Source organism: Pseudomonas sp. MONT-RG-20F-20-E-7-02 (assembly GCF_022662395.1).
Taxonomy (GTDB): domain Bacteria; phylum Pseudomonadota; class Gammaproteobacteria; order Pseudomonadales; family Pseudomonadaceae; genus Aquipseudomonas.
On record NZ_JAKNQN010000001.1, the window covers coordinates 742432 to 800102 of the forward strand.

50 protein-coding genes, 1 tRNA gene and 5 pseudogenes (2 of these 56 only partly in view) are annotated in these 57671 nt (G+C 62.0%); 36 read left to right on the plus strand and 20 right to left on the minus strand.

Annotated features, from left to right (window positions below):
* From pheT to L8I05_RS03420, 4 genes are all read left to right on the plus strand, one after another.
* Positions 1–1526: the 3' portion of a phenylalanine--tRNA ligase subunit beta gene (gene pheT, locus L8I05_RS03405; protein ID WP_242167192.1), read on the plus strand. Its footprint begins 853 nt before the window's first position; only the last 1526 of its 2379 coding nucleotides appear in the window; its start codon lies off the left edge, out of view; its stop codon occupies positions 1524–1526.
* A 3-nt stretch (positions 1527–1529) separates the two neighbouring features.
* Entirely contained in the window at positions 1530–1832 is a 303-nt protein-coding gene (ihfA, locus tag L8I05_RS03410; RefSeq protein ID WP_002553164.1) for an integration host factor subunit alpha, read from the plus strand.
* Positions 1813–2169, plus strand: a complete 357-nt coding sequence (locus L8I05_RS03415; RefSeq protein WP_003174972.1) for a MerR family transcriptional regulator — start codon at positions 1813–1815, stop codon at positions 2167–2169. Before ihfA ends, L8I05_RS03415 begins: the two co-directional genes overlap by 20 nt.
* Positions 2170–2259: 90 nt before the next feature.
* Positions 2260–2336 (plus strand) — tRNA-Pro (locus tag L8I05_RS03420).
* Positions 2337–2414: 78 nt separating this feature from the next.
* On the opposite strand, the pseudogene L8I05_RS03425 reads toward L8I05_RS03420, so the two are convergent.
* Positions 2415–3284, minus strand: a pseudogene (locus L8I05_RS03425) (tyrosine-type recombinase/integrase); the annotation flags it as partial.
* Positions 3285–3308: 24 nt separating this feature from the next.
* Here L8I05_RS03425 and L8I05_RS29540 point away from each other — a divergent pair.
* The 10 genes and pseudogenes from L8I05_RS29540 (at position 3309) to fecE (ending at position 13670) form a co-directional block, all read left to right on the plus strand.
* Positions 3309–3542 carry a hypothetical protein gene (locus tag L8I05_RS29540; protein WP_347341213.1) on the plus strand — a complete coding sequence of 78 codons (234 nt, stop codon included), beginning with the start codon at positions 3309–3311 and terminating at the stop codon, positions 3540–3542.
* A gap of 108 nt (positions 3543–3650) precedes the next feature.
* Positions 3651–3977: a DUF2388 domain-containing protein gene (locus L8I05_RS03430; RefSeq protein ID WP_242167194.1), complete on the plus strand. Its 327-nt coding sequence runs from the start codon at positions 3651–3653 to the stop codon at positions 3975–3977.
* Between the two features lie 81 nt (positions 3978–4058).
* Positions 4059–4544 (plus strand): hypothetical protein, encoded by a 486-nt coding sequence (locus L8I05_RS03435; protein ID WP_242167195.1) that lies wholly within the window; start codon positions 4059–4061, stop codon positions 4542–4544.
* A 234-nt stretch (positions 4545–4778) separates the two neighbouring features.
* Positions 4779–5189 carry a VOC family protein gene (locus L8I05_RS03440; protein WP_242167196.1) on the plus strand — a complete coding sequence of 137 codons (411 nt, stop codon included), beginning with the start codon at positions 4779–4781 and terminating at the stop codon, positions 5187–5189.
* Positions 5190–5643: 454 nt separating this feature from the next.
* Positions 5644–7066 (plus strand): annotated as a pseudogene (gene ltrA, locus L8I05_RS03445) (group II intron reverse transcriptase/maturase).
* Positions 7067–7282: 216 nt separating this feature from the next.
* Positions 7283–9688, plus strand: coding sequence for a TonB-dependent receptor (locus tag L8I05_RS03450; protein WP_242167198.1), 2406 nt, complete (start codon positions 7283–7285; stop codon positions 9686–9688).
* A 308-nt stretch (positions 9689–9996) separates the two neighbouring features.
* Positions 9997–10917 (plus strand): Fe(3+) dicitrate ABC transporter substrate-binding protein FecB, encoded by a 921-nt coding sequence (locus tag L8I05_RS03455; RefSeq protein ID WP_177017563.1) that lies wholly within the window; start codon positions 9997–9999, stop codon positions 10915–10917.
* A 2-nt stretch (positions 10918–10919) separates the two neighbouring features.
* Positions 10920–11909, plus strand: a complete 990-nt coding sequence (gene fecC, locus L8I05_RS03460; protein ID WP_242167199.1) for an iron-dicitrate ABC transporter permease FecC — start codon at positions 10920–10922, stop codon at positions 11907–11909.
* Entirely contained in the window at positions 11906–12874 is a 969-nt protein-coding gene (locus L8I05_RS03465) for an iron chelate uptake ABC transporter family permease subunit (protein WP_242167200.1), read from the plus strand. Before fecC ends, L8I05_RS03465 begins: the two co-directional genes overlap by 4 nt.
* Positions 12875–12878: 4 nt before the next feature.
* The gene (gene fecE, locus L8I05_RS03470; protein WP_242167201.1) at positions 12879–13670 is read left to right on the plus strand and encodes a Fe(3+) dicitrate ABC transporter ATP-binding protein FecE; all 792 of its coding nucleotides are present in this window, start codon (positions 12879–12881) and stop codon (positions 13668–13670) included.
* A gap of 153 nt (positions 13671–13823) precedes the next feature.
* Here fecE and L8I05_RS03475 read toward each other — a convergent pair.
* Positions 13824–14008 (minus strand): annotated as a pseudogene (locus L8I05_RS03475) (aliphatic sulfonate ABC transporter substrate-binding protein); the annotation flags it as partial.
* Between L8I05_RS03475 and L8I05_RS03480 the strand changes: the two are divergent.
* The 18 genes and pseudogenes from L8I05_RS03480 to L8I05_RS03565 all read left to right on the plus strand — a co-directional run.
* Positions 14001–14252 (plus strand): annotated as a pseudogene (locus tag L8I05_RS03480) (substrate-binding domain-containing protein); the annotation flags it as partial. The pseudogenes L8I05_RS03475 and L8I05_RS03480 sit on opposite strands and share 8 nt — an antisense overlap.
* 264 nt (positions 14253–14516) lie before the next feature.
* Complete coding sequence (gspE, locus tag L8I05_RS03485; RefSeq protein ID WP_242167203.1) at positions 14517–16214, plus strand: type II secretion system ATPase GspE; 1698 nt, start codon at positions 14517–14519, stop codon at positions 16212–16214.
* On the plus strand, positions 16211–17407 hold the full coding sequence (gene gspF / locus L8I05_RS03490; protein ID WP_242167204.1) for a type II secretion system inner membrane protein GspF: 1197 nt from the start codon (positions 16211–16213) through the stop codon (positions 17405–17407). Before gspE ends, gspF begins: the two co-directional genes overlap by 4 nt.
* A gap of 20 nt (positions 17408–17427) precedes the next feature.
* Entirely contained in the window at positions 17428–17853 is a 426-nt protein-coding gene (gene gspG / locus L8I05_RS03495) for a type II secretion system major pseudopilin GspG (protein ID WP_242167205.1), read from the plus strand.
* 7 nt (positions 17854–17860) lie between these two features.
* On the plus strand, positions 17861–18286 hold the full coding sequence (locus tag L8I05_RS03500; protein WP_242167206.1) for a prepilin-type N-terminal cleavage/methylation domain-containing protein: 426 nt from the start codon (positions 17861–17863) through the stop codon (positions 18284–18286).
* A complete protein-coding gene (locus tag L8I05_RS03505; RefSeq protein ID WP_242167207.1) occupies positions 18283–18615 on the plus strand; it encodes a prepilin-type N-terminal cleavage/methylation domain-containing protein in 333 nt (110 codons plus the stop codon). Before L8I05_RS03500 ends, L8I05_RS03505 begins: the two co-directional genes overlap by 4 nt.
* Positions 18612–19220, plus strand: a complete 609-nt coding sequence (locus L8I05_RS03510) for a prepilin-type N-terminal cleavage/methylation domain-containing protein (protein ID WP_242167208.1) — start codon at positions 18612–18614, stop codon at positions 19218–19220. The genes L8I05_RS03505 and L8I05_RS03510 overlap by 4 nt, the downstream gene beginning before the upstream one ends.
* Positions 19217–19918 (plus strand): general secretion pathway protein GspK, encoded by a 702-nt coding sequence (locus tag L8I05_RS03515; RefSeq protein ID WP_242167209.1) that lies wholly within the window; start codon positions 19217–19219, stop codon positions 19916–19918. The genes L8I05_RS03510 and L8I05_RS03515 overlap by 4 nt, the downstream gene beginning before the upstream one ends.
* Complete coding sequence (locus L8I05_RS03520; RefSeq protein WP_242167210.1) at positions 19915–20907, plus strand: type II secretion system protein GspL; 993 nt, start codon at positions 19915–19917, stop codon at positions 20905–20907. Before L8I05_RS03515 ends, L8I05_RS03520 begins: the two co-directional genes overlap by 4 nt.
* Positions 20882–21481, plus strand: a complete 600-nt coding sequence (gene gspM, locus L8I05_RS03525) for a type II secretion system protein GspM (protein ID WP_242167211.1) — start codon at positions 20882–20884, stop codon at positions 21479–21481. The genes L8I05_RS03520 and gspM overlap by 26 nt, the downstream gene beginning before the upstream one ends.
* Positions 21478–21996, plus strand: coding sequence for a general secretion pathway protein GspN (locus L8I05_RS03530; RefSeq protein ID WP_242167212.1), 519 nt, complete (start codon positions 21478–21480; stop codon positions 21994–21996). Before gspM ends, L8I05_RS03530 begins: the two co-directional genes overlap by 4 nt.
* 5 nt (positions 21997–22001) lie before the next feature.
* Positions 22002–24125 carry a type II secretion system secretin GspD gene (gene gspD / locus L8I05_RS03535; protein WP_242167213.1) on the plus strand — a complete coding sequence of 708 codons (2124 nt, stop codon included), beginning with the start codon at positions 22002–22004 and terminating at the stop codon, positions 24123–24125.
* Positions 24126–25245: 1120 nt separating this feature from the next.
* Positions 25246–27639, plus strand: a complete 2394-nt coding sequence (locus L8I05_RS03540) for a TonB-dependent receptor (protein ID WP_242167214.1) — start codon at positions 25246–25248, stop codon at positions 27637–27639.
* Positions 27640–27664: 25 nt separating this feature from the next.
* Positions 27665–28636, plus strand: a complete 972-nt coding sequence (locus tag L8I05_RS03545) for an amino acid ABC transporter permease (RefSeq protein ID WP_242167215.1) — start codon at positions 27665–27667, stop codon at positions 28634–28636.
* On the plus strand, positions 28629–29402 hold the full coding sequence (locus L8I05_RS03550) for an amino acid ABC transporter ATP-binding protein (protein WP_177018531.1): 774 nt from the start codon (positions 28629–28631) through the stop codon (positions 29400–29402). Before L8I05_RS03545 ends, L8I05_RS03550 begins: the two co-directional genes overlap by 8 nt.
* Before the next feature lie 17 nt (positions 29403–29419).
* Complete coding sequence (locus L8I05_RS03555; protein WP_159957979.1) at positions 29420–30343, plus strand: ABC transporter substrate-binding protein; 924 nt, start codon at positions 29420–29422, stop codon at positions 30341–30343.
* An 11-nt stretch (positions 30344–30354) separates the two neighbouring features.
* On the plus strand, positions 30355–31938 hold the full coding sequence (locus L8I05_RS03560) for an FAD-dependent oxidoreductase (RefSeq protein WP_242167216.1): 1584 nt from the start codon (positions 30355–30357) through the stop codon (positions 31936–31938).
* An 11-nt stretch (positions 31939–31949) separates the two neighbouring features.
* On the plus strand, positions 31950–32384 hold the full coding sequence (locus L8I05_RS03565; protein ID WP_242167217.1) for a RidA family protein: 435 nt from the start codon (positions 31950–31952) through the stop codon (positions 32382–32384).
* A 123-nt stretch (positions 32385–32507) separates the two neighbouring features.
* On the opposite strand, the gene L8I05_RS03570 is transcribed toward L8I05_RS03565, so the two are convergent.
* From L8I05_RS03570 to L8I05_RS03580, 3 genes are all read right to left on the minus strand, one after another.
* Positions 32508–33647 carry a hypothetical protein gene (locus L8I05_RS03570; protein ID WP_242167218.1) on the minus strand — a complete coding sequence of 380 codons (1140 nt, stop codon included), beginning with the start codon at positions 33645–33647 and terminating at the stop codon, positions 32508–32510.
* A 136-nt stretch (positions 33648–33783) separates the two neighbouring features.
* Positions 33784–34290 (minus strand): hypothetical protein, encoded by a 507-nt coding sequence (locus L8I05_RS03575; RefSeq protein ID WP_242167219.1) that lies wholly within the window; start codon positions 34288–34290, stop codon positions 33784–33786.
* The gene (locus L8I05_RS03580; protein WP_242167220.1) at positions 34287–35201 is read right to left on the minus strand and encodes an NAD synthetase; all 915 of its coding nucleotides are present in this window, start codon (positions 35199–35201) and stop codon (positions 34287–34289) included. Before L8I05_RS03580 ends, L8I05_RS03575 begins: the two co-directional genes overlap by 4 nt.
* A gap of 186 nt (positions 35202–35387) precedes the next feature.
* On the opposite strand from L8I05_RS03580, the gene L8I05_RS03585 reads away from it, so the two are divergent.
* Complete coding sequence (locus L8I05_RS03585; protein ID WP_242167221.1) at positions 35388–35876, plus strand: type VI secretion system tube protein Hcp; 489 nt, start codon at positions 35388–35390, stop codon at positions 35874–35876.
* A gap of 15 nt (positions 35877–35891) precedes the next feature.
* Here the strand turns inward: L8I05_RS03585 and L8I05_RS03590 are convergent, their stop codons facing one another.
* The 10 genes from L8I05_RS03590 to L8I05_RS03635 form a co-directional block, all read right to left on the minus strand.
* On the minus strand, positions 35892–36728 hold the full coding sequence (locus L8I05_RS03590) for an HAD family acid phosphatase (RefSeq protein ID WP_242167222.1): 837 nt from the start codon (positions 36726–36728) through the stop codon (positions 35892–35894).
* A gap of 208 nt (positions 36729–36936) precedes the next feature.
* Positions 36937–39447 (minus strand): fimbria/pilus outer membrane usher protein, encoded by a 2511-nt coding sequence (locus L8I05_RS03595; RefSeq protein WP_242167223.1) that lies wholly within the window; start codon positions 39445–39447, stop codon positions 36937–36939.
* An 85-nt stretch (positions 39448–39532) separates the two neighbouring features.
* Positions 39533–40264, minus strand: coding sequence for a molecular chaperone (locus L8I05_RS03600; protein WP_242167224.1), 732 nt, complete (start codon positions 40262–40264; stop codon positions 39533–39535).
* Between the two features lie 77 nt (positions 40265–40341).
* Positions 40342–40944: a fimbrial protein gene (locus L8I05_RS03605; protein WP_242167225.1), complete on the minus strand. Its 603-nt coding sequence runs from the start codon at positions 40942–40944 to the stop codon at positions 40342–40344.
* A gap of 194 nt (positions 40945–41138) precedes the next feature.
* Entirely contained in the window at positions 41139–41786 is a 648-nt protein-coding gene (locus L8I05_RS03610) for a response regulator (protein WP_159957957.1), read from the minus strand.
* Between the two features lie 23 nt (positions 41787–41809).
* Positions 41810–44983, minus strand: a complete 3174-nt coding sequence (locus L8I05_RS03615) for a hybrid sensor histidine kinase/response regulator (RefSeq protein ID WP_242167226.1) — start codon at positions 44981–44983, stop codon at positions 41810–41812.
* A gap of 83 nt (positions 44984–45066) precedes the next feature.
* Positions 45067–46260: an EAL domain-containing protein gene (locus L8I05_RS03620; RefSeq protein ID WP_242167227.1), complete on the minus strand. Its 1194-nt coding sequence runs from the start codon at positions 46258–46260 to the stop codon at positions 45067–45069.
* Positions 46247–49045: an ATP-binding protein gene (locus L8I05_RS03625; RefSeq protein WP_242167472.1), complete on the minus strand. Its 2799-nt coding sequence runs from the start codon at positions 49043–49045 to the stop codon at positions 46247–46249. Before L8I05_RS03625 ends, L8I05_RS03620 begins: the two co-directional genes overlap by 14 nt.
* 57 nt (positions 49046–49102) lie before the next feature.
* On the minus strand, positions 49103–50083 hold the full coding sequence (locus L8I05_RS03630) for a fimbrial protein (protein WP_242167228.1): 981 nt from the start codon (positions 50081–50083) through the stop codon (positions 49103–49105).
* 23 nt (positions 50084–50106) lie between these two features.
* Positions 50107–50793: a molecular chaperone gene (locus L8I05_RS03635; protein WP_242167229.1), complete on the minus strand. Its 687-nt coding sequence runs from the start codon at positions 50791–50793 to the stop codon at positions 50107–50109.
* 206 nt (positions 50794–50999) lie between these two features.
* Between L8I05_RS03635 and L8I05_RS03640 the strand changes: the two genes are divergently transcribed.
* Entirely contained in the window at positions 51000–51521 is a 522-nt protein-coding gene (locus L8I05_RS03640) for a chemotaxis protein CheY (protein WP_159957947.1), read from the plus strand.
* A 3-nt stretch (positions 51522–51524) separates the two neighbouring features.
* Here the strand turns inward: L8I05_RS03640 and L8I05_RS03645 are convergent, their stop codons facing one another.
* Together L8I05_RS03645 and L8I05_RS03650 are read right to left on the minus strand one after the other, a co-directional pair.
* Positions 51525–52730 carry a DUF1835 domain-containing protein gene (locus L8I05_RS03645; protein ID WP_242167230.1) on the minus strand — a complete coding sequence of 402 codons (1206 nt, stop codon included), beginning with the start codon at positions 52728–52730 and terminating at the stop codon, positions 51525–51527.
* A 703-nt stretch (positions 52731–53433) separates the two neighbouring features.
* A complete protein-coding gene (locus tag L8I05_RS03650) occupies positions 53434–54510 on the minus strand; it encodes an aldo/keto reductase (protein ID WP_242167231.1) in 1077 nt (358 codons plus the stop codon).
* 130 nt (positions 54511–54640) lie between these two features.
* Between L8I05_RS03650 and L8I05_RS03655 the strand changes: the two genes are divergently transcribed.
* Together L8I05_RS03655 and fetB are read left to right on the plus strand one after the other, a co-directional pair.
* Complete coding sequence (locus L8I05_RS03655) at positions 54641–55318, plus strand: ATP-binding cassette domain-containing protein (RefSeq protein WP_242167232.1); 678 nt, start codon at positions 54641–54643, stop codon at positions 55316–55318.
* Complete coding sequence (gene fetB, locus L8I05_RS03660) at positions 55315–56109, plus strand: iron export ABC transporter permease subunit FetB (protein WP_177018516.1); 795 nt, start codon at positions 55315–55317, stop codon at positions 56107–56109. The genes L8I05_RS03655 and fetB overlap by 4 nt, the downstream gene beginning before the upstream one ends.
* 3 nt (positions 56110–56112) lie before the next feature.
* On the opposite strand, the pseudogene L8I05_RS03665 reads toward fetB, so the two are convergent.
* The 3 genes and pseudogenes from L8I05_RS03665 to L8I05_RS03675 all read right to left on the minus strand — a co-directional run.
* Positions 56113–56223, minus strand: a pseudogene (locus tag L8I05_RS03665) (DUF2599 domain-containing protein); the annotation flags it as partial.
* A gap of 156 nt (positions 56224–56379) precedes the next feature.
* Complete coding sequence (locus L8I05_RS03670) at positions 56380–57432, minus strand: L-idonate 5-dehydrogenase (protein ID WP_242167233.1); 1053 nt, start codon at positions 57430–57432, stop codon at positions 56380–56382.
* A 14-nt stretch (positions 57433–57446) separates the two neighbouring features.
* Positions 57447–57671: the end of a glucose 1-dehydrogenase gene (locus L8I05_RS03675; protein ID WP_242167234.1), read on the minus strand. 549 nt of this gene lie beyond the right edge of the window; only the last 225 of its 774 coding nucleotides appear in the window; the start codon falls outside the window, past its right edge — the gene reads right to left on this strand; its stop codon occupies positions 57447–57449.

Here is a 57671-nt window from a genome sequence, read left to right on the forward strand (position 1 = left end):
AGCTGGTACTGCTCGATGGCCAGGAAGTCAGCCTGCGTGCCGATACCCTGGTGATCGCCGACCATTCCCGCGCCCTGGCCATTGCCGGCGTGATGGGTGGCGAGCACAGCGGTGTATCCGCGACCACCCGCGATATTTTCCTTGAAAGTGCGTTCTTCGATCAGATCGCGATTGCTGGCAAGGCCCGTTCCTATGGCCTGCACACCGATGCTTCGCACCGCTATGAGCGTGGCGTGGACTGGAAACTGGCCCGTGAAGCCATGGAGCGCGCCACTGGCCTGCTGCTGGAAATCACCGGGGGCGAAGCTGGCCCGATCACTGAAACAGTGAGCGAGCAACACCTGCCGTCCGTTGCACCCATCATCCTTCGTGCCAAAAGCGTCGAGCAAATGCTCGGCTTGGTGATCGAGCCGGCTCACATCGAGCAACTGCTGTCGGCGCTGGGCCTGGGCATTTCCGCTGGTGGGGAAGGGCAGTGGCACGTTGAAGTGCCAAGCCATCGCTTTGACATCAGCCTGGAAGTCGACCTGATCGAAGAGCTGGCGCGCCTGTATGGCTATAACCGCCTGCCGGTTCGTTACCCGCAAGCACGCCTGGCCCCGCAGCCTAAGGCTGAAGCCCGTGCGCACCTGCCTGAATTGCGTCGCCTGCTGGTTGCCCGTGGCTACCAGGAAGCGGTGACCTACAGCTTCATCGATCCAAAGCAGTTCGAGCTGTTCAATCCGGGTGTCGAGCCGTTGCTGTTGGCTAATCCGATCTCGAACGACATGGCGGCCATGCGTTCCTCGCTGTGGCCGGGCTTGGTAAAAGCGCTGTCCCACAACCTGAACCGTCAACAAGACCGCGTGCGCATGTTCGAAAGCGGCCTGCGTTTTGTCGGCCAACTCGACGGCCTGAAGCAAGAGCCAATGCTGGCTGGCGTGGTGTGCGGTAGCCGCCTGCCGGAAGGCTGGGCGCAGGGTCGCGACGCCGTGGACTTCTTCGACGTTAAAGCTGACGTGGAAGCAGTATTGGGCTTTGCCGGCGCGCTCGACGCGTTCACCTTTGTGCCCGGCAGCCACCCAGCGTTGCACCCAGGCCAAACCGCACGTATTGAGCGCGAAGGGCGCCTGGTGGGCTTCGTCGGCGCCATTCACCCAGAGCTGTCGAAAACCCTGGGCCTGGACCGTCCGGTGTTTGTTTTCGAGCTGGTCCTGGCTGAAGTTGCCTCGGGCAAAATGCCTAAATTCAGCGAGTTGTCGCGCTTCCCTGAAGTGCGTCGCGACCTGGCGCTGATCGCCGACCGTGAAGTCGCCGCCACTGCCGTTCTGGATGTAATCCGTGAAAATGCAGGGGAATGGCTGACAGACCTCAGGCTATTTGACGTCTATCAGGGTAAAGGCATTGATCCGCATAGAAAAAGCCTCGCAGTTGGCTTGACCTGGCAGCATCCATCGCGCACTCTTAATGACGATGAGGTGAATACCACGACACAAAATATCCTCACCTCGCTCGAACAAAGGTTGAACGCCACGTTAAGGAAGTGACGTATGGGGGCTTTGACGAAAGCTGAGATGGCGGAACGTCTGTACGAAGAGCTGGGTCTGAACAAACGCGAAGCCAAGGAATTGGTCGAGCTGTTTTTTGAAGAAATCAGGCACGCTCTGGAAGACAATGAGCAGGTCAAATTGTCCGGTTTCGGCAATTTTGACCTGCGGGACAAACGCCAGCGGCCTGGCCGCAATCCAAAAACGGGAGAAGAAATCCCGATCACGGCTCGCCGTGTGGTCACCTTTCGTCCAGGGCAGAAGTTGAAGGCCCGAGTTGAGGCTTATGCTGGAACCAAGTCATAACGACGAGCTACCCGTCATCCCAGGCAAACGCTACTTCACCATTGGTGAAGTCAGCGAGCTCTGTGCGGTCAAACCGCACGTGCTGCGCTATTGGGAGCAGGAGTTTCCTCAACTCAACCCCGTCAAACGCACCGGAAACCGTCGGTATTATCAGCGACAGGATGTGCTGATGATCCGACAGATCCGCGCGTTGCTGTACGACCAGGGGTTCACCATCAGTGGCGCGCGCCAGCGTATGTCCGGTGATGAAGCCAAAGACGACACCACCCAATACAAGCAACTGATCCGCCAGATGATCTCCGAACTCGAAGACGTGCTGGTGGTTTTGAAGAAGTGATTCAAGCTTTTAAAATACTTCCACATTTCAAAAGCTTGCGGTATATTCCGGATCGCTTCGTAGCGAAGCAAACCCAGTAACACGCCTAGTCGGGGCGTAGCGCAGTCCGGTAGCGCACTAGCATGGGGTGCTAGGGGTCGAGTGTTCGAATCACTCCGTCCCGACCATTATTCCTGAGTAAAGTCAGACACTTAAGCCGATCGGATAGATCGGCTTTTTTGTGCCTGCGCAAAACCCGCGCAAAACTACCCTGTGATTTCGCTGATATTCAAGTCCGGAATCGCCTCGGACCAGATGATTTCCTCGTGGTCCCGCTGGTAGTTCCTGGTCATGCCCTCGCTCGCATGGCCTGCGATCTTTTGCCCATCCTTACCGGCTGTCTTGTACAGGTGCAGCGACAGTGCTCGCACTTTATGGAAGCCTGGCATCTCTTCTTCCTTCCATCCCGCGTAACAGTTTGCCGACTCTCTGGCTTCCTTGAATGCTCGCGTCAAATACCGCTCCTCAACCTTCGTCCAGTGGTCCTTTGTCTGTGCCTGCTTCTGTTTCAGTCGATCCGGTTTACGCTGCACCAGGTACGGCGACACGACATCGTCGCGGCACCGGCTAATGACAGCCTGCAACTCTGGCGTGACCCGGAATCGAATCCGGGCCGCGTCTGTCGCCTTGGCCGTCTTCTTCTGCACGACATACAGGAAACCCTCTCGAACGCCATCAAAACGCATGTCCAGGATGTCCGTGCGCCGTTGAGCGGTAATCAGCGCCAGGTCGATTGCATTCCGTAGCCAGGCTGGCGACTCTTCCCTGATCGCTTTCAGTCCCTCGACGGTGTGCCGTTTGCGCTGTTTCTTCTCGATCCGGTTGATGGTACTGGCTGCAGGGTTGTCAGGGCATAAGCCTTTGGCTGCCGCATGGTTGAAAATGTCGATTAGCAGCGCCCTGGACCGGTTTGCCGAGCGCGGAGTTATGGCGTCCAGCATTTCAGCGATCATGCGGATCGTGATCTGGTCGACCGCTTTACCTTCGAACTGCTTCCGGAAACGGCGGAAGTGCACGGCATAAAGACCCAGGGTCCCTTTTGCCAGCTCGCGCGGGGGAAGTACGTCCCGCTCATACGTATCCTCATTTCGCAAGGAGCAATGGCTGCCGGAGACGGCACAGCCGGCCTTGGAGGCGGCGTTGGTGGTGCACTCGGCAACATCGTAGGTCAACAGCTCGGCGGCACGACTGGCTCGACGATCGGCGCAGGTCTCGGCGGCGCTGCGGGTGGTGCGCTTGGAAACAACCTGGCGGCTGATGAGAGCAATCATCGGTCGGATGGTAAGGAGCACAAAGGCAACAACAAGCATAAACACAAGAACAAGCATCGTTAGTTTCTGACGCGGTTACATCGAGCCCGGCCCGGCGTCGGGCTTCTTGTTTCTGGCGAGCCACTACCCTGCTATGGTGGCGTCCTTAGATCGCAATGGAAGCAATGAAGCATGGAGTCATGGAAGACACTGGCGATAGCCCTACTGGCATCGGTCAGCACGCAGGCCGTATCAGGTGATGGCGCCAACCCTATCGCTGCCGCGATATTTCTCACAATTTCCGCGCCAACCATTTTAATTGGGGCGACCACATCCCTCACGACCGAGCCGCCCAAGGTTTTCAAGTCAGCCAAGACCGACGCCCTTGCCTACATAGGTTCGGATGGCGAGATTCGCGGCGCCCAGTTTGAGCAAGCGTGCCGACACTACCGATTGAGCTATAGATCGCCCCTCATGTCCGATATGCAGCTCGCCCAGGCTATCGCGACTGCATACTGATACAGACCTTTAACCTATCCTCAGCGTCGTGATTCTTGCCTCCGGCGTAACCGCCAAACTCATCATCCGGGTCTGCCACCAATGCCTTCCATCGTCTATGCCAATGAGTTCGACATCTGCGTATCAATGTCCGATTTAGTTTCATGGGTAGGGGACGAGCACTCACCCAATGCGGATTTAGAAGCCGCTTTGAGCGCTGCTGGAATCGAGCTAGAGATTGCCAAGCTGTACAACCACTACTTCGAAGACACACCTATTGGTGCTGGTGACGTTCATGTCTATTCGTCTGCCGTGAGCGAGAGCCTAATGGTCATAGACCTGTATCGAGACCTGTATCGAGACCTGACCGACCAACTTGATTTGGTTACGGTTTCATTGAAAATTGAAAAGCCATTTACCCATTTGGTCCTTCCATTACTCAGACGATTTTTTGATGCCGCTGAGTGCCAGGTACTTTTCAGTCAATCTGCACACTCACAGCGATTGCGCTCACTGACAGATGAGAGCAGGTACCCTTTACCGATGGGGGAGAATGGGTACCGACAACAGATAATTTTCCATAAATGATGCGCACGGCTAAGGGGCCACTGCCTTTCACAACTCTTTCACACTCGGGCGCCTATGTTTACCACAGCTCCTAGCGATCATCCCTTTAAGCCCGCTACTCCCCATCGCGGGCTTTTCTTTGCCTGCGATTTGGAGGGCCGACACTCGCCTTCCCCGACTTACCCGACGACGGCTATACACGCCCACCTTCAAAATGACACGATAACGTCTCGCCTTCGTAAGTAGGAATACAGGATGTTCAGTCACGTAACCGTTGGGACAAACGATCTTGGTAAGGCCTCGACCTTCTATGACGCGGTGCTGATCCCCCTGGGGCTTTGTCGCAGGCCTGTAACGCCTGATGGCGGACCAGCTTCGGCATGCTGGATTAAGCCAGAAAGCGTTCTCCCTCGTTTTTATGTGTACAGCCCCTATGACCGCAATGAAGCCGGAGCAGGGAATGGCAGCATGGTGGCTTTCACCGCACCTTCTCCAAATGCGGTAGACAGCGCCTATGCAGCTGGGCTTCTCGCGGGCGGATCTAATGAAGGTGAACCTGGCCAACGTTCCCACTATGGTGATGGTTACTACGGTGCGTACCTACGTGATCCAGATGGCAACAAGGTACATATCGCTCATCGTGGAGATTTGGACTTGGCGGGGTAGCCGCCGCTCACCGTATTCGCTTGAAGCCCGCCCAACGCGGGCTTTTTCATGTGCGCCAGGCATGGCGCGTTGCGCGAAGCGCAACCAGCTTGGCTGCGGTGGCCTCGCTGGTGACTTGGAGGTGAAAGTCCTCTACACACCCGGCAAGGGGAAGTGTTAGCCAGAGGCAAGGGTGTCGCGGGTGACTGCGAATCTGAAGGAAGCCCAATAGGAAGCGGATAGAGGCGGCGTAGCGGGGTAAGACGGCATGAATCGTCAAAGCCCAATACTTGCACGGAACGCTACGACGTATATCCGACAGGCATAAGCAGGAAGGTCGCGCGAATTACCCTGGGAGATCTGCAGGTTTGCCATTGTGCTACCGAGCGTCGAGAGGCGACGGGCTGAGCCTGCAGAAGTCAGCCGAGGCCGTAGTAAGTGACGGATAACCGCGTCACCAAGGGCCGAACAGGTTATGCCGCCAGTAGGCGTCAGAGTCTCGCTGAATGTTGATAAAGCAGAAATCTCTCAACACGAGAGCTGTAACCCCAAGTCCCGGACGGAATCCGAGGCTTGCGGCTGGCAGTGCGCAGACATCGGCGACGTCTGTGACGTGGACGAACGCGGAGCCGAACACGCTGATGGAGCGGGTGCTCGCACCCGCCAACCTAAAGCGTGCGTATCAACGTGTGGTCAACAACAAGGGCGCACCGGGTGCCGATGGCATGACGGTCGACCAGTTGGCGGGCTATGTGAAACAGTATTGGCCGATCCTCAAAGCTCGGTTGCTGGCCGGCGAGTATCACCCGCAAGGTGTACGCGCTGTCGAAATCCCCAAACCCAAGGATGGAACACGCCAATTGGGCATTCCCAATGTCGTGGATCGCCTGATCCAGCAGGCGCTGCTGCAACAGCTCACGCCGATCTTCGACCCTCTATTCTCGGACTACAGCTACGGTTTTCGTCCGGGCAGAAGCGCCCACCAAGCCATCGAAACAGCCCGTGACCATGTCGCAGCGGGTTACCGCTGGTGCGTGAAACTTGATCTTGAAAAGTTCTTTGATCGAGTGAATCACGACGTGTTGATGGCCAAAGTTGAGCGTCATGTCGAAGACAAACGCGTACTCAGACTGATCCGCCGCTACCTTGAGGCGGGAGCTATGTCGGGCGGTATCGCCAGCCGACGGCAGGAAGGGACGCCGCAAGGCGGCCCGCTCTCGCCGTTGCTGTCGAACATCCTGCTCAACGAACTCGACCGGGAGTTGGAGCGGCGGGGCCATCGCTTCGTTCGTTATGCCGACGATGCGAACATTTATGTACGTAGTCGCCGTGCAGGCGAACGAGTGCTGGCCGGAGTTGAGCGTTTCCTGAATCAGCGTCTGAAACTGACGCTGAACCGGGAAAAGAGCCACGTGGCACGGCCATGGGTTTGCGATTACCTGGGTTACGGGATGAGCTGGCATCAACAGCCGAGGCTAAGAGTGGCAACGATGAGCCTGGGCCGCTTGCGTGATCGACTCAGAGTTCTTCTGCGCGGAGCGCGGGGTTGCAAGATGGTCAGCACTATCGAGCGAATAAACCCTGTTCTGCGCGGTTGGGCGGGCTACTTCAAGCTGAGTCAGGGCAAAAGGACCCTCGAAAAGTTAGACGGTTGGGTGCGGCACAAACTTCGGTGCGTCTTGTGGCGCCAATGGAAACGGCCCTCTACGAGGGCGCGTAACCTAATACGCTTGGGGCTCACTGAAGATCGCGCCTGTAAATCTGCCTTTAACGGTCGAGGCCCATGGTGGAACTCGGGAGCGCCACATATGAATCAGGCGCTACCGAAGAAACTGTGGGATCGACTCGGGCTGGCCTCAATACTGGATACGATAAACCGGCTTGATCGCATAACCTGAACCGCCGTATACGGAACCGTACGTACGGTGGTGTGAGAGGACGGCGGATGTGAATCCGCCTCCTACTCTATGCCTGCGCAAAACCTCACGGCTCGAAAAACATTAATGGTCGTTGCTCAGTAGTGCGCCTTTGCTTGAAAAACTGCCGAAGACTGTCCCTTTTTTTCACCTCGCCTGTCATTCCAGGCAAGTGAATTAAATCGAGAGCCTCCGCCCATGCCCGCCGCCTCACCCTTGCGCCTGCGCCCGTTGCTGAACCTGAGCCTGATGCTGAGCCTCAGCGCCAGTCCCTTATTCATCCCCGTCAGCTATGCCGAAGACAGTGCAGACCGTCGCAGCTATCAAGTGCCGGCCGGTAGCCTGAGCGCGGCGTTGACTCGGTTTGCCGGGCTTTGCGGTGTCAACTTATCGATCGACCCGGCGCTGGTCAGCGGTCGCAACAGCAATGGCCTGGCCGGTGAATACGGGGTGGAGGAGGGCTTTGCCCGTTTGCTGCAAGGCTCCGGCCTGCAACTGCAGCCGATGGGTGATCAGGCCTACATGCTGGTGCCGGTGCCGGAAGGCAGCAGCCTGCAATTGGCGCCGACGTCTATCGTCGCCACCAACGCGCTCGAAGGCGGCGATACCTACGCCGGAGGCCAGGTGGCGCGCCGGGGTTCGCAAGGGCTGCTCGGCTCGCGGGACTTCATGGAAACGCCGTTCAGCATGACCACCTACACCGAGGAAGCGGTGAAGAACCAGCAGGCGCGCACCCTTGGCGACCTGATCGCCAGCGACCCGTCCGTGCGCGCCACCAACCCGGCCGGTGGGCGTTATGAGCAGTTCACCATTCGCGGCTTCAGCCTGTTCAACAGTGATGTGGCCTACAACGGCCTGTACGGCGTGTTGCCGACATACACCATCGACATGGAAATGGCCGAGCGCGTCGACATCCTCAAAGGCCCGAGCCAGTTGATCAATGGCATCTCTCCGCGCGGCAGCGTCGGTGGCGGCATCAACGTGGTGCCCAAGCGCGCCACCGACAAAGACATCAACTCGTTCACCGGCACCTGGGCCTCCGGCAGCCAGGCGGGTGGGGCGGTGGATGTGGGCCGGCGTTTTGGTGAGGACAACAAATTCGGCATCCGTTTCAACGGTGTGAAGCAGTCCGGCGACACCGAGTGGGACCACCAGAGCGTCGACCGCGAGATGGCCGTGCTGGGCCTGGATTTTCGTGGCGAGCGCCTGCGCCTTTCCACCGACATCGGCCGCACCGAACGTGACACCGACGCCCCGCAGGAGCGCGTCCAAGTCGGCCCGAATGCCAGGGTGCCGAGTGCCAACGATGTGCGCCGCAACTACGCGCAATCCTGGAGCAAAGCTAGCACCAACGATACGTTCGGCACCGTAAACGGCGAGTTCGACCTCAGTGACAGCGTGATGCTCTACGGCGGAGTCGGCGCGCGTAAAAGCAATCACGATTTCCTGCGCCACGCGGTGTCGGTCACCAACAACGCCGGGGACTTCAGCGTACAGCCGCGTGATTTCACCCGCGACGAAAACGTGCGCACCGCCACGGCCGGCGTGCGCAGCTGGTTCCACACCGGGCCCGTCAGCCATGAACTCAACCTGGCGGCCAGCTACTTCTATATGGACTTTGAAAATGGCGGCGCGCGCTATGCGGCGGCGCCGAGTAACCTCTACAACCCGGTGCAAACGCCGACGCCGTCGCGGCCGACGCGCTTTGACTCCAAGGTCTATACAGAGAATAGGTTCAGCGGCGTGGCACTGTCCGACACCCTGGGCTTCTTCGACGACCGCCTGCTGCTGACCCTCGGCGCGCGCTGGCAGCGAGTCAAGGTGGATGACTGGACCGACAACGTCAAAGGCGACACCGCCTACGATGAAGAGAAAATCTCGCCATCGGGCGGCATCCTCTTCAAAGCCACCGACACGTTGTCGCTGTACGCCAACTACATGGAAGGCTTGAGCCAGGGCAAAATCGCGCCTTCCACGTCGATCAACGAAGATGAAATCTTCCCGCCGTTTATCAGCCGTCAGGTCGAAGTGGGCGCCAAATATGACGCTGGGGCCTTTGCCGTCACCGCCGCCGTGTTCCGTATCAAGCAGCCAGCCTATGAAACCAACGCCACCACGCGGGTGTTCGGGCCCAATGGCAAACGCCAGAACGACGGGGTGGAGCTGAGTGTGTTCGGCGAACCGCTCAAGGGCTTCCGCCTGCTCGGCGGCGTGATGTACATCGACAGCGAACTGACCCATACCACCAACGGTACTTACGACGGCAACCGCGCACCGGCCACGCCCAAGTACAACGTCAACTTGGGCGCCGAGTGGGACGTGCCGACCCTCGAAGGCTTGACCCTGACCAGCCGCGGTATCTACTCCAGCTCGCAATACCTGGATCAGTCCAACGTCAAGCAAATCGACCCTTGGAACCGTATCGACGTCGGCGCACGCTACGCCTTCAAGGTCGACGACAAGCACATCACCCTGCGCGCCAATGTCGAGAACGTCGCCGATAAACGCTACTGGAGCTCGGCTGGGGCCTCGGATGACAGCGAACCGGGGTTGACCCTGTCAACACCGCGCACCTACTTGCTCTCAGCCACCGTCGACTTTTAGCTGCGCGATCTGAGGGCGAGCGAGCTTGTTGTGGCGAGCGGGCTTGCCCCGCGTTGGGGTGCGAAGCGCCCCCAAAACCTGCCAATGACTTCTGACTGAAAAAACGCGGTGACTGTATCAGGGCTGCTGCGCAGCCCAACGCGGGGCAAGCCCGCTCGCCACAAGAAAGCTACTTGCCACAGCAACCGCTGTAAATGAACACAGCGTTAATAAGAATGTTTTTTGATTGCATCGCCCCGATATGGAATAGTACCCGCCGTTTTCCCCAGCCTGTCTAGCCGGGGTGTTCCAACGCCGAGGTCCTTGTCATGCGAATGCTGCGCTCCATCCCGACCCTTGCCGCCTGCCTCCTGGCATTTTCTTCAAGCGTATTAAGCGCTGCGCCTATCGACCTGAATGACGGCCAGCATGCGGTGCACTTGCCGGATGCGCCCAAGCGCGTGGTCGTGCTGGAGTTCTCCTTTCTCGACAGCCTTGCCGCCGTGGACGTAACCCCGGTCGGCGCCGCCGACGACGGCGATGCCAACCGTGTACTGCCACGTGTGCGCCAAGCCATCGGCGAGTGGAAATCCGTGGGCCTGCGCTCACAACCGAGCATCGAGGAAATCGCCCGGCTCAAGCCGGACCTGATCGTCGCCGACCTCAATCGCCACCAGGCCTTGTACGGCGACCTGTCGAGCATCGCGCCCACCTTGCTGTTGCCGTCACGCGGCGAGGATTACCAGGGCAGCCTCAAATCCGCCGAGCTGATCGGCAAGGCCCTGGGCAAAAGCCCGCAGATGGAGGCACGTATCGCGCAGAACCGCGAACACTTGCAGGCGATTGCCAAACAGATACCGACGGGCGCCAGCGTGTTGTTCGGCGTCGCGCGCGAAGACAGTTTTTCCGTACACGGCCCTGACTCCTACGCAGGCAGCGTGCTCGAAGCCATCGGCTTGAAAGTGCCGTCGGTACGTGCCAAGGCCGCGCCCACCGAATTCGTCAGCCTGGAACAACTGCTCGCGCTGGACCCGGGCTGGTTGCTGGTGGGGCATTACCGTCGCCCGAGCATCGTCGACACCTGGAGCAAGCAGCCGCTGTGGCAGGTGCTCGGTGCGGTGCGCAACCACCACGTGGCTGAAGTCGACGGCGACAGCTGGGCACGCAACCGTGGCGTATTGGCCTCGGAGCAAATCGCTGAAGATGCCCTGGCCATTCTCAAGGGCGGCAAAGCCGTACTGAGCCAATAAGCATGGGGCGCAGTCTTGCGGCGGCGAGTATTGTGCTGCTGGGCGCGGTGTTGTTCTGGCTCTCGTTGTACAGTTGGTCACCGTTCACTATCACGGCAACCGATGCCTGGAATGGCTTGGTCCACCAGGGCAGCGTAGGCGGCAACATGGCCTATATCGTCGCCCAGTTGCGGGTGCCGCGTGCGGTGTGCGCGGCGTTGGTCGGTGCCTGCCTGGGCTTGGCCGGGGCGTTGATGCAGGGCATTACCCGTAACCGCCTGGCATCGCCGTCGCTGTTTGGCGTGACGGCGGGCGCGGCGTTGGGTTTGGCCTTGTTCTCGACCGGCTTGGTCGCGCCACCGTTTGCCGGTGGTGCATTGCTGATGACCTGCTTGGGCGGCGCATTGGCCTGGGTCACCGTGTTCAGCCTCGGCGGCGCGTGGTCGCCGACCACCGCCCAGGGGCGGCTGATATTGGCCGGCGTGGCCGTTGCCGCCTTGTGCGCAGCATTGACCCGGCTCACGGTGATTCTGGTCGAGGCCCAGGCCCAAAGCGTGCTGAACTGGCTGGCCGGTTCCCTGGCCAATGTCGGCGCAGCCCAGGTGCAATTGCTCTGGCCGTGCACCTTGATCGGCGGCCTGTGGGCGCTGTGGTGCGCGCCGCGCCTGAACCTGATCAACCTCGGCGAAGACGCCGCCCGCTCGTTGGGCGTGGGCATTGCCAGCCTGCGCCTGCAGGTGTTTATCGCCAGCCTGCTGCTGGTGGGCGCGAGTGTCTGCGCGGTCGGCCCCATCGGGTTTGTCGGGCTGATCGCACCGAATATCCTTCGGCAGTTTCTTGGCAATGACTACCGCTGGCTGATCCCGCTGAGCGCGGCGTTGGGCGCGGTGATCGTGCTGGGCGCCGACTTGCTCAGCCGCGCCGTGGCCTTTCCGGTGGAAACCCCGGCGGGTGTGGTTACCGCACTGATCGGCGCACCGTTCTTTCTCTTTCTCGCCAGGCGCGCGTTATGACTCAGCCACGATTACGCCTATGGCTGCTGCTCGGTTTGTTGCTGGTTGCAACCTTCGTCAGCCTCAGCGCCGGCACGCTGTGGCTCACGCCGGATACGGTGCTGGAGCGCCTGCTGGCCCACAACGCCCTCGACTTCGAAGTCTGGAACCACCGCCTGCCACGCAGCCTCATTGCGATCCTCGCCGGCTGCGCGTTCGGCCTAGCCGGGGCGATTGTCCAGGGTGTGATTCGCAACCCTTTGGCCTCGCCGGAAATTCTCGGCGTTACCCAAGGCGCAGGGTTGGCGCTGACGGTGGCGATCATCGGTTGGCCGCACCTGCCGATTGCCTGGCTGCCACTGGTGGCGTGCCTGGGCGGTGCCGGTGGCGCCTTGCTGCTGGCGCTGTACAACACCGGCGTGAGCTTTTCCGGGGTGCGGTTTGCGCTGTCGGGCGTGGCGATTGCGGTGACCTTGTCCAGCGTCACCGAGTTTCTGATCCTGTCCCATCCGCTGGACATCAACACCGCCTTGCTCGCCCTGACCGGCAGTTTGTGGAGCCGTAACTGGCACCATGTCGCGCTGGTGCTGCCGTTTCTGCTGCTGATCCCGCTGGGCCTGTGCCTGGCCAAACCGCTGAACCTGATCGCCCTCGGCGACGAAGCCGCCCACAGCCTGGGCACCGCGTTGAGCCGCACGCGCTGGTTGGCGATGGCCTGCGCGGTGGTGCTGACCAGCCTGGGCGTCGGGGTGATCGGGCCGATTGGCTTTATCGGCCTGGTGGCGCCGCACATGGCGCGGCGGCTGGTCGGCGGGCATCACCAGTACCTGCTGCCGGCGGCGATGCTGATCGGCGCGCTGTTGCTGGTGCTGGCCGATACCCTCGGGCGCACATTGATCGCGCCCAGCGAAATACCTGCAGGGGTTCTGACGGCGGTGATTGGCGCGCCGTATTTTCTTTGGTTGCTGGCACGGTTCAAGGGCTGATGACATGAGCATTCTAAACGCACATCAACTCGACATCGGCTACGGCGCCACGCGCATCGTGCAGGGGTTGTCGTTTGCGCCGCCCGCAGGCAAGGTCACTGCGTTGATCGGGCCGAACGGTTGCGGCAAGTCCACCTTGCTCAAGGCCTTCGCGCGCATCCTCAAGCCCAACCAGGGCGCATTGACCCTGGACGGCCAGGCCTACGCCAGCCTGTCCGCACGCGAACTGGCGCGGCAGATCGCGTTTCTGCCCCAGGTGCTGCCGGTGCCGGAAGGCGTCAGCGTGCGCCAATTGGTCGCCTATGGCCGCAGCCCGCATAACTCGCTGTGGGGGCGCCTGAGCGGCAACGACCAGGCCCACGTAACCCAAGCCATGCAGCGCCTGGAACTGGACGCCCTGGCCGACCGCGCCTTGGCGGACTTGTCCGGTGGCCAGCGCCAACGCGCCTGGCTGGCCATGGTGCTGGCGCAAAACGCGCCGGTGGTACTGCTCGACGAACCCACCACCTACCTCGACATCAGTCACCAGGTCGAACTGCTCGACCTGATGGGCGAGCTTGCCGCCGAAGGCAAGACCGTGATCACCGTGCTGCACGACATCAACCAGGCCTGCCGCTACGCCGACCACCTGGCGGTGATGCACGCCGGCAAGTTGGTCGCCGACGGCGCGCCTGCCCAAGTGATCAGCGCCGAACTGATGCGCCAGGTGTTTGATGTGCAAGTGCAGATCATGCAGGAACCGGTAGCCGGCACACCCATGTGCCTGGTCGAGAAAAGCACCCGACCTCACGTCTGACGCCATTCAAAATGTGGGAGCGGGCTTGCTCGCGGAGAGGGCGTGTCAGTTAATGCATCCTGTGACTGACACACCGCTTTCGCGAGCAAGCCCGCTCCCACACTTTTGATCTCAGTGGGTTTCAACACTCCACACGGCCTTCTTGACCTCAATCGGCAGGATCGGCGAAGGCGGGCGGTTATCCATATATCTTGTCAGCACCCTCAAGCTCTCTTCACGCTGGCTGCGGGTTAGGGCTTCAGCGGCGCTGAGTTCATCCAGCAGGTCGTGAATAAACGCGCCGTTCGCCCAGGCATCCACACTGCTTGCTCGAACGCCGCACGCGCATCGGCCGGTGGTTTGCTGGCGGGGCAGCGCGCCGGGCTGAAGATTCCGCAAGACTGCGCCGTGCTCGGGTTTGGTGATTACCTGTTTGCTGAAATGCTCTTGCCGAGTCTCAGCACGATAAAACCGCCCGCCCTGGAAATAGGTGTATTAGCCGCCACGCGCGTACTTGAAAGTTTGGGTGTGTTGCCGGTTGAAGATGAAGTTGTACGCCTGAATCTTTTGGACTGCCGTCTGATTAAGCGTGAGAGCACTTGAATAACTAGCGAAGTGGCTAATTGCGACTAGTCAAATCTGACCTGCTTGCGGAGAAGGCTTTAAATCAAGGGCTGTACCGGAATTCCGGGACAGCTCGTCGCTATTCATTTCAGTTTGTTTCCCATTTTCAGGAACTAGATTTACAACTTCCAGTCGATTAACCCAGTTAACTCCGACTGCGGCGTGGCGAACTAATGGCACTGTTATCCCCGTGTTCAGTAGTTCCAAATGGCCATACTTACTCGCAACTAGACACCTCACCTTATGTCGTCCACGCCCATCGATGCCTGCCATCTGCAGATCCCGCACACCGACTCCGTGTGCGCGTGGCTGATGCGGCACGCCGGGCTCAAACCGGTCGACCTGGAGCGCGCCCGGCGCTTGACCACCGACGGCAGCGACCTGCTTGGCCTGCTCACGCGCCTGGGTCTGGTCTCGGAAATCGAATTGGCCCGCGCCTGGGCTGAGCTGCTCGGCGCGCCGCTGCTGCTGGCCGATGCGGCGCCGCCGTTGCTCGACCCGTTGCCCGCACTCACCGAGCGCTTTATGCGGCACTACCAAGTGGTGCCGATGGGCTGGGGCCAAGGTGGCCTGCGCGTATTGGCGGCCAACCCCGCGCAGCTTTATCCCTTCCAGGCCCTGGCCTACGCCTGCCAGGTGCCGGTGTGGCTGGCCATCGGCCCGCGCACGGAAGTCGACACGCTGATCGAGCGCTATTACGGCCAGGGCCGCTCCGCCATGGGCACCCTGATCGAAAACCTCGATGAACAGGGCGGCGCGCTGGAAGATATCGAACACCTCAAGGACATGGCTTCCGAGGCGCCGGTGATTCGCCTGGTCAACCTGATCCTGCAGCGCGCGGTGGAACAGCGTGCGTCGGACATCCATATCGAACCCTTCGAAAACCAGCTCAAGGTGCGCTACCGCGTCGACGGCGTGCTGCACGACGCCGAAGCGCCACCGGCCAGTTCGTCGGCGGCGGTCATCTCGCGGGTGAAGATCATGGCGCGCCTGGACATCGCCGAGCGACGCCTGCCCCAGGATGGGCGGATCATGCTGCGCATCCAGGGCAAGGAACTGGATTTGCGCGTGTCCACCGTACCGACCAGCTTTGGCGAGTCGGTGGTCATGCGCCTGCTCGACCGGCAAACCGTGCAGTTCGACTTCCCGAGCCTGGGCTTCGACGGCCAGCGCCTGGCCGCGTTCCTCGACCTGCTCGAACGCCCGCACGGCATCCTGCTGGTCACCGGGCCCACCGGCTCGGGCAAAACCACCACGCTCTACACCGCGTTGTCGCGGCTCAACACCGCCGAGCGCAAGATCATCACCGTTGAAGACCCGGTGGAATACCAGCTCGAAGGCATCAACCAGATCCAGGTCAAACCGGCCATCGGCCTGGACTTCGCCGGCGCGCTGCGCTCCATCGTGCGCCAGGACCCGGACGTGATCATGGTCGGCGAAATCCGCGACCTGGAAACCTGCCGCATCGCCATCCAGTCCTCACTCACCGGCCACCTCGTGCTCTCCACCCTGCACACCAACAGCGCCGCCGCCAGTATCACGCGGCTGCTGGACATGGGCGTGGAAAGCTACCTGATCGCCTCGACGGTCAGCGGCATTCTCGCCCAGCGCCTGGTACGACGCCTGGACCCGGCGACGCGCGTGGCGTTTGCAGCGCCAGCGGAGTTGATCGAGGAACATGGCCTGGATCGCTTGACCGACCAGCGCCCGATCCTGCTCTACACCGGCAGTTACCACGGCCGCAGTGCAATCACCGAACTACTGGTGATGAACGACGAACTGCGCAGCCTGCTGATGCGCCACGCCGACGCTGCCACGTTGGAGCAGGCCGCGCGCCGCGCCGGTTTGCGCACCCTGCATGAAGAGGGTTTGCGCCAGGCGCTGGCGGGCGTCACCTCATTGGAAGAAGTGCTGCGCGTCACCCGTGGAGACGGCGCGTGAGCCTGTTCAAGTATCGCGCACTGGACAGCCAGGGCGTGGCCCACAACGGCACACTGCAAGCCCAGGACCAGGCCGCCGCCATTGCCGCGCTGCAGCAACGCGGCTGGCTGCTGTTGCACATAGATACGGCGGCCAGCCCTTTGCTGCGCAACGCGCGCGGGCAGTTGAAGGGCGCGGCGCTGGTGAGTTTTACCCAGCAGTTGGCCACCTTGCTGGGCGCCGGCCAGCCGCTGGAGCGCGCGCTGGGCCTGCTGCTCAAGCAGCCCGGCCAGCCACAGGTGCGGGCGCTGATCGAGCGCATCCGCGACCACGTCAAGGCAGGCAAGCCGTTATCCGCCGCGCTGGAAGAGGAGGGCGACAGTTTCTCGCCGCTGTACCTGAGCATGGTGCGCGCCGGAGAGGCCGGTGGCGCGCTGGAAAGCACGTTGCGCCAACTCAGCGACTACCTGGAGCGCAGCCAATTACTGCGCGGTGAAGTGATCAATGCACTGATCTACCCGGCGTTTCTGGTGGTTGGCGTACTCGGCTCGTTGGCGCTGTTGCTCGCGTACGTGGTGCCGCAATTCGTGCCGATTTTCCAGGACTTGGGTGTGCCGATCCCGCTGATCACCGAAGTGATTCTCGCACTGGGCCAGTTCCTCGGTGCCTATGGGCTGGTGGTGTTGGCCGTACTGATCGCAGCCAGCTGGATGGCGGCGGTGCGCCTGCGCAACCCGCTGCGTCGGCAGCGATATGACCGCCGCCTGCTCGGCATTCGCGTGATCGGCCCGCTGCTGCAGCGCGTTGAAGCGGCGCGCCTGACGCGCACCCTCGGCACCTTGCTCAGCAACGGCGTGGCACTCCTGCCAGCGCTGGTCATCGCCCGCCAGGTCTGCACCAACCGCGCGCTGCAAGCCCAAGTGGCGGACGCGGCGGAGGCAGTCAAAGGCGGCGGCACCCTCGCCAGCGCGTTTGGCGCGCAACCGCTGCTGCCGGATTTGGCCCTGCAAATGATTGAAGTCGGCGAACAGGCCGGTGAACTCGACAGCATGCTGCTCAAGGTCGCCGACGTGTTCGACGTCGAAGCCAAGCGCGGCATCGAGCGCCTGCTCGCCGCGCTGGTGCCGTCCCTGACTGTGGTCATGGCCGTGCTGGTGGCGGTGATCATGCTGGCGATCATGCTGCCGCTGATGAGCCTGACCAGCAATATATGAAATTTCAAGGAGCCACACAGATGAGACGCTTTAATTCCCGATCAGCACGCCGCCAACGCGGTTTCACCTTGCTGGAAATGCTCGCCGTGATCGTGCTGCTGGGCATTGTCGCAACCATCGTGGTGCGCCAGGTCGGCGGCAATGTGGACAAGGGCAAATACGGCGCAGGCAAGGCGCAGCTGGCCGGCCTGAGCATGAAAATCGACAGCTATGCGCTCGACGTCGGCGCGCCGCCCAACAGCCTGCAGCAACTGGTGGACAAGCCCGCCAACGCGTCCAGCTGGGCCGGCCCGTATGCCAAACCCTCGGACCTCAAAGACCCGTTCGGCCACGTGTTCGGCTACCGCTACCCAGGAGAACACGGCGCCTTTGACTTGATTTTCTACGGCCAGGACGGCCAACCGGGCGGCGATGGCTACAGCGCCGACTTGGGCAATTGGGAATAACCGGCGCATGAGCCAGCGCGGCTTCACCTTGCTGGAAATGCTGGTGGTCATCCTGTTGATCGGCGTCGCCGCCGGGTTACTCGGCCTGGGCGTGCGCCAAGGCTTGCAGGTGGCCAAAGAGCGTCGCGCGGTCGGGCAACTGGTCGACGCGCTGCGCACCACACGGGCCGGGGCGGTGATCAATGGCGCGGCGGCGCGAACTGAATTTGATCTCAACAAGATGACGTTCCAGGCACCGGGCCGCACGCAGCAAAGCTGGCCGCCCGAGCTGCACGTCACGTTGCACACCGCCGAGCAGTCCGGCTCCGCCATCGAGTTCTACCCCGACGGCAGCTCCACCGGCGGCAACCTGCTGTTGGCCAATGGCGCGCGGCGTTGGCGCATTGACGTCGGCTGGCTGACCGGCAGCGTGCAGTCCAAGGCGTTGCCATGAAGCGCCAGGCGGGGTTTACCTTGCTCGAAATGCTCGCCGCGCTGACCTTGATGGCGGTGTGCAGCACGGTGTTGCTGGTGGCTTTCGGCCAAAGCGCACGCTCACTGTCGCAAGTGGCCTATAGCGACCGCCTCACCCATGCGGCGCTGACCGTGCTGGATCAGGAAGCGGCGGGGCCGCTGGCCGAGGGTGTCAGCCAAGGCAATCTGGACGGCATCCACTGGCAACTGACCAGCACTCGGCAACAGGCTCAGGTGTTTCGGCTTGACCTGACCGTCAGCGAAGGGCCGCACCAGGCCCATTTCAGTACCTTGAAGGCCCGGCTGTGAAGCGCCGCGAGCAGGGCTTCACCTTGCTGGAAATCCTTGTGGTGTTGAGCCTGCTGTCGATGTTGCTGGTGCTGGTGGGCGGCGCATTGCTGGGCGCCAATCGCGCGGTGGCCAAGGCCCAGCGCTTCACCGCGAGCCTGGATGAAATGCGCGCCGCGCAGCAGTTTTTGCGTACGGCGATCAGCGAAGCGCTGCCGTTGGATGTCACTGAGGACGACAGCCAAACCGAGGGTTTTTTTGTCGGCACACCCGAGCGCTTGCAGTTCGTGGCGACCTTGCCGGGTGTGCTCGGTGGCGGGATTCAGCGGTTCACCCTGCAACGCCACGAGCAGGCGTTGCAGGTGGCGTTTTCGCAGTTGGAATCCCACACCAATGTCGCCCGCAGTGAGCCGCAAGTACTGCTGAAAAACGTCAGGGATTTACACTTCAGTTATCGCGGCGTCTCGCCCCTCGGCCAAGCCACAGGCTGGATGGGTGAATGGCCGTGGCCCCGGCGACTGCCGTCAGCGGTGCGCATCGCTGCCGCCCTCGACGGCCCGGTGCCTTGGGTCACCCAGGTGATCGCCCTGCGCCTGAACCTTGCCAGCGGAGCGCAAGAAGAATGAAGCGCCAACGCGGCGCGGCCCTGTTGCTGGTGCTGTGGGCGCTGGCTTTGCTCAGCGTGTTGCTTGGCGGCCTGGCCGGTTGGGTACAGCTGGAAAGCCGCCAGGCGCTGTGGCTGCGCCAGCACACCCAGACCGTGCTGGCCGCCGAAGCCGGCATTGCCCTGGCCATGGCCGATCGGCACTGGATCGCCGACGGCCGTGACATACCGCTGACCTTCGATGACGCGCAATTGCACGTCAGCCTGCGCAGCGAGCGCGGCAAGCTGTACCTGATCAACGCCGAGGCGGATGACTTCATGCGCCTGGCCCTGGCCTGTGGCGCCACCCAAGGCCAGGCCGACCAATTGGTCAAAGCGCTTGAGGCTCGCCGCAAGCAGGGCCTGCCGCCGTTTCGGGTGCTGGAAGAAGTGCGCCAATTGCCCGGCATGACGCAAGCGCTGTACAGCCAATTGCTGCCGGAAATCACCTTGTGGAGTGACCTCGATCGGCCTGATCCGGCCTTCGCCAGCCCGCTGATGCACAAGGCGCTGAACCTGCCGCGCCAGAACGCCGAAGGCGCCGACCCAGGCGTTGTGCTGGTGGTCGACAGCCGCGCACAACGCCCCGGCGGCTATCACGCCCGCCTGCAAATTACCGTTTTACTGAGCCCCACGGAGGACGGCGCGCAACCCTACCGGGTGCTGCGTTGGCAAGAATGAATCGACTCGAACCCATCGCCCGGCACTGGCGCGGCAGCCTGCTGCAACAAGGCTGGCGCCTGTGGCTTGCGGAATTGCGCGCCTGTGTGCCGACTTGGCTGGCGCTGCACGAGCCGCCTGAGCAGGTCTATCACTGGCCTTTGACAGCGCCCGTCGCACCCGGCAGCACGTGCCAGGTGCTGATGCTCGCGCCGGATGCCGTGCTGCTGCAAACCGTGCAATTGCCGCTGGCCGCTGCACGCAACCTGACCGCCGTGGTCGGTTACGAGCTGGATCGCTACACGCCTTTCGAGGCGGACCAGCTGTACTTCGTCGCGCGCCAGGAGCAACGCACGGCCACGCATGTGCAGGTCACACTGGTGGCGATCCTGCGCGAACAGCTGGACCAGATCCTCATCGACTGCGCCACCCTCGGCGTGCATCCCCATCGCGTGGATGTGAACCACCTGGGCATCGACTTGCTCCCCGCGCCCCTGCGCCCGCGCCAACGCCCGACCGGCAAAGGCCTGCAACGCAGCCTGCCGTGGCTGTGCGGCGCCTTGCTGATTGCGGCGATGTTGCTGTGGCTCAACGACCGCCAGCGCGTGCTCGACGCCATGCACGCCAGCGTGCAGCAGCAAAAAGCCCAGGTCGCCGAGGTGCACGCGTTGCGCCAGCAACTGCTCAACACCCGTGGCGCAGCGCAGTATTTAACCCGGCGCAAACTCGCGCAACCGCCCCTGGCCGCATTGCTCAACGACCTCACTACTTGCCTGCCCGCCGACACCTGGCTGGACCAGTTGGACGTCAAGGACGGCGAGATTTCTTTCGCCGGGCAAAGCGCCAAGGCCAGTGCGCTGATCACTCGCATCAAGGGCTGCCACAGCCTGGAAAACGCCCAGTTCGAAGGGGTGATTCAACCCGATGCGCGCACCGGCAAGGACCAGTTTGCCCTGCGTGCCCATCTACGCCAGGAGGCCGCCGATGCGCCGACCCCTCACACCCCGTGAACGTCGCGGGGCGGCCTTGCTGTTGCTGGCCGTGGTCGTCGGCGCGGCTTACTGGCTGTTGATCGACAGCTGGTTCGCCGGCCCTTTGCGTGACATGGGCGAGCAGGCCGAGCACTTGCGCGAGCAGCAGCAACGCTACGCCGGCGTGGTGCGCCAGGGCGATGCGCTGCGCCAGCAACTGCTGCTGGCGCAACAAGACCCTGCCAGCAGCACCAGCCTGTTGCCCGGCGATGACCCTGACGTCGTGGCCGCCGACCTGATGCAGCGCCTCGCCGACCTGATTAACAGCCACGCTAACTTGGGCGGTGGCTGCAGCCTGACCCAGCGCAAGCCGATCACCCCGGAACAGGACGAGGGCGAACCGTATCGCCAGGTCAAGGTCAGCCTCACGCTCGACTGCGCCATCGAACCTTTGGAGGCGGTGCTGCATGAGCTGGAATACCAGCCGCCGTTTCTGTTTGTGGATGAGCTACGTATCCGCCGTGGCCAGCAGGCACCGGCCACGGGCGGTGCGGGAAAACTCCAGGTGCACCTGCTGGTGCGCGGCTATCTGCAACCGCAGGTGGCGCGATGATCAGTGCATTGCGCCCCTTGGAATGGGGCTTGCTGAGCCTCGCCGGGTTACTCGGTGTGTTGATGGCGGTCATCCTCAGCAGCCTCGGCGACGAACCGCAGTGGCTGCCCGCACCGGCCACTCGCGCGCAGCCGTCGGCCAGCGTACACGCAGCGCCGAACGTGACGTTGGAAAGCCTCGCCGCCACCTGGCAGGCGCCGCTGTTCAGCCCGGATCGCAGCCCCGATAGCGTGGTCGGCAAAGCCCGGGTCACGGGCCTGGCCAACCTCACCCTGAGCGGCATCATGATCACCGGCAACCTGCAAATGGCCATGCTCAAGCAGGCCGATGGTCGCCCCTTGACCGTGCGCCTCGGCCAGACGCTGCCCAACGGCTGGCGCCTGGAACACCTCACGCCGCAATACGCCCGTTTCGCCCTGGACGGCCGCACGCAGACCTTGAGCCTCTACGCCAAGCGCCTGCCGCCGCGGTCCACCCGGCCCCCGATTACTCTTCCCCGCGAGCCCCTCCCTTGATCGATATGCGCACCTCAACGTTTTGCCTGGCCACCGCCCTCGCACTGGGCGGCTGTGGCGTCTTCCCCGATCGCCTCGACCCGGACGACGATCTGCTGCACGAAGCCATGCAGGGCACCGGTTCGCAGCGCCCGCCGAGTGAGGCGCCTGCGCCTGAAAACCCCCAGCCTGCCGCCACATCGGCGCCGCAACGCCAGGTGATCCGTGGCAACCAGCAGTTCGTGCGCCAGCCCGCCGCAGCACCGATCGCGAAAGAGGCGGGCGGCGACATCGTGTTCAACTTCGCCGACCAGCCCATCGAAGCGGTGATCAACAGCGTGATGGGCGACCTGCTGCACGAAAACTACAGCATCGCCCAGGGCGTGAAGGGCAACGTCAGCTTCTCCACCTCTAAACCGGTGGACAAGCAGCAAGCGTTGTCGATTCTGGAAACCCTGTTGTCGTGGACCGACAACGCGATGATCCGCCAGGGCCAGCGCTACGTGATCCTGCCGGCCGACCAGGCAGTGGCGGGCAAGCTGGTGCCACAGATGCACGTGGCCGCGCCGTCCAGCGGCCTGTCGGCGCGGCTGTTTCCACTTCGCTATATCTCAGCCACCGAGATGCAAAAACTGCTCAAGCCGTTCGCCCGCGAGAACGCGTTTTTGCTGGTCGACCCGGCGCGCAATATCCTCAGCCTGGCCGGCACCCCGGAGGAATTGGCCAACTATCAGGAGACCATCGACACCTTTGATGTGGACTGGCTCAAGGGCATGTCGGTCGGCGTATTCGGCCTGCAGCGCGCGTCGGTGGCCGAGCTGATGCCCGAGCTGCAAGGCATGTTCGGCCCCGACAGCGGCATGCCGTTGGCCGGGATGCTGCGGTTTTTGCCTATCGAACGGACTAACTCGGTTGTGGCGATTTCTTCACAGCCGCAGTACCTCAGCGAAGTCGGTGACTGGATCCGCACCATCGACGAGGGCGGCGGTAATGAGCCGCAAATGTACGTCTACGACGTGCGCAATATGAAGGCCTCGGACCTGGCCAAGTACCTGCGGCAGATCTATGGCAATGAGGCGATCAAGGATGACGCGCCGGCGAAGGTTGCGCCGGGGTTGCGCACTGCTACGTTGTCGTCGCCCAACCGCAATTCCGGCGGGTTGCAAGATGCGCCGCCGCCCTCCGATGAACCTGAGCAAGCACCGGACGTTGCTGCGCCTGCGCCGGATAATAGCCTTGAGGCCGGGACACGTATTACAGCGCAGAAAAGCAGTAACCAACTGCTGGTGCGCACGCGTCCGGCGCAGTGGAAAGAGATCGAGGCGGCGATCAAGCGCCTGGATAATCCGCCGCTTCAGGTGCAGATAGAGACGCGCATTCTGGAGGTCAAGCTGACCGGCGAGTTGGACCTTGGGGTGCAGTGGTACCTGGGGCGCCTGGCGGGGAATTCCGGCAGCAAGACGGTGGCGAACGCGTCCGGCAGCCAGGGCGCGTTGGGCGGTGGCGGGGCGGGGTTGGGGGCTTCGGATTCGTTGTTTTATTCGTTTGTCAGCGCCAATTTGCAGGTGGCGTTGCATGCGTTGGAGACCAATGGGCGGACTCAGGTATTGTCGGCGCCGTCGTTGGTGGTGATGAATAATCAGCCAGCGCAGATTCAGGTGGGGGATAACATTCCCATCAGTCAGACCACGGTGAATACCGGGGTTTCGGATACTACGTTGAGCAGTGTTGAGTATGTGCAGACGGGGGTGATTCTGGATGTGGTGCCGCGCATTAATCCGGGGGGGTTGGTGTATATGGATATTCAGCAGCAGGTCAGTGATGCCGAGAGTCAGAGTGGCACGAGTGATACGCCGGTGAATCCGCGGATTTCGACGCGGTCGGTGTCGACGCAGGTGGCGGTGCAGAGTGGGCAGACTGTTTTGTTGGGTGGCTTGATCAAGCAGGACAATGCTGAGAGTGTCAGCGCGGTGCCGTATTTGGGCAAGATTCCGGGGTTGCGGTGGTTGTTTGGCAGCACCAGAAAGTCCAAGGACCGCACGGAGTTGATTGTGTTGATTACGCCTCGGGTGATTACCAGCAGCAGCCAGGCGCGGCAGGTGACGGATGATTATCGGCAGCAGATGCAGTTGCTGCGGCCGGGGAGATGAAGTGGAGGAATGGGGTAGGAAATGTGGGAGCTGGCTTGCCTGCGATGCAGGCACCCCGGTCTATCAGGCACAACCAGTTGATGCCATCGCAGGCAAGCCAGCTCCCACATTTGATTGAGTTCAGTCTCCAAGACCAGGTCGACTGCCAGGCCGCCGCCCACAATTTTCCCGAGTTCGGCCGCCAGACCAGTGCGCTCTGCTTTTCTGTGGGAGCTGGCTTGCCTGCGATGCAGGCACCCCGGTCTATCAGGCACAACCAGTTGATGCCATCGCAGGCAAGCCAGCTCCCACATTTGATTGAGTTCAGTCTCCAAGACCAGGTCGACTGCCAGGCCGCCGCCCACAATTTTCCCGAGTTCGGCCGCCAGACCAGTGCGCTCTGCTTTTCTGTGGGAGCTGGCTTGCCTGCGATGCAGGCACCCCGGTCTATCAGGCACAACCAGTTGATGCCATCGCAGGCAAGCCAGCTCCTACAATTTGATTGAGTTTAGCCTCCAAGACCAGGTCGGCTGCCAGGCCGCCGTGCTCTGCTTTTGATCTTGATCTGCTTTTGATTTTGATCTTAGGCGCCCCGTTAAACCACGCTGGCCGGAGTGAGGACATGCCGAGCCTAGGCGAGGCACCGAGTGGTGGGGCAAGAGCCCTTTGCTTACTTTGGGCTGGGCCGGCATTCCGGCTTTTCCAAAGTGAGCCGCCGTAAGGGCGGAACCCATATCCGCCATCACCCAACTAACGGATATGTACACCGCCCCCAACCCCCACCAAATCTCAAAAAGACATTAACAACACGAATAAAAATATTAATAAATAATGAAAGTAGAGAATATTAGCTTATACCCAAATAGCATTATATTTTTAAAATCCATTCCGTTATGTTTGATCGCAACAGCCTACCCCTGACCTCGGATGGTACCCAGCGTGATTCAGATTCTGCGCGCCATAACCGGGTAAAGACCCCGCGGCAGAATCGTTGGAACGGAGTTCAACGTATGTTGCCCATTCAAACCCCTCGCTCGCCCCACACCTAGTTTCCAATCGCCGAAACACCCCGGAAAAAACCGAGCACCGCGCACGACCGCGCGACTGCCCGACTTCGCGATTTGGAACGTCTGGAGCGACCATGAAACAAGTTCTACACCCCACCGCCGCACTGGCGCTGGCCCTGCTGACAAGCACGGCCCAGGCCCAGGACGACAGCACCTTGTCCACCGTGGTGGTCACCGGCAACCGTGGCGCCGAACAGCGCACCGTCACCAGCAGCCCGGTGCCGATTGATGTGGTCAGCGCCAAGCAACTGCAAAGCACCGGCAAACCTGGCCTGATGGAAGCCCTGAGCGCCGTCATCCCCTCCCTGACCCTGCCGGAAAAAACCGGTTGGGACGCCAGCGGCATTGCCCGCGCCCCGAACCTGCGTGGCCTGAGCGCCGCCGAAGTGCTGGTGCTGGTCAACGGCAAGCGCCGCCACACCAGCGCCACCTTGAACATCAACGGCATCAACACCGGCGCCGCGCCCGCCGACCTCGACTTGATCCCCATCAGCGCCATCGATCATGTGGAAGTGCTGCGCGACGGCGCCGCTGCCCAATACGGTTCCGATGCCATCGCCGGGGTGATCAACGTGATCCTCAAGGCCGACACCAGCGGCACCTCGGTGACCAACGTCGGCCAGGGTTACGACGGCAAGAAGCAGACCGTGCAACAAAGCCTCAACAAGGGCTTCGAGATCGGCAACGGCGGTATCGTGCAATTGGCCCTGGACGCGCGCAGCCAGAATGACGACAACAAGGCCAGCGCCAACGGCTACAGCTATGCACAAGCATATGAGCAGGCGGGTCGTGCAACCTATGGCGGCTACGGCACACCCAAGACCAACCTGCTGACCCTGGGCTACAACGCCGAGCTGCCGATCGACGACAGCCTGAGCCTGTATTCCTTTACCACCTATTCGCGGCGCAAGGCCGAGCAGGGCCAGAATTTCCGCCTGCCGACCATCACCAACACCATCACCACCGGGCCGAATGGCTACCCGGCCGGGTATACGCCGACCTGGTACATCGACGAAGACGATTTCCAGGCCGCGTTCGGCGGCAAAGGCACCGTCGGCGCGTGGGACTGGGACCTGTCCACCACCTACGGGCGCAACGCAGCGGAGCAGGGCACCACCCATAACCAGAATCCGTCGCTGGGCGAGTACACGCCCAACAGCTTCACCTCCGGCACCTGGATTTCCACCGAGCTGACCACCAACCTCGACTTCAAGCGCGGCTTCGACATCGGCCTGCAAAAGCCGCTGGACCTGTCCTATGGCTTCGAGCATCGGCGTGACACTTATGAGGTGCAGGCCGGTGACTATGCGTCCTATGCCAATGGCGGCTACTGCGTGGCGCCGGGCAATTGCGCGTCGTCCGGGGCGCAGGTCACCAACGGCATTTCACCGGCTGAAGAAAGCAGTGCCTCGCGCAACAGCCTCGCCAGCTATGTGGATGTGGGTTTCAACCCGCTGCCGGACTGGTACGTGGGCACCGCGTTTCGCTATGAGCATTACAACGAAGGCGTTGGCGCGACCCGCAGCGGCAAGCTGACCACGCGCTACGATTTCACCCCGCAATTTGCCGTGCGCGCCACGGTCAGCAATGGCTTCCGCGCACCGTCCCTGGCCAACAGCCTGTTCAGTGCGCGCTCGACCACCTATGGCGTAGTCGACGGCGTGTATCAGTCGATCAACTACGGCGTGCTGCCGGTGGGCTCGGCGGCGGCCAAGGCTCTCGGCGCCCAGGATTTGAAACCCGAGCGCTCGACCAACTTCAGCCTCGGTTTCACCCTCACGCCCACCGATCGCTTGAACTTCACCGCCGACGCCTACGTGATCAACCTGCGCGACCGCATCACCCTGACCGGCACCTTGCTCGGCCCGGAAGTCACCCAGGTGTTGCAGAACAACGGCATCAATTCCACCTCCGGCGGCCAGTACTTCATCAACGGTGCCGACACCCGCACCAAAGGCGTGGACCTGGTCAGCAACTACAACCAGGACATCGGCCCGTACGGCTCGTTGAAGTGGACGGCAGCGTTCAACTGGAACCAGACCAAGATCCTCAACTACAAGGCCTCCACCGACATCCTCGGCACCTCCTACGACCTGATGGACCGCCAGGCCCGTGGCCTGATCACCGATGTGCAGCCCACGACCAAGCTGATCCTGGGCGGTGACTGGAGCATCGACCGCTTCAACTTCAACCTGGCCTTGACCCGTTATGGCTCGTACAAAGAGGTCAACGTCTCTGCCGACCGCAGCCTCGACCGGGTCTACAGCGCCAAATGGATCACCGACCTCGACCTTGGCTACAACCTCACCAAAGACCTCAACATCGCCGTCGGCGCCAAGAACCTGTTTGACCAATACCCCAAGAAACAAGGCGTGCCGAGCAGCACCATGCTCGCCAGCTACGGCACCTATTCGCCCTACGGTTTTACCGGCGGGTACTACTACACCCGGCTGACTTACGCCTTCTAAGGCCGCAACCCGCGAGGAATAGACCATGCCCATTGTCGCCAAAACCTATGACCTGATCGATGAGGTCACCGACTACCCGGTGCGCCAGGCGCGCGTCGCCACGCCGATCAAAGCCTTGCACGTGGTGCCGGCCCGGCACCCCTGGCGCTGGGCCGGGTCGATTTTTGCCGCGCTGGTGCTGCTCGCTATCGTGCATTCGCTGGCCACCAACCCGCGCTGGGAGTGGGGCGTGTTCGGCCAGTGGTTCTTCTCGCCGTCGGTGTTGCGTGGCCTCGGCCAGACGCTGTTGCTGACACTGCTGAGTACCGTGTTCAGCATCATCCTCGGCACTGCGCTGGCCCTGGCGCGGTTGTCGGGCTCGCCGCTGCTGGCGGCGTTGGCCTGGGGCTATATCTGGTTCTTCCGCTCGATGCCGGCGCTGCTGGTGCTGATCATCCTCTACAACTTTGCCTACCTCTACGACCACATCGTCGTCGGCGTGCCGTTCACCGGTGTGGTGTTCGCCGAGTGGTCGACGGTGGATGTACTCAGCCAATTCACCGTGGCGGTGTTGGGCCTGAGCCTGATGCAAGCGGCCTACGCGGCGGAGATTATTCGCGGCGGCCTGATCGGCGTGGATGCCGGCCAGCATGAAGCGGCGGCGGCCTTGGGTTTGCCGGCTTCGCGCCGCATTTTCCGCATCGTCCTGCCCCAGGCGCTGCGCTCGATTCTGCCCTCGGGGTTCAACGAAATCATTGGCCTGGTCAAGGGCACCTCCATCGTCTACGTGCTGGCCTTGCCGGAGCTGTTCTACACCGTGCAGGTCATCTACAACCGCACCCAGGCGGTGATTCCACTGCTGATCGTGGCCACCGTCTGGTACTTGATCATCACCACCGTGCTGACCAGCGCGCAGTACTACGTCGAGCGCCACTTCGCGCGTGGCACCGCGCGCGTGCTGCCGCCGACGCCCCTGCAACGCATCCGCCGCTGGCTCAAGGAGAAAACCCATGAGTGAAGCACGCGCCGGGCGCATCCAGATCCAGGGCGTGGGCAAGCGCTTTGGCAACCAGCAGGTATTGAAAGACATCGACCTGACCATCGACCCCGGCAAGGTCACGGTGATTCTCGGGCCGTCCGGCTCGGGCAAGTCCACCTTGCTGCGCACCATCAACCACCTGGAGAAAATCGACAGCGGGCACATCACCATCGACGGTGAATACGTCGGCTACCGCCGCAAGGGTGACCTGCTCTACGAATTGAAAGAGCGCGAGATTCTTAAACGCCGCATCGACGTGGGCTTCGTGTTCCAGAACTTCAACCTGTTCCCGCACCTCACCGCCTGGGAAAACATCGCCGAGGCGCCGCTGGCCCACAAACGCTGGAGCAAGGCCGAAGCCCACTTCAAGGCCGCCGAGTTGCTGGCCAAGGTTGGCCTGGCGGACAAGGTCGATGCTTACCCGCGCCAGCTCTCCGGTGGCCAGCAACAGCGCGTCGCCATCGCCCGTGCCCTGGCGCTGGACCCCAAGGTGCTGCTGTTTGACGAACCCACTTCAGCCCTCGACCCGGAACTGGTGGGCGAGGTGCTCGACGTGATCAAGGGCCTGACCCAGCTGGGTGTGACCCTGGTGATCGTCACCCATGAGATCGGTTTTGCCCGCGAGGTGGCCGACCATGTGGTGTTTCTCTGCGATGGCCAACTGATCGAAGAAGGCCCGCCCGAACAGATTTTCCGCCAACCCCGACATCCTCGCACCGTGGCCTTTCTCGGCAAAGTGCTTTAGTTCAAGGAGTGACTGCCATGTTCATCAATACCGCCCGCGTGGCCCTGTTGGCGCTTGCCGTCAGCACCGCGCAAAGCGCCTTCGCCGTGCAACAGGTCGACCTCAGCCCCGACCGCGTGCGCATCCATGTGCCGCGCAATGAAGCGGCCATCGCGCAGATCCCGCCAGGCTTCAAGTTCGCCCAGCCGGGCAAATTCACCGTGGCCGTGTCCGGCGTGGCCGGGCCACCGCTCGCGCTGCTGGCCAATGACGACAAGACCACCATCGGCAGCGAGGCCGACACCGCGCAGTTGGTGGCTGATAGTTTGGGCTTGCAACTCAACGTGGTGCAGACCAGCTGGGAAGATTGGCCGTTGGGCGTCAGCTCGGGCAAATACGACGCGGTGATCAGCAATGTCACCGTCACCGAGGCGCGCAAAAAACGCTTCGACTTTGCTACCTATCGCCAGGATGTGCTCGGGTTTTATGTGAAGAGCACCAGCAAGATCACTGAGATCAAACAGGCCTCGGACATCGCCGGGCTGAAGATCATCGTCGGCTCCGGCACCAATCAGGAAAAAGTCTTGCTGGCCTGGAACGAGGCGAATGAAAAGGCCGGCATCAAACCGGCGCTGCTGCAGTACTTCGACGACCAGGCCGCCGCGCAACTGGCGGTGCAGTCCGGGCGCAGCGATGCGCTGTTCGGGCCTAACTCGGTGTACGCCTATTCGGCGGCCATCACCGGCGGCATCAAGCTCGTCGGCACGGTGAATGGTGGCTGGCCGTTGAAGGCGGATATCGCCGTGACCACGCGCAAGGACAACGGCCTGGTCAAGCCGATCCACACTGCGCTGGAAGGCGCGATTGCCGGAGGCCAATACGAACAGGTGTTGCAACGGTGGGGCCTGGACATTGAGCGCGTCGACAAATCGCTGATCAACCCACCGGGCTTGCCGGACTAGGAGTCGCGAACATGGGACTGACACGACGTGAAGCGCTGTCGAGCATCGCCGCAGTTGGCGGTGAGCCGGCCGTCAAGGATGCACTCGCGGCATTGGGCTTGGGGCCGTCATCGCACCGGCGCCCGCAACCGCTGAAACTCAAGCCAGGCCTGGGCCAGGGCACCCGCGTGCTGGTGCTGGGCGCGGGGGTTGCCGGGCTGGTCACTGCGCTGGAATTGACTCGCGCCGGGTTCGAAGTGCGAGTGCTGGAAGCCCGGGACCGGGTCGGCGGGCGCACCTGGACCCTGCGCAATGGCGACCGCGTGGACTACAAGGACGGCCGCACGCAAACCGTGGCATTTGATCAGGGCCTGTATTTCAACGCCGGCCCGGCCAGGATTCCCAGCCAGCACCGTACGATTCTCGACTATTGCAGCGAACTGGGCGTGCCGCTCGAAGTACTGGTCAACAGCAGCCATGGCGCCCAGGTGCGCCCGGACCTGCAACAGCCGGCGTTCACCGTCGGCCAGGCGATCAACGATGCACGCGGGCACTTGTCCAGCCTGCTGGCCACAGCGGTGCAGCGTGATGCGCTCGACGATGTGTTGAGCAGTGAAGAGCGCACGCGCTTGCTGGCATTTCTGCAGGTATACGGCGACCTGTCGCAAGAGCTGGCCTATGAAGGCAGCCTGCGTGCCGGCCACCTGGAGTCGCCCGCGCACCCCGGCGCATTGCCCGCCAGCCGCAGCCCGCTGGCGCTGGACCGGCTGCTGCACCCCGAACTCTGGGGCGCGCTATTGCACACGGAGTTTCCGGAGTTCTCGGCGACCATGTTCCAACCGGTCGGCGGCATGGACCGTATCACCGACGCCTTCTACCAGCGCGTGCGCGACCACGTGCAACTCGGCGCCCAGGTGCGCCAGATCCGTCAGCTGGAAGACGGCGTGGCGGTGACCTACCACGATAAACACAGTGGCCGCGAACAGGTGGTGCGCGCCGATTACCTGGTCTCGACCTTGCCGCTGCCGCTGCTGGCCAAGCTCGACACCGATTTCAGCGACCCGATCAAGGCCGCGTTGCTCAGCACCCGCAGCGACCAGGCGACCAAAGTGGCGTGGCAATCGCCGCGCTTCTGGGAGACCGATTACCGCACCTACGGCGGCCTGTCCTGGATCGAGCACCCGGCGCGGTTGCTCTGGTATCCGAGCAACGACCTCAACACCCGCGAAGGTTTGCTGGTGGCCGGTTACGTAACCGGGGAGGGCGCCGACGTGTTTGGCGCGCAACCGTTCGAGCAGCAGTACGCCACTTCCAGGGAAGCCGTGGAGCTATTGCATCCGGGTTACGCCAAACACCTGCGCAACCCGCTGGCGGTGTCCTGGGAACAGATTCCCTACAGCGAAGGCCCGTGGCTGCAACGCGAACATTTTCCCGCCGACGCCAGTGCCTTGCTCGAACAGGCCCATGGCCGTGTGTACTTCGCCGGTGACGGCCTGGTGCAAAGCGGCGTGGGCATCTGGCAGGAATCGGCAGCCAATTCGGCGCGCCATGTGGTCGCGCAACTGGCTGACCGTGTGGCCCAACAAACCTACCTTGCGGCAGTGGCCGCCTCTTAAGGAGCACCCTCATGAGCGACAGCATTCAACGTACCAGCGTCGGCGATTTTCCGATTTCGCAAACCGTGACTGTGCCAGCCTCCGCCAGCCTGATTTTCGTCAGCGGCACCTTGCCGGACCTTGCCGACGCCCAGGCACCCGCTGGCACGCCAGCCGCGTACGGCAGCACCGAAGTGCAGACGGTGTCGGTGTTCAACAAACTGCGCAAGATCCTTCAACAGCAAGACCTGGACCTGGGCGATATCGTGCAGCTGCGGGTGTTCCTGGTCGGCGCCGAAGAGACCGGCGGCAAGCTCGACTTTGCCGGGTTGCAGCGTGGTTACACGCAGTTCTTCGGCACGCCCGAACAGCCGAACAAACCCGCGCGCACTGCGTTGCAAGTGGTGGCGTTGCCGCTGCCGGGGGCACTGGTGGAAGTCGAAGCCATCGCCGCTAGAATTGCTTGATTTGAAGTGAGCTGGCTTGTTGTGGCGCGCGGGGCTGTTGTGGCGAGCGGGCTTACCACAACAAGCCCGCTCGCCACTACAAATCCTGCATGCCATGTTCCACCGGCTACTTAGGGCAAGCGCCTAGGCACCCTTGCCGGGCAGTGGCCAGATCTGCTCGCGCACCGATTCGCCGAGCCAAACCATGCCGTGCATGAAGGTATCGCGCTCCTGTGGCGTGGTGAGTGGGAAGCTGGCGTAGTGCGTGTGCGCCATCACCCGCAGTTCTTCGGCCCACGCCTGCTTTTCCTGCTCACTGTCGAGGTTGCAGCCCTCAAGGACGTCAGCCGGAAGAAAGGTGCTCAACGCTATGGGCAGCGCATCGTGGGTGCCCAGGCGCGCGTTGAGCGTGGCGCTGCAGATCTCTACGGTCAGCCCGCTGATGCCCTTGGTCAGGAGCTTTTTCAGCGGTTTTATCTTGTTGTTGGCGGCGAAGTGGGTGGACTTGAGCAGGGTGTTGTAATGCGGTTTGAAGTGGTTGATCAGGGCGGCCTCAGCCAGTGTGATGACCTCATCACGGTTCAAGCGCACATTGCGCAGCCGCTCAAAATGCTCCGCCTCATCCTGTTCGCTGGCCACCGGTTCAGCATTGAAGTCACCGCCGTTGCTGATCATCGTCCGGCCGTGCTCGAACCGGTAGAGCAGGATCGACACCTCCAGCTCGGGGTTGTTGGTTGAGGTTTCTGCAAGGATGCGTTGCAAGGTGGTGTGGTTCAACAGCCGGTCCACCGCCGTACGCGCGTGAACCTTGCCGATGCCCTGGCCGACATACAGCACGTTCATGTCCCGATGTTCCGCTTGCAGGGCGCTGGTCGCGTTTGCCACGACGATGTGCGCGGCGGTGGTCATTTGCCGTGAGGTCGAGAGGATAGTCAGGTGCGTGCCGTTGGGCGCGACCAGCACCTGTTCGATGTCATCCTGATCGTCAGGCCCGATCCTCGGAATGTCATAACGGAAAGGGATGGACTGCACGCCCTGTTCGCTCATCACGATAAAACTGCCGTGCGCCGATCGACCGAGCAAGTACAGGTCATGCGGGTTGATCAGCACCCGACGCCTGGCGGTGATCAGGTAGATATTGCTGCCGGCAATCGCCTCTCGGAAATGCCCATCGCCCTTGGCGCGGTAGAGGTCGGCGGGTGTCAATACCGTGGGTGGGCTGGAATAGAGGTGAGTTGCGCCTTCGGCAGAAAACTGTCGAATGATCGAATCCATGCTGGTCATCGTTCCGTCCTGGCGGGGCTGCGCACAACGGCAGCGTCGCGCCGCAGTGTGGCAAAAAAACGCGGCCATGGGCACTGACTGAACGGATAGGTATTCAGTTTTACCCACGGGATGTACACCTGACTGTGGCCGGGGTTTACCACCATTTCCAGCGACCCTGTTTTTTCAGGGTCGCGATGACGGCTTCGCGTTTATGGCGGATCTCTACCATCTTGTGACGCAGTTCGCGGCAGCGGTGGCTGTTGAGGATCAGTAGGCCGGTGAGCGGGCCGAGGAGGGTCATTGAGTAGAGGTAGAAGTTGGGGCGGTAGGCGATGGCGGGAAGTGATATCAGCAGGCATATGAGGTATATCGCGACGTTTAGCCAGACCCAATGTATGCGGCCGTATAGCACTTGGTATTTGGCTATCGCAAATGCAGCGCCAAGCCCGGTCGAGCCGAAAAAAAATGTCTTGGTTGCAAAGCCTATGGGGTACGTCGAGAGATAAGTAAGCAACGTCAGAATCGCCGTCAATGCTATCGAGGCGCATGCGACGAGAAAGTCTGCTCCGATCACCGGCGTGTAGCGCGTGATGATTTTCCAAGGGTTTTCGATAAAGACGGCTGAGTAATACTCGTTGTTTATTTCGTCCTGTTTGCTCACGAGTTGAACTCCTCATAGATGCCCACTGCCAAGGTTCTGACATGTCCATTGGCTGCACTACTGGTGAAGCTAAGCGATGCAGAAAATACATCCATGATGTGGTTGGTAGTTGCTTGCTGCATTCTCGTAGCGCTTATACGTTTTGGGAGTCTGCCGTTAGCTTTTTCCAGCTTCAGCAGTCTAGTCGTTAACCTGGGGTCCCGGATTCTAAGCAACTCATCGTTCAGCCTTGCCCGCTCTTGCCGGGTCAGGCCTTTAAGCACTTGGCGCATGGATTTTCCAGTTACGGTCGTCGTTGTAATGGTGGCTTTTACGGTGACCAACATCGAAGTTGCAACGCCCAGTAAAGCAAGACCATCCAGCACTGCCGTCGCGCTCTGATACCAAGGTTCGCTATCTAAATAATCATTGAACTCGGGGAACACGACTTCTGACACTGTTCGTTGGACGCCGGAGATACACTGAACCGTACCCGCCGCCAATGCAGCCTGACCAATAAGCGAAATCACCGCACTCGTGCCCGCCGTAAAGGGCATCAACATCACTCCACTCGTTACCACTATCCAACTCAATATCGCCCCCCCACACGTCACCGCCGTGCCCAGCGCCTCCGCCACCAGTTCCGACTCCCGCGGTTCATGCTCCAACATGCGCTTGAACTCCGCAGGCCCGACATAGCGAGGCGCCTCGCGCAGCACCACCTTCTTCGGCACCACGCTGCATACCGCCTGAAACTCACGCAGTGTCACGACATTGAATTCATCATCGATATACACCACCCCCGCGCCAATCAGCGCTGGATCAGCATCAATGGCGAAGAACAGCTTGCGTAGATCAATATGGCTTTCAATCCGCTGACGCGCAGTGCGGTGAGCCGAGGGGAATCCATCGTTCAACAGGGACGCAGTCATCCTTAACTCCTGGTTTTTGCGGGAGTCGAGAGCGTAAAGACGAGCAGGCAGCTATGAATGTCGGAAGGTTCGCCAATTCAAGTGGGGTGCGTCTCTATCCCGTTTTGGCGTCTTGCGTGCAGCGTGGCGGCTAAGGAAAAGTGCGCCCCACGTCACTACCGACGCACACCAAGGCAGGGAGCAAACATGGCTGTCGATATGTTTTTGAAACTGGGCGATATCAAGGGTGAGTCACGGGACCAGGCCCATCGCGATGAGATTGATATCACCCACTGGGCGTTGGGTTTATCGCAGTCGGGTTCGATGCACAGCGGGACGGGCGGCGGTGCGGGTAAGGTCAATATTGCCAACTTGAACCTGACAAAGCCGCTGGATAAATCCAGCCCTAACCTGATGATGGCCTGCGCCAGCGGCAAGCATTACCCGGAAGCGAAACTGGTGGTGCGCAAGGCGGGAGGCGCGAGCCCGGTGGAGTATTTGGTGATCACCCTGAAGGAAGTCATGGTGGTGTCCTACAGCACGGGTGCTGAAAGCGGCGCCGATGTGCTGCATGACAGCTTCGCCTTGAATTTCGCCACCGTCGACGTCAGCTACCAGCCGCAGAAGGCCGACGGCGGCAAGGACGGTGGGCCGGTGAAGTTTGGCTGGAACATCCGCCAGAACGTGAAAGCCTGAGCCCCAGCCAGTCCTTTATTGCTGCAACTGCAACGCTTGCTGCTTAAGTTGGCGTTTACGCTCAAACGGCAACTTCTCATCATCCCCATACGGCGCGCTGTACCAGTTGCCATAACTCGGGTTAGGCAGCAAAAACCAGCGTTGCCCCAGCCAATTCAGGTAGGGCGCTACGGCCTTGCGTTGGTCCGCGAGGGTGTTGTGTTCGGCCTGCACGAAATCTCCCAGGGAATCGCCCGCCATCAACAACACGCGGGCGTGGCTGGCGACCCATTGGCGGCGGCAATTTTTGCCATAACCGGCGCTTTCGCATTGGCCGGTCGGCGTGCTGGCGGCCAGCACCTGCTCGTCGCTGTCCACCGGGAAACCGCGCAGGCGCAGGTTGGCGACCGTGGCCGCGACCTGGCTGTGTTCGCGGTTGGTGAGGTAGTAAACCTTGATGCCTTTTTGTTGTGCTGCTTGCAGGAACGCCACCGCGCCCGGCAGCGCCTGGGCCTTGGCCTGGTCGACCCAGGTGTTCCAGCGGTCGTAGGAGTAGACCTGGTTATTGATGATGTCGCGGGCATTGAGCGGCACGTTGTCGAGCAGGGTTTCGTCGATATCCACGACCACCGCGGGCGGCAGGCCAGCCAGGTTGCGCGGCGGGAAGGGCAGGGCGTCCCAGGTTGGGTCGGCCAGCGCCACGTCGAGCTGGCGGGTGGCGTTGGCGAACAGCTGGCGGTAGATCAACTCATGCTCGATGGAGGTTTGGGTCCAGAGCACGGCGTCGAGTTGGTCGTTGGCCGGTGGGGTTTGCTGGCAGCCGGCGAGTGCGGTGGTCAGCAGGCAGGCACCGGCGAAAATCAGGTTACGCATGGGCAAGTCTCGAAGAGGAGGGCGCATCGGCAGCACCTTAGCCTAAACACCGACCCATGTGGGAGCGGCGCTGCGACGATTCGACTTGCCCGCGAAGGCGGAGTGTCAGTCGCCGGATATATCAACTGACACACCGCTATCGCGGGCAAGCCCGCTCCCACATTTGGCTCTCGATATATCCGGTAGAGGGTGTCGGTAATTGCCCCCTTCAAGGCCCACACACCAACGCCTGGCGCTCATAGTTCAGCGCCTTGTTCTGCGGCGCCAACGCATAGCGCGCGCTGCACTGTTGATCGCCCCACTTGATGATCAACGTGCCCTGGTCCTGTTCCACCAACGCCAGTGCATTGCCGTTCGGGTCCGCAATCGCCAGTTGCTTGCCGGCCGAGTCTTCCAGCGAAGCGCCAAACGCCAGCGGCTTGTGTTGCGCATCAAACAACTCGAACAACACCCGCCGCCCGGTGGTGCCGCTGTAGTGCGCCACCACGATTGCGCCACGGCGCGGCACCACTTGCTGGGTGGCGTTGGTGATTTCCACGTCGCCGCCGAGGTCGCGGGTGTCCAGGCTCACCCAGTTCACGCGGTAAGGCTGGGCATTCGGGATGACTGCGTAGCCGTTGTAGCCGGTCTCGACGCCGCTGTAGCTGCTGATTTTCGCCCCGGAGATGCCCGGCACTTCGGCCAAGGCGAACGTCTCGCTGACGGTCTGGCCAAGGTTGATGCCGCCGGCGTGCGCCACCACGGAACCGGCCAGGTTGAGGTTCTGCGAGTTATAACCCTGGCCCTGGCTGTAGCCGAGGCTGACGTCCGCCACCGACGTGCGGCTGTTGAGGTTCACCGAGCCGGAATCGCCGCTGGTGTCGCTGTGGCCAGCCTGTACCGAATAGAACGTGTCGCTGGTGTCGGCGACGTAGCCGTTGATGCCCGCCTGCGTGGTGGTGTCGCCGTGCTGCCGGCTGGTGGTGACAAATGCGCGTGGTGCGCGCGCCTGGCTGCCCAGCGGGAATGAGACGGACAGGTTCAACTGGGTGTCGCTGCTCGGCTGGCCCCAGGCGACGATTTGCTTGGTGCGTGTCACGCCGAGGTTGTAGCTCAGGTCGCCCCAGTTGCTGGTGTAGCCGGCCGAAAAGCTCTGCGAGCCGCCACGGTTCCAGTAGCGCTGGTCGCTGGCGTTCACGTACACGCTGCCAAACTCGCTGTTGCGGCCGATGCTCTGGTTGATGGTCAGGTCGGTGCGGGTTTTCGAGTGGCCGGTGCGCACACGCACATCCTGGCTGTTGTCTTCGACGTGGTCGGTGAGGGTGCGGTAGCCCTCGGTGGAATAGCGGTAGGCGGCCAGGGTGAAGTTGGTGTCGGTGCCGGTAAAGGTTTTTGCATACAGCGCGCGCACGCTGCTGCCCTGGGTGGTTTTCCCCTGGGCCTTGCTGGAAGAGTGGGTGGTGTCCAGCGAGAAGGCGCCGAACGCGGTGTTCTTGCCGGCGCCGACCGACAGCGCGTTGTAGTCCTCGCTGGCCTGCAACCCGACAATCCCGCTGAGGTTGCTGGTCAAGCCATACGCCAGGGTGCCGCTGAGAAAACGCGGGCTCGCCAGGCCCTCGGCATTGCTCTTGAACGTACCCGTCGAGAGGCTGTACTTGACCTGGCCTTCACGCACCATGATCGGCAGGCTGGAAAACGCCTGCGTCGTCACCCGGCGCGTGCCATCGGCCTCGATCACGGTGATTTGCAGGTCGCCGTTGGAGCCGCTGGGGTAGATATCATTGATCTCGAATGGTCCCGGCGCGACGTTGGCGGTGTAGAGAATGTAGTCGTTCTGGCGGATTTCCACGGTCGCGTTGGTCTGTGCCACGCCACGAATCACCGGCGCATAACCGCGCTCGCTGTCGGCGCGCATGCCGTCATCGGAGGCCAGTTTCAGGCCGCGATAACGCACGCTGTCGAACAGGTCGGTGTCGGAGAAAATCTCACCGGCGCTGAACTGGCCCTTGAGCGCGGTCACGTCGTGCTGCACGTAGGTGCGGTTGCTGGTGTAGGTGTTCGGGCGACCGGTGCCGCCACTCAGGTTCGACTCGTTGCGCAGGCGCCAGGCGCCCAGGTTGATGCCGTTGCGCAGGCCGAGGTTATTCGAGATGCGCGCTTTGGCGTCGCCCGCCGTGCGGCTGCTGTTGAGTTGGTAGTTGATGAACGCAGCGGGCACGCCGTCATCCCATAACTGTGGGTCGACATACCCGCGCAGGCCACGCTGCATGGCCACTTGCGGAATGCTCGCCATCAGGCGCAGGCGGCTGCTGTCGTAGCGCACGCTGGCGTCCTCTATCATGTCAGCGAGGGCGTAGCATTCCTGGGGTTGCTGCGGGTCGACTTTGCCGTCGGCCTGCAGGCGTTTCATGTCGATGCCCAACTGCGTGAGCAAGTCGAGGGTCAGGCAGGCTTCGACCCGGCCGTTTTGCGGGTTGCGCTTGAAGTCGATGTCGCGCCGGCCCACCAGCACTTCGTTGCTGTACAGGTCGACGCGGTAGTTGCCCGGCAGCACGCTGTTGGCCGAGAGCAACTGCTGCAGGTCGACCGGTGACTGTGAGCCTTGCAGGAACGTAGTGTTGAAGGTTTCCGCTGCCTCATCGGCCATGGCCCAGGCCGGCAGGCTGGCGGCAATCGCAAGCGACAGCGTCCTCAACTTCAGTGCGCTACGCGCGGGCCTGTTGCTGGAAAGAAAAGACATGCGAAGACCTGTGGCATCCCTGGTTGGCGAACAGGCGGGCACGCAAACACGCACGCAACGTGAGCCTGTGGGTTAGAGAAAGTGCTTAGGGGTTGAGGCGTGATTCAGTCGCGTGTGCTACGGCGCTCGACAGGGCTGCGCTGTAGTGGTTCTGCGCGCCATAGTCATTGATGCTGGAAAACGTCAGTTGCACCGGGCCGGGCGCTGGCGCTGCCTTGAGCGGGAACTGTTTTTCCTCGCCGGGGGCAACCATGGTCGAGTCACTGGCCAGTTGTGCCTGCACTTTCACGTCAGCCATGGACACGTGGTACAGCGTCGGGTTTTTCACCCGCAGCAGCGTTTGCGCGCCGTGTTTGACCAGGCTCCATTCGAGCTGCGCCGGGGCCTGCAACGCACTGCCCGTCAGGCCGGCAGGGCGGTAAAAAATCTTGATGCGTTGGCGGATGGCCAACTGCAAGGTGTTCTCGGTCTCACTGGCCTTGGGGATTTCCTGCACATTCAGCCACACCACCGACTCACGGTCCGTGGGCATGCCCGTGCCTTCATACAAGATGCGCAGCAGTTGCTGTTCCTTGGCGAAGACGCGCGCCAACGGCGGCGTGACGGCAAACGGAGCGCGGCTGCCGCGGGTGTCGTTCATGTCAACCCAGGACTGAATCAGCACGTCCTGGTTACCGTTGCGCACGGTGATATTGGCTTCTTTGTGGTCGCCATCGAACACGATACGGGTGGCGTTCAATGAAATGCTGGCGGCGGCCTGGGTAGCCATAAGCATGCCCAGCAGCCCCAGGCACGCGGCGATAGAACGAGGCAGCATGAGGGTTATCCGGTGTAATCAAGAAGAGAATGGCGAGGCCGTTTGGCCTCGCGCGTTCGGTGCACGGGGCGCCGGGGTTACTCGTATTGCAGGGTGAACGGCAGGGTGGCATCACCACGACCCGCAGTGGACGCACCGGCGGCACCGGTGGTGACGTAGGCCGCCGCGAAGCTCAGGGTGGCGTCGCCGCCGGCCTCGCCGGTGCCGTGCATAGGGCTTTCGATGCGCGCGGTGGCTGCCGAGCTGAGGTCGATCAGCTTGCCGTTGCTGTCGAGCAGGGCGATACCGACGTTTTTAGCCGACGCGGAACCAGCGTTCAGGGCCAGTACGTTCTTGCCGGTGACCAGGCCCGAACCGCCGTTGTTGGCGTCAAAGATCATCGCGACCTTGGTGCCCTGGTTGCAGTTGACGTTCAAGTTGAAGTCTTTGGCGGTCACACGGCCTGCGGTTGGGTTTTCAGCGGTGCCCATGTCTTTGATCGACACGTTGCCCATGTCCACCGAAATAGTGCGGTCGGAGTTGGCGCCGTCGACCGAGCAGGCGTCGTTGTTGATGACGCCGGTGAAGGTAATTTTACCGCTGCCGCCCAGGGTAGGCGTCGGTGCTGGATCTTCGGCAAAGGCACTGCCGGAAGCGGCGATAATGGCCGAGGCGATAACAGCCAGGGAAAACTTCTTCATGATTATGTCCGTAAGTGTTAGTTGGAAAATGCGGTTGTTGAACTGCGAGGAAAGAGTAAGCGGGCAGACGCGGCGAGCGAATAAGACGATTCTTATAAGCCGCGCAATAGACGGGTTGGTTGCACCGGGAGAGGGGAGAGGAGTCAGTAATTAAGGGACCAAGCCATCGTCCAGGAATGGCTTGCACCTGGTGCTTAGTTGAACAGGTTACGCGCCAGGCAATAGGTGAGAAGGTCCTGGTCGCTGCTCACTTCAAGTTTGCGCATCGCCGATATCTTTTGTGCACTGATGGTCTTTGAACTGCGGTTCTGGCTGCGCGCAATATCACTCACGCTCATGCCGGAAATAAACAATCGCAAGATCTCGAACTCTTTGGGCGACAAGCTGGTAAAGCGTTCGTCGATGGCGGTCAACGTCTCGATCACCGAGGTTTTCGGCGGCTCCAGGCTGCGGTAGGCGCTCTGTTGCGCAATCGCCTTCAGCGCCAGTTGAATTTCGGTGTGCAACTGGCTTTTCTGGATGATGCCAACCACGCCCAGCTCCTGCAGGCGGGTGAGGATCAGGTGATTGGAAATCATCGTCAGAATCAGTATCTGCACCTGCGGAAAATGCCGTTTCAGGTATTCCACCAGTTTCAGGCCATCGCCGTAGGGCGAGTCGCCGGGCATGTTGTAATCGGTAATCACAATGTCGGCGCCCTGGCGCTGCAACAGCTCGATCAGGCCCGCCGAACACACGGCTTCGCCCACGACCTGAAAGCGCGTGTCGCGCTCCACCAGCTCGCGTACCCCAAGGAGCACGATCGGGTGATCGTCCGCGATAACCACATTGAATTTTTTCATAAAGGGCCGTCCGTAGTGCCAGTTCAAGTGAGGGAAGTGTGCCCGGGCTGGAGCGTGTCCAGGACGGCTGACAGTCGCTGCATCACAGCCTTCACCTTAAGCTCAAGCGAGGTGTCGAGGCTGCCGCGATTCAGTGCGCTTTCCAGTTCGATGCAGGCCTGGGCCAGGTCGAGCGCCTGCACTGCGCCGAGGGCACCGGCGGCCGAATGCAGCAGTTGGCCGAGGGTGCGCGCATCGCGCTGTGCCAGGGCCGCGCCGATACGCTGCAGGTCTTGCTGCACGCTGCTGATGAACAGCGGGCGCATCTTGTCCGACAGCTGCACGCTGTCATTGAACGTCTGCGGCGGCGGTTCTACCGGTGGCTTGATTTTGCAGTGCTTGACCAACTGCGCGCGCAACGTTTGCAGGCTGAGGGGTTTGACGATCCAGGCATTCATGCCCACCGCCAGGCAGCGCACGCCTTCTTCGCGCATGGCGTTGGCGGTCACGCCGATAATCGGCAACTGCCGATCATGCGCCCTGAGGGTCTTGGTCAGTTCGTAGCCATTCATCAAGGGCATGTTCACGTCAGTCAGCACCAGGTCGAACGCCTGCGGTTGCCACAGCTGCAGCGCCTGTTCGCCGTTGGCAGCCAGGCTCACCGAACAACCGAGCGCCTCCAGTTGCTCCTTGATAATTGCCTGGTTGATCGGGTTGTCCTCGGCCACCAGAATCCGCAGCCCCAATTGCCCGGCACTTTGCGGCTGGGCCGCCGGCGGTTGCTCATGCTTGCCGTGTTGGGCCAACGACACCGTGGTGGCGATGGCGCGCACGTCGTACATGTCGACCACCCAACCTTGGGACGTGTGCAGCGGCGGGCTGTGCGCGCCCGGCAGGCCGCGCACGCGTTGGCCAGGCCAGGGGCGGGCGGGCTCAGTCGGCAGCAGGTCGAGCAGCACCGCGTGGCGGTGATCCTGTTCCGGCTTGGACGAGACCAGTGCCGCCACAATGCCCAGGCGATTGAGCCAGTCGCACAGCGACTGCGCCAACTCACGCACCGGCGCCTGCACGTACACCGGCGTCGGGCTGGGCTCGATCAGCGGCGGGTTGGTCAGCGCCCCGCTGCACAGCGGCAGGCGGATCTTCAAGGTGAAGCTGCTGCCCAGGCCGGGCTCGCTGACCACCTTGATCTCGCCATCCATCATCTGCGCCAGCCAGCGGCAAATCGGCAAGCCCAGCCCCGCGCCGCCTTCGCTGGCGGTGTCGGGTGCCTGGTAAAACACGTCGAACAGCTTGGCCTGTTGCGCCTCGGGAATGCCCACGCCGGAGTCGGTAACTTGCCACTCCAGGTTCACGTACTCGGCGTCTTGCGCGGTGACCCTGGCGCGAATCACCACACGGCCGATATCGGTGAACTTCAGCGCATTGCTCACCAGGTTGTTGAGGATCTGGCGGATGCGCATCGGGTCGCCCAATACGCTGTCCGGCAGCTGCGGGTCGATGCAACTGTAAAGCTGCAAGCCCTTGCGCTGGGCAAAGGCCGAGTAGGTGTGCAAGGTGTCTTCGAGCATGTCCAGCGGGCAGAACTCCACGGCTTCAATCGCCATTTGCCCGGACTCGATCTTCGACACATCGAGCACATCGCTGATCAGCTGGAACAGCGTGGCGGACGAACGCTGGATGGTGTGCAGGTAGGTTTTCTGGTGCGGGTCCAGGTCGGTCAGGCCGAGCAATTCCAGGGTGCCCAGCACGCCATACAGCGGCGTGCGGATTTCATGGCTCATGGTCGCCAGGAACAGCGTCTTGGCCTCGTTGGCAGCATCGGCGGCGTGGCGTGCGTCTTCCAGCGCTTGGGCGTCGTCGATGTGCCGGGTGATGTCGTTGAACGCATACAGGCGCACGTCTTCGGCCTGATAACGGGTGGAGACGAAGCCGATTTGCAGGTGGCGGCCTTCGATCTCCAGGTGCGTCTCGCCGCTGTCGGCGCTGTCGTGTACCCCGGCCAACGCGGCCACCAGGCGCGCGGTGCCCGGCCATTGCTGGGCGCGCTGGTTTTCGATCAAGACCTTGCCGTCGCTGCGCCGTACCACACACAAACCGGTGGGTGCGGTGTCGATGATTACGCGGCTGAAGGCCACGCTTTCGGCAATGCGTTCGTGGGCCAGGCGCGCGGGCGTGATCACCTGGCGTCGATACCAACGGCTGCCGGCCCAGCCCAGGCCGATCAAACTGGCGAGGAACAACGCCAGGCTGCTCAACGGCCATAAGGCCGAGTGGAAGAAGTGCGAGTAGTTCAGGCCATACACCGCGCTCCACGGCTGGTCACCGGCCTGGGTGATCTTGAACTCAAAGCCGTCGGTGTTGAGGTGTATGCCGTCGCTGAGCGTCGCGTCGGTCTCGGGGCCAACCAACCGGCTGCCGTCTGGCGCAATCAGGGTGAAGCGATCAAAGGCCGAGTGCTCGAGGGCACGCTGCACGTCGTCGACCTGGGCCACGTCGAGCACGGTGCCGACCACCGCCTGGCCCTGGCCGTCGAGGGGCAAACCGATATAAGCCAGCAGATGATCGGGCGCGGGGCCGGCTTGCCAGTACACGCGGTTCTGTTCCAGCGGCTGCGGCGTCTGTTCCAGGGTTTGCTGCACTGCGTTGACCAGCGCCACCAGGTTGCCGGTTTCCTCGGTGCTTTCTCGGCGCTGATAGCCCACCGACGGGATTGTGATGATGTACGGGGTCTGGCGATTGAGCAGAAAGGTTTGCGGCGCCTCGTACGGCGATGAGGACCAGAACGCGCTGAAGTAGCTGGTCAGGTGCGCGCCCAAGGCAAAGATCTGCGGCCGTGCGGCGGGGCTGACCTGCTGCTCATCGAACTTGACGCTGAACGGCACCGAAAACGAATACTTCTGGCCTTCGTACAGCGTGCGGTGGTTGTCGACCATGCGACTTTTGAGGCTGACCTGCACGTGGGTGGCGCGCAGCAGTTCGGCCTGGATGCCTGGATGCGTCAGGCTCTTGAGATACGACGCCTGTTCCGCCAGGTTCTCCATCAACCGCGCAAAATGAAAGCGGGTGGCGCCGTAGCGGGTTTCGACCCCGCGTTGCAGCGACCAGTAGTTGGTCAGGACCAGCAGCAACGCGATCCCGATCAACACCATCAGGCCTTTGTTCAGGCGCGCGGAGCTGCGGGTAAAGGCTTCGAGGACCGCGTTGTTGTGCTTCATCAGGGGTTTCCGCAAGCGCAGGATAAATCGGCACTGGATGGAGCTTACTCCTTACTATCGAACAGATAATCCGTGGCCGCCAGCTAGTGAGATGTCGCGGGGCCATCATTGTTCAGAAGTTGTTGAAATTGTTCGGAAGAAACCGCGTGTGAGATCAGGAAACCTTGCACCTGATTGCAGTCGACCTTGCGCAGCAGGGCCAGCTGCTGCGGTGTTTCCACGCCTTCGGCGACCACCGTCAAGCCGAGTTTGCGCCCCAGCGCGATGATGCTCGCCAACGCCTGGGCCATGCCCTCGTTGTCGTGGCAGCCCTGCACCAGCGCCTGGTCGATCTTCAATTCGGTAAATGGCGTGGAGACCAGGTTCAAGTACGAGCTGTAACCTTTGCCAAAATCGTCCTGGGACAAGCCGAAGCCCTTGATGCGCAGGCGGCAGGCACCGGCGTAGAAGTTGCTGATGTCCTGGGGCACCGAGCATTCCATCAACTCGAAGCAGATCATTCCCGGAATGCCGTCGTGGTGCAGCACGAATTCCAGCAAACGGTCGGCCAGGTCGTGACTGTTGAGCAGGTGCGTGGGCAGGTTGATCGACACCGGGATTTCATACCCACGCTGGCGCCAGCGTTCCTGGGCGTGGATCGCCTGTTTGAGCACCACCCACAACAGGCGTTCTTCCAGCTCGAATGCCTTGATTGCCGGCAGGAATGCGGCGGGCAGCATCACGCCTTGCTCGGGGTGCATCCAGCGCACCAGCGCTTCGGCGGCGACAATGCGCCCGTTGGCGAGGGATTTTTTCGGTTGGAACCAGGCCTGCAATTGGCCGTTGCTCATGGCCTGCACCAGGGTGTGGCGGTCGATGTCCAGGTGTTCGGGCAAATCGGGGGAGGGCTTGCGCACGCTGGTCCTGAGCTGGTCCACCAGGCAGCGCAAGGCGTCGGCGGCGACCGGTTTGGAGATCAACCCGATGACTTCCACGTCGAGGTTTTTCGCCACCAGGCTTGCGGCCATCAACATGCGCCGCGATGCCGCGCTCATGATCGCCAGCGCCGGTTTACTGCGCAGGCTGGCCAGGCACTGAATGAACTGCACGCCGTCCATGCCGGGCATCAACAGGTCGGTCAGTACCAGGTCGAAATCGCGCTGGCGCAGGCGCTCCAGCGCTTCTTTACCGTCCTCGGCGGTTTCGAGCATGAAATCCCCCAACTCACTGAGCAGGTGCTGCAGGTAGATGTGCTGCAGGGGATGGTCCTCAACAATCAAAATACTAAGGGGCTTCATGGGTGATCCGTGCATAAGGCGCCAGGGAATTGAATAGAGCCCGCAACGCAAAGGGTTTGACCAGGCAATGGTTCATGCCGGCGGCCAGGCACAGGTCGGCCTCGCCGCGCATGGCGTTGGCGGTGGCCCCGATAATCGGCAACGGGCAGCCCTGGCGCCGCAGCTCACGCGCCAGTTCATAGCCATTGATGTGGGGCATGTTCACGTCCGTCAACACCACGTCGAAGTTGCCGGCGGTGTACAGCTGCAACGCTTCCTGACCATCGGCCGCCAGCTCCACGGTGCAGCCGAGTTCTTCGAGTTGGTCACGCAAGATCAGCTGGTTGATGATGTTGTCCTCTGCCACCAGCAAGTGCAGGTTGAGTTTGTTCAAGTCACGCCGGTGCGTGTGCTCATCGGCGCGGGCCACCCACAGCCCCTGCGCCTGGCTCACGGCTTGGTGAATGGCGCCAAGGTGGTTGAGGTTGACGTGCCAGGCGCCGGCGTCGGCTTCCAACGGCGTGCAGGCATTGCTGCTGACGTGGATCACCGGGCCCGGCCATTCCGGCACCAGCAACGGGTCGACGCTGCCGGGGTGTGCTTGCAGCAGCAGGTGGCTTTCGGGCAGCGTCGGCAGCCCGGCCTGGGCGCGTGCGCCCCAGCGGCGCAACCAGCCGCTGATGGCATGCGCGAGTTCCGGGATGGGCGAGACCACGTAAATGGTCTCGGCCAACAGCGGCGTCATCGGTGGTGTCGGCGCTTCTTCCAGTGGCAGGATCAGGCTGAAGCTGCTGCCCAGCCCCAGTTCGCTGACCATGCGGATATTGCCGTTCATCAATTCGGTCAGGCGCTGGCAGATCGGCAGGCCCAGGCCGGTGCCGGCGACCACGTTGGTATTGCCTTCGCTCTGGTAGAACGGCTCGAAAATCATCGCCTGGTCTTCCTGGGCAATGCCTTTGCCGGTGTCCGAGACTTGCCACAGCAGGCTGGAGCGCTCGCCGTCGCGGCCGAGCACTTTGACCCGCAGCACCACGCGCCCGTAGTCGGTGAACTTCACCGCGTTGTTGAGCAGGTTATTCAGGATCTGGCGGATGCGCGTCACGTCGCCGATCAAGCGCTCCGGCAACTTCGGGTCGAAGCAGGCATACAGTTGCAGGCCTTTGCCCTGGGCGGCGGCGGCATAGCCCTGGATGATTTCGTGGACCAGGTCCAGCGGCGAGAACTCACTCAACTCCAGCGCCAGTTGCCCGGCCTCGATCTTCGACACATCAAGCACGTCGCAAATCAGCTGCAGCAAGGTCGAAGACGAGCCTTCGATGGCGTGCAGGTAGTCTTTTTGCTGGGTGTCCAGTTGCGTGCGCGCCAGCAATTCCAGGGTGCCAAGCACGCCGTACAGCGGCGTGCGGATTTCATGGCTCATGGTCGCCAGGAACAGCGTCTTGGCGGCGTTGGCCGCGTCCGCCGACTGCCGCGCTTCCTCCAGTGCCGCTTCGACTTGCTTGCGCGCACTGATATCGCTGAACGCGCAAAACAGCACGTCCTCGCCTTTGTAGCGGGTCGGCGCACTGCTCAAGTACAGGTGGCGGCCGTCGATGGTTTCAAAATAGTCGCTGCGTTCGGACGGTTCGCCGGCGAACGCCTGTTCGATCCAGCCGGCACGCAGGGTTTCGCGCTCCGGGCCGTTGCCCAGCCATTGCTGGGCCAGGGTGTTTTCCAGCACCACCTGGCCGTCGGTGCGGCGCAGTACGCACAGGGCAACGGGCGCGGTCTGGATCACATCGCGGCCGAACGCCTCGCTTTCGATCAACGCCTGGATGCGATGGATCGAGGGAATGATGAAGCGCTGATCGACGCGGCGCATCACCAGCCAGATCAGCGTCAGGCTCAGCAGGCAAAACAGCAGCGAACCGAGCAGCTGTTTCCACAGGCCGGTGACCACGGCGCGCAGGTCGATGGAATACATCAGTTGCCAGTCGGAGGATTTCAGGTGCTTGCGAATCACCAGGTGGTCGGGCAGCCAACCGCCGCCGACAAAGCCGAAGAAGTTGTCTTCCTTGGGCTTGAGGCGTTGCTGGCGCCTCTGCGTGTCATCGCTGTTGGTGAACACCAGCATGCCCTGGGAGTTGAGCATCATGAATTCGCCGGCACTCTGGTCGCTGAGGGTTGAGGACACTTCGCGGCTTTCCATCTCCAGGCCCAGCCAGCCGGAGTTGGGGTCTTGGCGGTCCAGGCGGATGAAAATGTACAGGTGCGAGTGCCGCTCGGTGCGGTCACTCAGCCACAGCTCGTTGAGGGTGGCCGGGTCGCTGTGTTGCAAGGTCTTGAGGCGGTTGAGCATGCACTTGGAGATCGGCAGCACTTGCGCGGTCGCGTCGTACAGCCGCATCACTTGCGGGTTGGGGCCGGCGTTCACATACAGCAGGTTGAGCTGCTTGGCCTTGAGGTAGTCGCGCAGGCGCGCGGTCAGCCAGATGCTCCACTGGTTGCCGGGCGTGTCGCCCAGGTACACATGTTCTTCTTCCGGGGACGAGGGGTAAATTTTCGACTGCTTGCGCACCGCCGACAGGCTCAGGCTTTCGAGCAGGGCCTGGCGGTTGGTGAAAAAGGTATGCGCTTCGGCGATGGCGCTGCTCATGTAGCCGCGGCGCTCGGAGATATCGTTATTGAAGGTGGACAGCAGAAAGGTATAGACCCCGCTCAAGATGCCGATGAGCAGCACGGTCGCAAAAATACGAAGCAGCCTTCTGGCTGCTTCGGGTCGGGAGAGGACGGGGTTGATCTGGAGCAGATAACTTTTCAATCGCATCGGCGGACTGTAAGCGCGGGCGTGCGCCGATGGCATAAGACGATCCTTAAAGCACAGCTATTTGTAATACATATCCACCACCACCGCCGCGTCGAACGCACCCGGGATCGGCAAGGTGCGCCATTTCAGGTCGGCGCGAAATTCATCGTGGCTCTGGCCCAGGCCCATCAGCTCCTGCAAGGTGAACCAGTTATTGAATGGCAGTGGCTGCTGGCTCTCGACACGCGACAACGAGATGCCCACCGATTTGTTGTTGTCCGGCACCAGCAACCCGTTGACCACACTGCCGCCGCCCGGCGTGGTGGCGAAGCGTGCGCTGACGGTGTAGGGCGTGTCGCAGCCCTTGCGCAGGTTCAGGCTGAAGTTTGCGGTGCTGGCGACTTCGCCGATTGCAAACTTGCGCGAGGGCATCGGGAAGCTGACCACGTTGGGGGTGATGGTCAGCTCGGGGGTGCAGGGCACGAAGCGAATGCCATTCATGCCGGTGACCACGTAGTTGAAGTTGCTGTTGGGCCGTGAATTGAGCCCGAGCACACCGTCCAGTTGGAACACACGGTACGAGGTCAGGGTGCTGGCCTGGCCGCTGGGGGGCGTGGGGTCGTATTTTTCGATGAACACGCTGAAGTTGAGGGTGAAGCGCGCCTTGTCCCAACCGACGCAGTTGGAGGTGCAGCCACGGTCGGAAAAGAACCCGGTGCCGACCTTGCCGGTGCTTTGGGTAATCGGCTGGTTGTTGTAGCGAATGCCCACGCGGATACCGGTGCCAATGCTGACCTTGGCCGGATTGACGTAGAAATACACTTCCTCGCGGCCATGGTTGTAGTCGTCTTTGCAGATCACATTGGTGGAGCGTGGGCCGGACTCCCAGATGATGCTGCCGTTGGGCGCATCGGCCGCCACCGCCAGTGCGGTGCCCAGCGCTTCCTGGGTAATGATCGAGCCGGTGCCGTCCTCGCGGCAGGCCAGCGCGTGGCTGGTGGCGGGCAAGAGTGCGCAGGCCCACAGCAGTAGGGGTAAACAGCGTTTGGTCAGTGACATGGGGGCAAATACCTCGCGAACTATCAGTTCAGCGCCGCGCTGTGGCGGGCCTGCAAACCGATGTCGGTGATTTCGGTGAAGTGAAGCGTGGTGCCTTTGGGCAAGGGGCTTGGCGCTGTCAGGGTTTTGCGCTCGTACGGCTTGAGCAGCAGGTAATCACTGAGCGCCAGATTGTCGGTTTGCAGGTTCACCAGTGACAGGTGGAACGCGCTGGGGTTGTGGACCGTGACGGTGCGCCCGTCGTCGCTGCGCCATTGCAGCTGCTGCACGGCATCGGCCGAACCGCCCTTGAGCGCGGGCGGCCGATAGAACAGCTTGAGCCGCTGGCGTATCGCAAACTGCACGCTGTTGGGGTCTTCGGGCTTGAGCGGGATTTCCATGATGTTGAGCCAGAACAGCGATTCGCGGTCGCTGGGCAAGCCCTCACCGGCATACAGGATGCGCAACGGGTGATGCTCGCCGGCACCCAGCTGCACCAGCGGTTCAGTGGCGGCAAATGGCACGGTGCGGCCCGCCGAATCGTCCTCGCCGGTGATCCAGGTTTGCACCACGACCTCTCGTGACGCCTGGTTGACCACGTTAATGGTGGCGCCCTTGTCCTGGCCGAAATAGATCAGGCGGGTGCCTTCGATTTTCAGCGCCGCGCTGGCGGGCGGCGGCGCGAGGGCGAATAAACCGCCGGCCAAAATCACCATTCTGAGTAGAAACATGAGCACAGGTGCAATCCATGGGAGCGTGTGGGAACGCAGCGCATGGTAGTGGCCCGGCAGTGCGAAGGCTTTCAGGCGATTCTTAAAAGGTGCGGCGTGCCCCCGGTTACCGTTTCAGAATCGCCTTAAAGTCTGTTTCGGCCCTGACGGGTAACGTGATCAGCGTTGAATGATCGACGCGGATGCCCACCTGCCAGGTTTACCCTATGTCCAATAAAGCGTTACGCCTTCTGATTGCCGATGCAGACCTTCTGCAACGGATCAAGATCGAGAAAATGCTCAACCAGTTGGGCTATCACCGCATCGCCCCCTTGAGCTCGTTCGACGAGCTGCAGGCGTTGACGCGTACGGACGGCGTGGCGTTCGATCTGTTGATCATCAACACCGCGCTGGTGCATTCGCGCCAGGTCAACCTGTTGAAGTATTGCCATGACAACCCGCTGATCCGCCACACGCTGATCTACGACGGGCAATGTGCACAGAGTTCGGTGGTGTCGGTGTCGGTGAGCCAGACGTTGCACCTGTCGCTGTCGCAATCGCCGGACTTCAACTCGCTGCGCCGCTGCATGGAAATGGTCGACCCCGACCATAGCCTGCCGACGGTCGAGCGCCCGACACTGCGCGCCGTCGAAAGCCGGGTCAGTCAGTTCTCCAGCGTGCCGCGCGCCAGTTACCAGGGCGATCCGGCAGTGGTGGCGTGCGCGGTCGGGTTGTCGCCCAAGCGTTGAGCGTCAGCCGCGCCAGACGGTCTGGTTGTCGTCGCCCAGCGTCCAGTGCGGCTGGCGGGGTGTGAGACAGACCCCGCCGACCCAGCGCACGTGGCTGGCGTGGTCGAGCCAGTTGGCGTCGCCATCAAGCACGGCGTGCGCCAGTGGGGTTAACGCCAGCGCGCGGCGCGGCCACGGTTGATCGGTGTCGGTCTCGATCAGTAACGGCTGCTCAGCGTCGATCAATGGGCGCAACAGCGCATGGAACATCATGTCGCCCAGGAACGGCAGCGGCTCGCGCTTGCCCATCAATTCTGCGAATACTCTGCCGAACGGCACCGGCCCGGCTTCGGCGATGTACGTCAGGGACAAACGTTCGGTGAGTGACAGGCCATCTCGGGTGCCCGGCAACTCCTCTAACTGACGCTGTAAAGCGGGGGCTAGAAAGGGCAGGGCGGGATGGGCTCTCTGAGCCAGTTGTGCCAACCTGACCGGAGAGGCGTCGCAGTAAGCCGACCACGCCTGCTTGGCCAATTGCACGGCGTCATCATCGATCAACCGGCGCTGTGGCCATAACCACGCCAGGACGTCTGGGGCGAGTTGGCCGATACCAATAAACCGCTCGACGCCGGGAATGCGGTCAACTTCAATCAGCTCCAGTTTGCGCGGTGCCTGTTCAAGGCCGGCCAGTGCGCGGATCAGAAACAGCTGGTCGTAGGCGTCGGCCTCGCACCACAACACGCTGTGCTCGGCGCTCGCCAAGGCGTGCAGCTGCTGGTATTCAGCGTCGACGCGGTGCGCTACTTCAGTAGGGTTCAGGGCAAACGCCTGGCTGATGAAGGCGCTGCGCATCGCGCGGAATGCGGCGTCGGGCAGGTCTCGAACCGGGCCCATGCACAGCGGGTCAGTGAGCATCTGGAACTGCCCTTTGAACCCGGCTAATTGCAGGCTGTGGGCGATGTCATTGCCACAGCGCCAGTGCGTGGTGCGGGCTTCGTCACTGGCGTCGAAACCGGGGTGGCGCGCGGCGAAGTCGAGGGCGTCGACATGCGCCTTGAGTTTGGGCCAACTGCTGAAGCCCAGCTGTTTGGCGACTTGCCATTGGGCTTGGGACAAGGTGGCGGTGGGGTCTTGGCTTTTCAGGCGCGGCAACAGTTCCTTGGCGCGTTTGCGCTGTTGTTCAAGGTTGAGGCGGCCATCGGTGTTGGAGGGTAACGGGCGTTGCGACATACGATCTCCTTGCACAAACCTTTTCCGCTTTAAGGTTGGGAGTCGTAGAAATGAGGTGCAGCTTGAGTGTCTTGGGCGCAGCCCTTTCCGCGGAAGGTGGCGTAGAGAGCGCCAGGCGGGAAATATAGGCAGCATTGTCGTTCAGCGCAACCCCGTAGATGTGGGAGCTGGCTAGCCTGCGATTGCAGTGTTTAGGCGGGCGCTTTTTTAGGTAGATTGAGTACATATCCATTCCTGCGGTAACGGCCGCTTAGGGTTCCGCCCTTACGGCGGGTCACTTTTTTTCAAACGCCAAAAAAAGTAACCAAAAAACGCTTTGCCCCACCACTCGGTGCCTCGCCTAGGCTCGGCATGCCCGCACACAGGCTTGAATCCGTGGGCCGCCGCGATGGGCCATCCTTGGCCCAGCGCGGCTAACCCGGCGTCCTGCCGGGTTACCCACGGATTCAAGCCTGCGTGCGGCCAGCGTGGTTAACGGGGCCTGTCAGATCAAGATCAAAAGCAGAGCACGGCGGCCTGAGAGCCGACCTGAGTGGTAGAAGCAAAGGCAGAGCAAAGGCACAGCTACAGCATCCACCTGATGGAATGCTATCCAAATGTGGGAGCTGGCTTGCCTGCGATTGCGGTGTATCAGCTAGTGAATCTGGTGACTGAAACTCTGCAATCGCGGGCAAGTCGAGTCGTCGCACCGCCGCTCCCACATTTACTTGTCTTTTCGGGCATCCATCGTCTTTTGATGCTCGGCCAGGAACGGCTGCTCCGCCGGGTCGAAGCGATCAATTCCGGCGGTAAAGCGATGCCAGTATGGGTACAACGGCTGGCGCCGCGTTACGGCCTCGATGCGTGAGGACTGCTCTTCGGTGAGTTTCAGTTCGGTCGCTGCGAGGTTGTCGCGCAGGTGGGCTTCGGTCCGCGCGCCGACGATCAACGAGGTGATCCCCGGCCGATCCTTGAGCCATGCCAGGCAGGTCCGCGCCACCGACACGCCATGTTCATCACCGACGGCAGCGAGGGTCTCGATGATGTCCAGCGCACGTTCCCTGTCATGCACGTAGGGTTCCGGCCAGCCGCTGCCCTGGCGGGTAGTGGTTGGCGGTTTTTGCCCACGGCGGGTCGAACCGGTCAACAGGCCTTCGCCCATCGGGCCCCACACCAGCGTGCCGATGGATTGGTCCAGCGCCAGCGGCAGCAGTTCGTACTCGGCTTCGCGCGATTCCGGGGTGTAGTAAATCTGCTGGGTGATCGGTTTGAGCATGCCGTGCAGCTCGGCCTTGCCCAGGGTTTTCATCATCTGCCAGGCGGTGAAGTTGCTGGTGCCGAAGTAGCGAATCTTGCCCGAGCCGACCAACAACCGCAGCGCTTCGAGGGTTTCCTCGATGGGCGTCATGCCGTCCCAGTTATGCAGTTGGTAGAGGTCGATGTGGTCGGTGCCCAGGCGTTTCAAACTGGCTTCGCAGGCGCGAATCAGGTGGTAGCGCGAGGAGCCGGAGTTGTTCGGGTTGTTGTCCACGGGGCTGCGGCCCTTGGTGGCCAGCAGGATGTCGTGGCGCTTGTCGCCCAAGGCTTTGCCCACCACTTCTTCGGCGAGGCCGTGGGAGTAGAGGTCGGCGGTGTCGACCATATTCACCCCGGCGTCGAACGCGATGTCGAACATGCGCTTGGCCAGGGGCACGTCCACCGCGCCGCACTTTTCGAACTCGGCGCGACCGCCGAAGGGCACGGTGCCCAGGATGATTTCGGATACCAGCAGGCCTGAGTGGCCCAGTTGTCGGTATTGCATGTCGCCTCCTGTTTACGTTGCACGTGAAGGTGTGAACGACATGAATGGCGATAGTTTGAATTTTTTCATGAAATCTTCCTGTGCCTGCCGCACCATTGCGCCAACAGGCTTTGAGAGGAACACCGCGTCCATGAGCGCACTGATAGAAACCCGCGCCCTCACGCGCAGGGACGAGCGCCGTCAGCTGGCATTGCTCCAGCCCACGGATTTCACCTTGAACCACGGCGACCGCGTGTCGATCACCGGTTCTTCCGGCTCCGGTAAGAGCGTGTTCCTGCGCGCGCTGGCGTTGCTGGATGCGCCCACCTCCGGGCAGGTTTTTTGGAATGGCCAGCCCATCGTCAACGCCGAGATTCCCCACTACCGCAGCCATATCAGCTACCTGTCGCAACGCCCGGCGCTGCTGGAGGGCTCGGTGGAAGACAACCTGCGTTTTCCCTTCAGCCTCAAGACGCTGCGCACGCGCAGTTTCGATCTGCAGGCTGTGACGACGCTGCTCGGGCATGCCGGTAAAACCCCGGACTTCTTGCAGAAAAACGCCGGAGACCTGTCGGGCGGTGAGTCCCAGGTGGTGTCGTTGATTCGCACCTTGCAGCTGAACCCGGAAGTGCTGTTACTCGACGAACCCACGGCGGCTCTCGATCCCACGTCATCGCGTGATGTGGAAGCACTGATCGACGCCTGGTTTGCCGGCGACGGCTCGCGCGCTTACATCTGGGTGTCCCACGACCTCGATCAGGCCCAGCGCATGAGCGCCATCCACTTGCAGATGAACGCCGGAGTGTTGAGCGGAGCGACCCAGCCATGAATTATCAAAACCTCAGCGCGCTGGACATGGGCATCGCCGCCTCGCTGATCCTGATCAACGGCGCGCTGTCCTTGCTGCTGCGCCTGGGCCTTGGCCGCCAATTGCTGTGGGCGGCGGTGCGCACCGTGGTGCAGCTGCTGGCCATCGGTTACCTGCTGGGCTGGGTGTTCGAGTTCGCGTATTGGTACGTGGTGCTGCCGCTGATGTGTGCGATGACCTTGATCGCCGGCCTGTCGGCGGCAGGGCGCGGGCGCCGCACTTACCGTGGGCAACGGGTCGACAGCATCCTGTCGGTGTGGGGCAGTTCGTGGCTGGTGACGGCGGTGGGGTTGTTTGCAGTGATCCGCATCCACCCGTGGTACGAGCCGCAATATGCCATTCCGATTCTGGGGATGATCCTCGGCAATACCCTGACCGGTGTGTCTCTGGGCATCGAACGCATGACCCAGGAACTGACCTCGGGCCGCAACACCATCGAAATGATCCTGGCCCTCGGCGGTTCACGCTGGGAAGCCGCGCAGGAAGCCATCCGCCAGGCCGTGCGCGCCGGGATGATCCCGACGCTGAACCAGATGACCGTGGTCGGCATCGTCAGCCTGCCCGGCATGATGACCGGCCAGGTGCTGGCGGGGGAGAGCCCGGTGGACGCGGTACGCTATCAGATCGTGATCATGTTTCTGATCGCCGCGTCGTCAGCGTTGGGCACGGTAGGCGCGGTACTGCTCACCTACCGGCGGTTGTTTTCCACCAGTCACCGGTTTTTGCGGGATCGGCTCGAAGAGCGCGCCTGAGCCTCAGGTGTTGTTGCAGCCCTTGGCAATCGAGTCTTCATTGGAGGTGTAGGGCCGCGACGGCTCCAGGTTCCACTCCGGCTTGTTGCGGGCGATATTGAAGTGGCACACCAGTCCGCTTCAGCAACGCAGATCAAATGTGGGAGCTGGCTTGCCTGCGATAGCGGTGGGGCAGCCACATCAAGGTCGACTGATGTGCCGCCATCGCAGGCAAGCCAGCTCCCACAGGGGGATCAATTTTTCTGGGGGGATTGCATACCAGGCCAGGCGTCAGCCCAGGTCAGGCACACCAAAATCCAGCACCACTTTCATCGCCTGGGTCTTGTCCGCCGCCAACTCAAATGCCTGCACCGCCTCGCCAAACGGCACGGTGTGGGAGATCACCGGGCGTACGTCGACGATCTGGCGATTGAGCAAATCCACCGCCTGGGCGAACTCGCTGTGGAAGCGGAAGGTGCCGCGCAAATCGATCTCGCGGCTGACCAGCAGATTCAACGGCAACGACACATCGCCGCCCAACCCCACCGTCACCAGCACACCACGCGGAGCGATACATTCCAGGCCGTTGCGCAGGGCCTGGGGGCTGCCGGAGACTTCGAACATCACGTCGAAGTAGCCCTTTTCGGCGGTGTAGCGCTTCAGTGCATCGGCACCGTCGGCGATGTTATGGGTGCGCGTGGCGCCCATTTTTTCGGCGCAGGTGAGGGCGCTGGCGGACAGGTCCACGGCCACGATTTCACCGGCGCCCGCAGCGCGCAAGCTACCGATCAGCAGGTTGCCGATTGGGCCGCAGCCGGTCACCAGTACGCGTTTGCCGAACACCGCACCAGCGCGTTGGATCGCGTGCAACCCCACGGACAAGGGCTCGGTCAACGCGCCCTCGGCGAGGCTGACGTGGTCGGCCAAGCGATGGGCCTGATGGGTTTCAATCACCAGGCTTTGGCGAAACGCGCCCTGGATATGCGGAAAGGGCATGGCGCTGCCGTAGAAGCGCATGTTCAGGCAATGATTCGGCAAACCTTGATGGCAATACCGGCAGGCGCCGCACGGGCGCGAGGGCGACACCGCAATACGCTGGCCGACCTTGAACAACCCGGCGTCGCTGCCCACCGCGTCGATCACTGCCGACACTTCATGGCCAAGCACCATCGGCTCGCGCAGGCGCACGGTGCCGAAGCCGCCGTGCTGGTAATAGTGCAAATCCGAACCGCAGATGCCGCCCCGCGCAATGCGCACGCGCAGTTGGTCGGGGGCGAGGGTTTGCGGTTCGTCCTGAGGGTCGACCCGCAAGTCTTTTGAAGCATGACAGACGATAGCGTGCATAACGTTCTCCAGGGTTACAGCGACGCGGTGATGCCACCGTCGACGTACAGGATATGGCCATTGACGAAGCTGGCGGCGTCGCTGGCGAGGAACACGGCGGCACCGGCCAGCTCGGCCACATCGCCCCAACGGCGGCTCGGGGTGCGTTGCACCAGCCAGTCGCTGAACTCGGGGTTGGCCACCAGGTTGGCGTTCAGTTCGGTCTTGAAGTAGCCAGGGCCGATACCGTTGACCGTCAA

Bases quoted from the DNA above. Each gene is read 5' to 3' on its own strand.
- ihfA (WP_002553164.1), top strand. From the start codon at position 1,530: ATGGGGGCTTTGACGAAAGCTGAGATGGCGGAACGTCTGTACGAAGAG.
- L8I05_RS03415 (WP_003174972.1), top strand. From the start codon at position 1,813: ATGCTGGAACCAAGTCATAACGACGAGCTACCCGTCATCCCAGGCAAA.
- L8I05_RS29540 (WP_347341213.1), top strand. From the start codon at position 3,309: ATGGCTGCCGGAGACGGCACAGCCGGCCTTGGAGGCGGCGTTGGTGGT.
- L8I05_RS03430 (WP_242167194.1), top strand. From the start codon at position 3,651: ATGGAGTCATGGAAGACACTGGCGATAGCCCTACTGGCATCGGTCAGC.
- L8I05_RS03435 (WP_242167195.1), top strand. From the start codon at position 4,059: ATGCCTTCCATCGTCTATGCCAATGAGTTCGACATCTGCGTATCAATG.
- L8I05_RS03440 (WP_242167196.1), top strand. From the start codon at position 4,779: ATGTTCAGTCACGTAACCGTTGGGACAAACGATCTTGGTAAGGCCTCG.
- L8I05_RS03450 (WP_242167198.1), top strand. From the start codon at position 7,283: ATGCCCGCCGCCTCACCCTTGCGCCTGCGCCCGTTGCTGAACCTGAGC.
- L8I05_RS03455 (WP_177017563.1), top strand. From the start codon at position 9,997: ATGCGAATGCTGCGCTCCATCCCGACCCTTGCCGCCTGCCTCCTGGCA.
- fecC (WP_242167199.1), top strand. From the start codon at position 10,920: ATGGGGCGCAGTCTTGCGGCGGCGAGTATTGTGCTGCTGGGCGCGGTG.
- L8I05_RS03465 (WP_242167200.1), top strand. From the start codon at position 11,906: ATGACTCAGCCACGATTACGCCTATGGCTGCTGCTCGGTTTGTTGCTG.
- fecE (WP_242167201.1), top strand. From the start codon at position 12,879: ATGAGCATTCTAAACGCACATCAACTCGACATCGGCTACGGCGCCACG.
- gspE (WP_242167203.1), top strand. From the start codon at position 14,517: ATGTCGTCCACGCCCATCGATGCCTGCCATCTGCAGATCCCGCACACC.
- gspG (WP_242167205.1), top strand. From the start codon at position 17,428: ATGAGACGCTTTAATTCCCGATCAGCACGCCGCCAACGCGGTTTCACC.
- L8I05_RS03500 (WP_242167206.1), top strand. From the start codon at position 17,861: ATGAGCCAGCGCGGCTTCACCTTGCTGGAAATGCTGGTGGTCATCCTG.
- L8I05_RS03505 (WP_242167207.1), top strand. From the start codon at position 18,283: ATGAAGCGCCAGGCGGGGTTTACCTTGCTCGAAATGCTCGCCGCGCTG.
- L8I05_RS03515 (WP_242167209.1), top strand. From the start codon at position 19,217: ATGAAGCGCCAACGCGGCGCGGCCCTGTTGCTGGTGCTGTGGGCGCTG.
- L8I05_RS03520 (WP_242167210.1), top strand. From the start codon at position 19,915: ATGAATCGACTCGAACCCATCGCCCGGCACTGGCGCGGCAGCCTGCTG.
- gspM (WP_242167211.1), top strand. From the start codon at position 20,882: ATGCGCCGACCCCTCACACCCCGTGAACGTCGCGGGGCGGCCTTGCTG.
- L8I05_RS03530 (WP_242167212.1), top strand. From the start codon at position 21,478: ATGATCAGTGCATTGCGCCCCTTGGAATGGGGCTTGCTGAGCCTCGCC.
- gspD (WP_242167213.1), top strand. From the start codon at position 22,002: ATGCGCACCTCAACGTTTTGCCTGGCCACCGCCCTCGCACTGGGCGGC.
- L8I05_RS03540 (WP_242167214.1), top strand. From the start codon at position 25,246: ATGAAACAAGTTCTACACCCCACCGCCGCACTGGCGCTGGCCCTGCTG.
- L8I05_RS03545 (WP_242167215.1), top strand. From the start codon at position 27,665: ATGCCCATTGTCGCCAAAACCTATGACCTGATCGATGAGGTCACCGAC.
- L8I05_RS03550 (WP_177018531.1), top strand. From the start codon at position 28,629: ATGAGTGAAGCACGCGCCGGGCGCATCCAGATCCAGGGCGTGGGCAAG.
- L8I05_RS03555 (WP_159957979.1), top strand. From the start codon at position 29,420: ATGTTCATCAATACCGCCCGCGTGGCCCTGTTGGCGCTTGCCGTCAGC.
- L8I05_RS03560 (WP_242167216.1), top strand. From the start codon at position 30,355: ATGGGACTGACACGACGTGAAGCGCTGTCGAGCATCGCCGCAGTTGGC.
- L8I05_RS03565 (WP_242167217.1), top strand. From the start codon at position 31,950: ATGAGCGACAGCATTCAACGTACCAGCGTCGGCGATTTTCCGATTTCG.
- L8I05_RS03570 (WP_242167218.1), bottom strand. From the start codon at position 33,647: ATGACCAGCATGGATTCGATCATTCGACAGTTTTCTGCCGAAGGCGCA.
- L8I05_RS03580 (WP_242167220.1), bottom strand. From the start codon at position 35,201: ATGACTGCGTCCCTGTTGAACGATGGATTCCCCTCGGCTCACCGCACT.
- L8I05_RS03585 (WP_242167221.1), top strand. From the start codon at position 35,388: ATGGCTGTCGATATGTTTTTGAAACTGGGCGATATCAAGGGTGAGTCA.
- L8I05_RS03590 (WP_242167222.1), bottom strand. From the start codon at position 36,728: ATGCGTAACCTGATTTTCGCCGGTGCCTGCCTGCTGACCACCGCACTC.
- L8I05_RS03595 (WP_242167223.1), bottom strand. From the start codon at position 39,447: ATGTCTTTTCTTTCCAGCAACAGGCCCGCGCGTAGCGCACTGAAGTTG.
- L8I05_RS03600 (WP_242167224.1), bottom strand. From the start codon at position 40,264: ATGCTGCCTCGTTCTATCGCCGCGTGCCTGGGGCTGCTGGGCATGCTT.
- L8I05_RS03605 (WP_242167225.1), bottom strand. From the start codon at position 40,944: ATGAAGAAGTTTTCCCTGGCTGTTATCGCCTCGGCCATTATCGCCGCT.
- L8I05_RS03610 (WP_159957957.1), bottom strand. From the start codon at position 41,786: ATGAAAAAATTCAATGTGGTTATCGCGGACGATCACCCGATCGTGCTC.
- L8I05_RS03615 (WP_242167226.1), bottom strand. From the start codon at position 44,983: ATGAAGCACAACAACGCGGTCCTCGAAGCCTTTACCCGCAGCTCCGCG.
- L8I05_RS03620 (WP_242167227.1), bottom strand. From the start codon at position 46,260: ATGAAGCCCCTTAGTATTTTGATTGTTGAGGACCATCCCCTGCAGCAC.
- L8I05_RS03625 (WP_242167472.1), bottom strand. From the start codon at position 49,045: ATGCGATTGAAAAGTTATCTGCTCCAGATCAACCCCGTCCTCTCCCGA.
- L8I05_RS03630 (WP_242167228.1), bottom strand. From the start codon at position 50,083: ATGTCACTGACCAAACGCTGTTTACCCCTACTGCTGTGGGCCTGCGCA.
- L8I05_RS03635 (WP_242167229.1), bottom strand. From the start codon at position 50,793: ATGTTTCTACTCAGAATGGTGATTTTGGCCGGCGGTTTATTCGCCCTC.
- L8I05_RS03640 (WP_159957947.1), top strand. From the start codon at position 51,000: ATGTCCAATAAAGCGTTACGCCTTCTGATTGCCGATGCAGACCTTCTG.
- L8I05_RS03645 (WP_242167230.1), bottom strand. From the start codon at position 52,730: ATGTCGCAACGCCCGTTACCCTCCAACACCGATGGCCGCCTCAACCTT.
- L8I05_RS03650 (WP_242167231.1), bottom strand. From the start codon at position 54,510: ATGCAATACCGACAACTGGGCCACTCAGGCCTGCTGGTATCCGAAATC.
- L8I05_RS03655 (WP_242167232.1), top strand. From the start codon at position 54,641: ATGAGCGCACTGATAGAAACCCGCGCCCTCACGCGCAGGGACGAGCGC.
- fetB (WP_177018516.1), top strand. From the start codon at position 55,315: ATGAATTATCAAAACCTCAGCGCGCTGGACATGGGCATCGCCGCCTCG.
- L8I05_RS03670 (WP_242167233.1), bottom strand. From the start codon at position 57,432: ATGCACGCTATCGTCTGTCATGCTTCAAAAGACTTGCGGGTCGACCCT.